This is a genomic window from Kitasatospora sp. NPDC004289 (genome assembly GCF_053602875.1).
The window spans coordinates 1-53,471 of record NZ_JBSGEL010000055.1 but is presented as its reverse complement, the minus strand read 5'-3'; the positions used below and the strand labels follow the sequence as shown (position 1 = coordinate 53,471).

Annotated in this window: 37 protein-coding genes and 2 pseudogenes; 18 read left to right on the top strand and 21 right to left on the bottom strand. The window is 73.7% G+C overall.

Annotated elements, in window-relative coordinates; genetic code table 11:
* Window positions 1–17: 17 nt before the first annotated feature.
* The 3 genes from ACWEPF_RS29615 to ACWEPF_RS29605 all read left to right on the top strand — a co-directional run bounded on the left by ACWEPF_RS29615 (window position 18) and on the right by ACWEPF_RS29605 (window position 11,489).
* Window positions 18–8,237: a toxin glutamine deamidase domain-containing protein gene (locus tag ACWEPF_RS29615; RefSeq protein ID WP_452174954.1), complete on the top strand. Its 8,220-nt coding sequence runs from the start codon at window positions 18–20 to the stop codon at window positions 8,235–8,237.
* Window positions 8,238–8,426: 189 nt separating this feature from the next.
* Window positions 8,427–9,671 carry a serine hydrolase domain-containing protein gene (locus ACWEPF_RS29610; protein ID WP_452174953.1) on the top strand — a complete coding sequence of 415 codons (1,245 nt, stop codon included), beginning with the start codon at window positions 8,427–8,429 and terminating at the stop codon, window positions 9,669–9,671.
* Between the two features lie 264 nt (window positions 9,672–9,935).
* A complete protein-coding gene (locus ACWEPF_RS29605; RefSeq protein ID WP_452174952.1) occupies window positions 9,936–11,489 on the top strand; it encodes a glycerophosphodiester phosphodiesterase family protein in 1,554 nt (517 codons plus the stop codon).
* A 54-nt stretch (window positions 11,490–11,543) separates the two neighbouring features.
* Here the strand turns inward: ACWEPF_RS29605 and ACWEPF_RS29600 are convergent, their stop codons facing one another.
* Window positions 11,544–11,849, bottom strand: coding sequence for a GNAT family N-acetyltransferase (locus ACWEPF_RS29600; protein WP_452174951.1), 306 nt, complete (start codon window positions 11,847–11,849; stop codon window positions 11,544–11,546).
* A gap of 104 nt (window positions 11,850–11,953) precedes the next feature.
* Window positions 11,954–12,928, bottom strand: a complete 975-nt coding sequence (locus ACWEPF_RS29595; RefSeq protein WP_452174950.1) for a LuxR C-terminal-related transcriptional regulator — start codon at window positions 12,926–12,928, stop codon at window positions 11,954–11,956.
* Between the two features lie 352 nt (window positions 12,929–13,280).
* Between ACWEPF_RS29595 and ACWEPF_RS29590 the strand changes: the two genes are divergently transcribed.
* From ACWEPF_RS29590 to ACWEPF_RS29570, 5 genes are all read left to right on the top strand, one after another.
* Entirely contained in the window at window positions 13,281–13,454 is a 174-nt protein-coding gene (locus ACWEPF_RS29590) for a hypothetical protein (protein ID WP_449795653.1), read from the top strand.
* A 3-nt stretch (window positions 13,455–13,457) separates the two neighbouring features.
* A complete protein-coding gene (locus ACWEPF_RS29585; protein ID WP_345288403.1) occupies window positions 13,458–13,727 on the top strand; it encodes a hypothetical protein in 270 nt (89 codons plus the stop codon).
* Window positions 13,728–13,921: 194 nt separating this feature from the next.
* Window positions 13,922–14,353 carry a hypothetical protein gene (locus ACWEPF_RS29580; RefSeq protein ID WP_452174949.1) on the top strand — a complete coding sequence of 144 codons (432 nt, stop codon included), beginning with the start codon at window positions 13,922–13,924 and terminating at the stop codon, window positions 14,351–14,353.
* Between the two features lie 59 nt (window positions 14,354–14,412).
* Window positions 14,413–15,303 (top strand): peptidoglycan-binding domain-containing protein, encoded by an 891-nt coding sequence (locus ACWEPF_RS29575; RefSeq protein ID WP_452174948.1) that lies wholly within the window; start codon window positions 14,413–14,415, stop codon window positions 15,301–15,303.
* A 67-nt stretch (window positions 15,304–15,370) separates the two neighbouring features.
* Entirely contained in the window at window positions 15,371–16,189 is an 819-nt protein-coding gene (locus tag ACWEPF_RS29570) for a CHAP domain-containing protein (RefSeq protein WP_345288397.1), read from the top strand.
* Window positions 16,190–16,464: 275 nt separating this feature from the next.
* Here the strand turns inward: ACWEPF_RS29570 and ACWEPF_RS29565 are convergent, their stop codons facing one another.
* Genes ACWEPF_RS29565 through ACWEPF_RS29555 form a run of 3 tightly spaced genes read right to left on the bottom strand, consistent with a single transcriptional unit; the run spans window position 16,465 to window position 19,252 of the window.
* Window positions 16,465–17,052, bottom strand: a complete 588-nt coding sequence (locus ACWEPF_RS29565) for a histidine phosphatase family protein (protein ID WP_452174947.1) — start codon at window positions 17,050–17,052, stop codon at window positions 16,465–16,467.
* A 50-nt stretch (window positions 17,053–17,102) separates the two neighbouring features.
* A complete protein-coding gene (locus ACWEPF_RS29560) occupies window positions 17,103–18,629 on the bottom strand; it encodes a pyruvate, phosphate dikinase (protein WP_452174946.1) in 1,527 nt (508 codons plus the stop codon).
* Entirely contained in the window at window positions 18,623–19,252 is a 630-nt protein-coding gene (locus tag ACWEPF_RS29555) for a transcriptional regulator (protein ID WP_452174945.1), read from the bottom strand. The genes ACWEPF_RS29560 and ACWEPF_RS29555 overlap by 7 nt, the downstream gene beginning before the upstream one ends.
* 146 nt (window positions 19,253–19,398) lie before the next feature.
* On the opposite strand from ACWEPF_RS29555, the gene ACWEPF_RS29550 reads away from it, so the two are divergent.
* Window positions 19,399–20,523 carry a TetR family transcriptional regulator gene (locus tag ACWEPF_RS29550; RefSeq protein WP_452174944.1) on the top strand — a complete coding sequence of 375 codons (1,125 nt, stop codon included), beginning with the start codon at window positions 19,399–19,401 and terminating at the stop codon, window positions 20,521–20,523.
* 78 nt (window positions 20,524–20,601) lie between these two features.
* Here ACWEPF_RS29550 and ACWEPF_RS29545 read toward each other — a convergent pair whose 3' ends face one another.
* From ACWEPF_RS29545 to ACWEPF_RS29525, 5 genes are all read right to left on the bottom strand, one after another.
* A complete protein-coding gene (locus ACWEPF_RS29545; RefSeq protein WP_452174943.1) occupies window positions 20,602–22,047 on the bottom strand; it encodes an RICIN domain-containing protein in 1,446 nt (481 codons plus the stop codon).
* 395 nt (window positions 22,048–22,442) lie between these two features.
* On the bottom strand, window positions 22,443–24,194 hold the full coding sequence (locus tag ACWEPF_RS29540) for a glycoside hydrolase family 35 protein (RefSeq protein WP_452174942.1): 1,752 nt from the start codon (window positions 24,192–24,194) through the stop codon (window positions 22,443–22,445).
* An 80-nt stretch (window positions 24,195–24,274) separates the two neighbouring features.
* Window positions 24,275–25,627: an ABC transporter substrate-binding protein gene (locus tag ACWEPF_RS29535; RefSeq protein WP_452174941.1), complete on the bottom strand. Its 1,353-nt coding sequence runs from the start codon at window positions 25,625–25,627 to the stop codon at window positions 24,275–24,277.
* A 61-nt stretch (window positions 25,628–25,688) separates the two neighbouring features.
* On the bottom strand, window positions 25,689–26,582 hold the full coding sequence (locus tag ACWEPF_RS29530; RefSeq protein WP_452174940.1) for a carbohydrate ABC transporter permease: 894 nt from the start codon (window positions 26,580–26,582) through the stop codon (window positions 25,689–25,691).
* Window positions 26,579–27,529 carry a carbohydrate ABC transporter permease gene (locus ACWEPF_RS29525; RefSeq protein WP_452174939.1) on the bottom strand — a complete coding sequence of 317 codons (951 nt, stop codon included), beginning with the start codon at window positions 27,527–27,529 and terminating at the stop codon, window positions 26,579–26,581. Before ACWEPF_RS29525 ends, ACWEPF_RS29530 begins: the two co-directional genes overlap by 4 nt.
* Before the next feature lie 421 nt (window positions 27,530–27,950).
* On the opposite strand from ACWEPF_RS29525, the gene ACWEPF_RS29520 reads away from it, so the two are divergent.
* From ACWEPF_RS29520 to ACWEPF_RS29505, 4 genes are all read left to right on the top strand, one after another.
* On the top strand, window positions 27,951–28,997 hold the full coding sequence (locus ACWEPF_RS29520) for a substrate-binding domain-containing protein (protein WP_452174938.1): 1,047 nt from the start codon (window positions 27,951–27,953) through the stop codon (window positions 28,995–28,997).
* Between the two features lie 129 nt (window positions 28,998–29,126).
* A complete protein-coding gene (locus ACWEPF_RS29515; protein ID WP_452174937.1) occupies window positions 29,127–30,683 on the top strand; it encodes a sugar ABC transporter ATP-binding protein in 1,557 nt (518 codons plus the stop codon).
* Window positions 30,680–31,678, top strand: coding sequence for an ABC transporter permease (locus tag ACWEPF_RS29510; protein ID WP_452174936.1), 999 nt, complete (start codon window positions 30,680–30,682; stop codon window positions 31,676–31,678). Before ACWEPF_RS29515 ends, ACWEPF_RS29510 begins: the two co-directional genes overlap by 4 nt.
* Window positions 31,679–31,930: 252 nt before the next feature.
* A complete protein-coding gene (locus ACWEPF_RS29505) occupies window positions 31,931–32,992 on the top strand; it encodes a LacI family DNA-binding transcriptional regulator (RefSeq protein WP_452174935.1) in 1,062 nt (353 codons plus the stop codon).
* Window positions 32,993–33,057: 65 nt separating this feature from the next.
* On the opposite strand, the gene ACWEPF_RS29500 is transcribed toward ACWEPF_RS29505, so the two are convergent.
* Together ACWEPF_RS29500 and ACWEPF_RS29495 are read right to left on the bottom strand one after the other, a co-directional pair.
* Window positions 33,058–35,547 carry an RICIN domain-containing protein gene (locus tag ACWEPF_RS29500; RefSeq protein ID WP_452174934.1) on the bottom strand — a complete coding sequence of 830 codons (2,490 nt, stop codon included), beginning with the start codon at window positions 35,545–35,547 and terminating at the stop codon, window positions 33,058–33,060.
* A 79-nt stretch (window positions 35,548–35,626) separates the two neighbouring features.
* On the bottom strand, window positions 35,627–37,066 hold the full coding sequence (locus ACWEPF_RS29495) for an RICIN domain-containing protein (protein WP_452174933.1): 1,440 nt from the start codon (window positions 37,064–37,066) through the stop codon (window positions 35,627–35,629).
* 495 nt (window positions 37,067–37,561) lie between these two features.
* On the opposite strand from ACWEPF_RS29495, the gene ACWEPF_RS29490 reads away from it, so the two are divergent.
* From ACWEPF_RS29490 to ACWEPF_RS29470, 5 genes are all read left to right on the top strand, one after another.
* The gene (locus ACWEPF_RS29490; protein ID WP_452174932.1) at window positions 37,562–38,431 is read left to right on the top strand and encodes an LLM class flavin-dependent oxidoreductase; all 870 of its coding nucleotides are present in this window, start codon (window positions 37,562–37,564) and stop codon (window positions 38,429–38,431) included.
* A gap of 178 nt (window positions 38,432–38,609) precedes the next feature.
* Window positions 38,610–39,272 (top strand): hydrolase, encoded by a 663-nt coding sequence (locus tag ACWEPF_RS29485; protein WP_449795662.1) that lies wholly within the window; start codon window positions 38,610–38,612, stop codon window positions 39,270–39,272.
* Window positions 39,273–39,277: 5 nt separating this feature from the next.
* Window positions 39,278–39,802, top strand: a complete 525-nt coding sequence (locus ACWEPF_RS29480) for a DoxX family membrane protein (RefSeq protein ID WP_452174931.1) — start codon at window positions 39,278–39,280, stop codon at window positions 39,800–39,802.
* Between the two features lie 126 nt (window positions 39,803–39,928).
* The gene (locus tag ACWEPF_RS29475; RefSeq protein WP_452174930.1) at window positions 39,929–40,516 is read left to right on the top strand and encodes a Dps family protein; all 588 of its coding nucleotides are present in this window, start codon (window positions 39,929–39,931) and stop codon (window positions 40,514–40,516) included.
* Window positions 40,516–41,226, top strand: coding sequence for a GPR1/FUN34/YaaH family transporter (locus tag ACWEPF_RS29470; protein WP_452174929.1), 711 nt, complete (start codon window positions 40,516–40,518; stop codon window positions 41,224–41,226). The genes ACWEPF_RS29475 and ACWEPF_RS29470 overlap by 1 nt, the downstream gene beginning before the upstream one ends.
* A gap of 46 nt (window positions 41,227–41,272) precedes the next feature.
* Here ACWEPF_RS29470 and ACWEPF_RS29465 read toward each other — a convergent pair whose 3' ends face one another.
* From ACWEPF_RS29465 to ACWEPF_RS29425, 9 genes and pseudogenes are all read right to left on the bottom strand, one after another.
* Window positions 41,273–44,110 carry an AfsR/SARP family transcriptional regulator gene (locus ACWEPF_RS29465; RefSeq protein WP_452174928.1) on the bottom strand — a complete coding sequence of 946 codons (2,838 nt, stop codon included), beginning with the start codon at window positions 44,108–44,110 and terminating at the stop codon, window positions 41,273–41,275.
* A gap of 132 nt (window positions 44,111–44,242) precedes the next feature.
* Window positions 44,243–47,200 carry a LuxR C-terminal-related transcriptional regulator gene (locus tag ACWEPF_RS29460; protein ID WP_452174927.1) on the bottom strand — a complete coding sequence of 986 codons (2,958 nt, stop codon included), beginning with the start codon at window positions 47,198–47,200 and terminating at the stop codon, window positions 44,243–44,245.
* A gap of 131 nt (window positions 47,201–47,331) precedes the next feature.
* Window positions 47,332–48,297 (bottom strand): AraC-like ligand-binding domain-containing protein, encoded by a 966-nt coding sequence (locus ACWEPF_RS29455; protein WP_452174926.1) that lies wholly within the window; start codon window positions 48,295–48,297, stop codon window positions 47,332–47,334.
* Window positions 48,298–48,466: 169 nt separating this feature from the next.
* Window positions 48,467–50,377 carry an amidohydrolase gene (locus ACWEPF_RS29450; protein ID WP_452174925.1) on the bottom strand — a complete coding sequence of 637 codons (1,911 nt, stop codon included), beginning with the start codon at window positions 50,375–50,377 and terminating at the stop codon, window positions 48,467–48,469.
* A 34-nt stretch (window positions 50,378–50,411) separates the two neighbouring features.
* The gene (locus ACWEPF_RS29445; protein WP_452174924.1) at window positions 50,412–51,200 is read right to left on the bottom strand and encodes an alpha/beta fold hydrolase; all 789 of its coding nucleotides are present in this window, start codon (window positions 51,198–51,200) and stop codon (window positions 50,412–50,414) included.
* Window positions 51,201–51,202: 2 nt separating this feature from the next.
* On the bottom strand, window positions 51,203–51,625 hold the full coding sequence (locus ACWEPF_RS29440) for an SsgA family sporulation/cell division regulator (protein WP_452174923.1): 423 nt from the start codon (window positions 51,623–51,625) through the stop codon (window positions 51,203–51,205).
* A pseudogene (locus ACWEPF_RS29435) lies at window positions 51,604–51,942 on the bottom strand (NAD(P)H-dependent oxidoreductase); the annotation flags it as partial. The pseudogene ACWEPF_RS29435 and the gene ACWEPF_RS29440, both read right to left, overlap by 22 nt.
* Window positions 51,943–51,977: 35 nt before the next feature.
* A pseudogene (locus ACWEPF_RS29430) lies at window positions 51,978–52,103 on the bottom strand (5,10-methylene tetrahydromethanopterin reductase); the annotation flags it as partial.
* Between the two features lie 111 nt (window positions 52,104–52,214).
* Window positions 52,215–53,051 carry an alpha/beta fold hydrolase gene (locus ACWEPF_RS29425; RefSeq protein WP_452174922.1) on the bottom strand — a complete coding sequence of 279 codons (837 nt, stop codon included), beginning with the start codon at window positions 53,049–53,051 and terminating at the stop codon, window positions 52,215–52,217.
* Window positions 53,052–53,471 lie beyond the last annotated feature (420 nt).

Sequence of the window (53,471 nt, the reverse complement as noted above, 5' to 3'; positions counted from 1 at the left end):
AGATCATCATCCTGGCGTTGAAGGAGGCCTTCCAGGAGGTCGCCATCAACCTGCTGGCCCAGTCGATCCAGCTCGCTGCGGGCAACCGCAAGGAGCTGGACGGCAAGGAGCTCGGGATGAGCGCCGCCGGTGGCGCCATCGGCGGCGCGGCCGGCGGTGTGCTGGGCAAGGGCCTCGGCGCCGCGGGCAACAAGCTCATCGGCAAGCGGATGGACACGCTGCCGGCTCAGATGGTCGAAGGTGCGATCACGGATGTGGGTGCGGACGCGTTCACGCAGTTCGCGCTGACCGGCGAGGTGGATCCCTCCGGGCTCGGTGGGTCCGCGTTGAGCGGTGCGGGCAGCCCGGCCATCATGCGGGGCGCTTCGGCGTTGAAGGGGAAGTTCAACTCCTCGGACATCCCCGACGCTTCCGACTTCACGGGTGGTGGTGCGGACAGCCCCGGAGTGGGCAGCCCGGGCAACTCCGGTGCGGGGGAGGGGGGTTCGTCCGGCAGTGGCGGCACCGGCACCGCCGGCCCGTCGTCCGGGTCCTCCGACCCCGGCAGCCCGAGCGGGGCCACCACCCCGGGCAAGCCCGACACCCACGGGGGCGATGCCGAGGTGGACCCGTCGATGCTCTCCCCGATCGGCAGCGACGGCCACCACACCCGTGGCGGTGGCGACTTCGACACGCCCACCTCGCGGGGCCCCGCGCCGGACGGCGGCACCTCCCACGCGCCGACGCCACGGAACCCCGACGCTCTGCGCACCTTCGCCACCCCGACCCCGGAGACGGCCGCCCCGACCCCGGAGACCGCCCCCTACCAGGGCCCGAGCACCACCACCCCGCGCACGGACCACTCGCCCCAACTCGCCCCGTACGAACCGCCGACCCCGCGCAGCGCCCCGGACAGCACCCCCACCCCGTCGGCGCCGCCGACCCCGCACGCGGAGAGCCCCACGCCGCGCGCCGAGACGCCGCCGCACACCGAGGCTCCGGCCCCGCGGTCCGAGGCCCCGTCGCCGCGCCCTGAGGCTCCGGCGGCCCCGACGCCCCCGATGTCACCGACGCACGAGTCCACGCCCACCCCGGACAACCGCCCCTCCTCGCACGAGGGTTCCAACGCGCCGACCTCGCCCGCATCACCGCGGGGCGACGGCCCTCCGAACGCCGGCCACACCGCAGGTGCGCCGCATCCCGAGGGAGTCCGCCTCGCGAGCGGAGGCCCGACCGCGATGCGGGCACCGTCCCAGGACACCGCCGCCCCGACCGGTCCTGACGGTCCGTCGGTGCCGCCCGCCCGGTCGGCGGACAGCCCCGTCCAGGCGCCGGCCGGCCCCGGCGCCCCCGTGGCCCTCGGCCCCGTCAACGGCGGCCGCCGCAGCGCCGACCCGCGCCAGGCGCCGCCCGCCGCCGTGCCCACCCCGACCTCGTCCAGGCCTGAGCCGGCCCCGGCCGCGACGCCCACCCCCGCCCATTCGGTGCGCCCGCGCCCCGAGCCGACGGCGGACGCCACCCCCACCCCCGCCCCCGAGGCCCCGCCGGCGCCGCGCCCGCCCGCCGCTGCCGGACGTCCGCTGGGCGGCGAGGGCGGTCTGACCGAGCCGACGACCAAGGACCACGAGCGCCTCCAGCAGGCACTCCCGCCGCGCGACCCGAGCGATCCGCACCCCGATCCCGCCAAGGGCGACTGGACCGCCGCCATCAACGGCGACGGCCCCGACGCCCCCGGGCGCAACAACAACTGCGTCGACACCACCCTCGCCTTCCTCGACACCTACCACGGCACGCCGACCCCCGCCGCCGCCCGGACCCCCGACACCGACGGCAGCCCCTCCGCCCTCGGCGAGCGGGGCGGCCGCGACCGCATCGAGAACAACCTCGGCGCCCGCTTCTCCGACCTCGGTGACGGCCCCGCCGCCTTCGACCGGCTGAAGCAGACCCTCGTGCGGACCGGGCACGGCTCCTCGGCCGCCATCACCACCGTCGACGCGGACGGCCGCTCGCACGCCTGGACCGCCGTCAACCACAAGGGTGCGGTCACGTACGTCGACCCGCAGACCGGCCGACGCAGCGACCAGCCGCTCCACAACGGCGACAACGGCGTCTTCGCCATCCCCCTCGGTCCCGACCGCGCGCCCACCACGCCCGAGCCCCACGCCGACCCCGCCCACGACCCGGCCACCGAACGCCGTGCCCCGGAACGTCCCGCCTCGGACACCTCCGGCGGCAAGCCGGGAGACGGGAGGTCCGAGGACGGCAAGCAGCCCGGCGGTGGTGACGTCCCGTCGGACACCGGCTTCCGGCCCCCCGGCCCGCGCGTGACGGTGCCGGGCGACGGCCTCTGCCTGCTGTACTCGCTCGCCGTGAGCGCCCCCGACCTGGTGGGCGGGCCCACGCTGTCGCACGAGCAGGCGGGGCAGCAGCTGCAGGCCCGGGTCCGCGCACACTTCGGCGGGCTGCCTCCGGAGGGCTGGCCGCTCGAGGTCGTCTCCAACTACCGGGGCCACCTGCCGAGCCGGCCCGACCTGACCAAGGACGACCTGCTCGCGTACCTCCCCGAGGACGTCCGCCAGGACTTCGGCCAGCTCCCGCTGCCGGACCTGCGGCAGATCGTCGTCGAGCACATCACCGACAACGCGCCGACGCCGACGGCGGAGGAACAGGCGGGCCTGCTCGGGACGGTGGACCAGTGGAGGGACCGCTGGGACACCCCCCAGGGCGAGATGCTGCCGGCCGCCGCGGCCCACGCACTCGGGCTGCGCATGCAGGTGGTCAACCACGACGGCGTCCCGCTGGCCGTCTTCGGGCCGAGCACCGGCCGACCGGTGACGGTGTATCACCGGGGCAACCACTACGACGCCAGCACACCGGACCCGGTCACCCAGAAGTCCGAGGCGGACCTCGAGCCCGAGGCGAACGACAAGCCCGAGGCGAACGACAAGCCCGAGGCCAACGACAAGCCCGAGGCGAGCGACAAGCCCGGACCCGAGTCCAAGCCCGAGGCCGACCTCAAGCCCGGGCCCGAGTCCGAGGGGGCCGAGCAGCCCAAGCCGACGGACCCGCCGAAGGAGTCCGAGCAGCCGAAGGAGACCGAGCGGCCCGAGCCGTCCGAGGAGCAGGACCCGCCGAAGCAGGACCCCGCCGCTCCCCGCCCGATCGCCGGTTCCGATCTCGTGGTCGGCCTCAGCAAGAACGAGCAGGCCGTCCGGAACCAGGTCATCGCCGTCCTCACCCAGTCCGTGCCGGGTGACCCCGCGGTGGTGCGGGCCTTCGCCGACGCCCACTTCAGCCCGGCGACCCTGCGTCCGATCGTCGGTGCGCTCTCCCGCGGCGAGACCGTGACCGTCCCTTTCGAGGGCAACGGCTTCAGCGGCGACGTGAAGCTGAGCGGCGCCGTCACCAAGTCGGACCCCCAGAAGACCCACGACCCCCTCAAGCCCCAGGAGCCCCTGAAGATCGAGTTCGAGAACGGCGCCGACCGCACGGTCTCCCTCGGCGGCATCCGGAACTCCCAGTGGGGTCTCAACATCGGCGCCCAGACCCGCCAGACGGCCGGCATCGTGGAGCCCGCGCAGCTCGCGGGCTACTTCCACGACCGGGGCCAGGGCCGGGTCACGGTCGATCTGGGGGGCATGGTCGCGCGGACCAAGACCTCCGTCCCGGTCGACGTGTTCGACTCCACGATGAAGCTGGAGCTGGACTTCGGCGGCCTGCGGCACGACGGCAACCCGGTCAATCCCGAGCCGGGGAAGGACACCAGCACGGTGGACCTCGGCGTGACCGTCGCGGTGCCGCAGACCCCCGACACGGTGCCCGACGACAAGCGCCGGACGGCGCCGCAGCGCCTGCAGGGCGGTCGGATCGGCGGCCAGGAGGTCGTGCTGGACCTCTCACCGCACGGCGGGCCGCAGGGTGGCCGCCCGGTCGAGGCACTGCTCGACCAGGTGAAGGAGGCGGGGGAGAAGGAGTTCGGCAAGGACTGGCCCGCGATGCGCGACCAGGTCCTCGCCGAGGTCGACTTCGCGCGGCTCCAGCGGGACCTGAAGGGCATGACGGCCGGTGAGCCGACCACCGTCACGCTCACCGACAGGAACGGCAAGCCGTTGGGCACGGTGGAGATCAGCGCCAAGCTCGGCGGGCTGCGCCAGACCGGCGTCCCCACCACCACCGAGTTCAACATCGGCACCACCGTCCAGCAGGTCCGCAGCACCGCCGAGAACCGGGGCAACGCCGGGCAGTTCGGCCTGGGCCTGGGTCTGAAGCCCGGCGCCGCCCTGATCGGCGGTCAGGGCGCCGGGCGGCTCGGCCAGGACCGGATCGAGATCTCCGGCAGCAACCGGGTCTCCCAACTGACCGTCAAGTCCAAGGTGCCGGGCGTGCGGTACGACGGCACCGTCGACTTCACCATGACGTTCAACGGCAAGCCCGACGCGCACCAGGCCGGTTCGGCGGACGTCAAGCTCATGGTGGACGAGGCCGACACCACCACGCCGGACAAGCCCGCCGCACCGCTGCCCGCCGAGATCGCCAGCCCGCCGGACTCCGTCTGGAAGAAGGACGGCGGCCTCGGCGAGACCGTCGTCGTCCGTGACCTGGAGAGCACCGCCGCGCTGCGCAAGGCCGTGGACGCCAAGGGGCGGGCGGAGCTCGGCGACGACTGGGACGCCGTCAGGGACCAGGTGCTGCAGGGCTTCAGCCAGCCGCACCTCGCCGCCAAGCTGACCGGCATGACCCGGGGCGAGCCGCTGGAGATCAAGATCCCGGGGAAGAAGGACCTGGTGGTCACGGCCACCGCCCGGGTCGAGGAGATGACGTACCGCCGCGACGACGCCAAGGCCGAGCTCAACGCGGTGAACGAGACGGGCACCTTCGGGGTGGACCGGCAGTTGATGTCGCGCACCGCCGCGGCCAACGGCCACCTTGGCTACGCCGCCAAGGACGCCACGCCCCCCGTCGACGTGGTCGGCACCGCTGCCGGTCAGCAGCGGGACCGGGTCGGAGCCCAGGGCCGCCGCGCCGACCGGGTGTACGCCAGCGGCAAGTACGCGGCGCCGCAGGTGGTCTACGGCGCCAGGCTGACGGTGGACGTGCACTTCGGCAAGCACGGCGAGGCACCGGGGCGGGCCGGGGACCCCTCGGCCGCGCTGGACGTCGAGGTCAGCATGGACGTCAAGGAGACCGACCAGCGGCCGACTCCGAAGGCCGAGGACGGTTCGCCCACCTTCAAGCGGCCGGTCGCCCAGCCCGGTGGCGCGGCTCCGAAGGACGCCGATGCCCAGCCTCCGAAGGACACCGAGGCCGAACCGCCGAAGGACGCCGGAGCGCCGAAGGACGCCCAGCCCCCGAAGGCCGAGCACACCGCGCCGAGTCGGATGACCGTGCAGCACGAGCTCAACGCCTCCTACGTCGTCCACACCCTGAGCGGCGCCGACAAGGTACGCACCGAGGTGGAGGGCGCGATCGGGAAGAAGTACGGCGAGCCGTCCGAGGAGGTCAGGCAGCGGATCGACGACGCCTTCGACCGGGTCGCCCTCAAGACGCAGCTCTCCCAGCTCACCCGGGGCGGGAAGATCACCGAGACCGTCTCCGGCGCCACCTGGAAGGCCGAGGTCACCGTCACGGCCAAGCTGGGGGAGTCCGCCTACCACTCCGAGGTGAAGAGCTACGAGTTCGAGTCGGGCAGCCGGACCTCCCGTGGCCAGGGCACGGTCCAGGACCACCGCACCCGCACGGAGCTCGGCGGTCAGCTCAAGGTGAAGACCCCGGCCGGGGACGTCACGGGCGGCTACGGCCACCGGACCGACCGCACGTACGCCAACGGCGTGGAGGTCGTCGGCTCGACCTCCAACCGGGCCAAGCACACCGAGGCCGCCGCCTTCTTCGACGTCGGCGTGGAGTACGACGTGACGGTCAAGTTCAAGCGGCTCGGCATCGACGACGGAACGGTCAGAGTGCCGGTCTCCACCACGGCCCGGGTGGCGGTCCCGATGCGCGACGCCGATCCGAAGGGCACGAAGGACGCGAAGGACAGGAAGGACGGGCAGGACGCGAACGGCGGGCAGGACGCGAACGGCGGGAAGGACACCGAGGCGCCGAAGCAGCCGAAGGGCTACGTGGACGGCAAGCGCCTGGACTCCTCGGCGGTCGTCACCGACGTCCACCTGCCGGCCGGCAGGCGGCGGCCCGAGGGCCTGACGTTCGGTCAGGCGGTCCTGTCCGAGGTCGAGGCCAAGAGGCCGAAGCCGGACCCGGTGCCGGGGATCGGTGGAACCCTGGTGCCGCAGCCCAGGGTGAAGGCCGACCCGTTCGGCGGCGACCGCGACGGGATCCGTCGCAAGCTGGACCAGGAGCTGACCCCGGACCGCCTCCAGGCCCGCCTCAAGGGCATGACCGCCGGGGATGCGATCGTCGTGCACCACGGCAACACCACCGTCCGGGTCACGGCGGTGCTCGGCGACAGGATGGACCACCTGGGCGGCTCAGGGACCACCGAGTTCAACACCGGTACGGACGTCCAGCACTCGTTCGGGGACTCCGAGGGCCGCGGCGGGAGCCACCAGGGCCGGTTGGCGGTCGCGGGCTCCGTGCCGGTGCCCGGGGCGCCCGTCTCGGTGACGGCCGGTCTGACCGGTACCGGCGGCGGGGGCCGGACCCACACCGAGAGCCACGGCTCCGCCACCTCGGCCGGCTCGGCCACCAAGGCCAAGGTGCCCGGCAGCGCCTACCAGGGCGAGGCCGAGCTCCAGTTCACCATCACCCGGACGCCGTTGCTCGGTCCCTCCACCTTCGAACGGCGCACCGCGACGATCGGCTTCGAGACCATCGTCGAGACGAGCGAGACCGTGCCGCCCGCCGAGAAGCCGGGCGCCGAGAAGCCGGGCGCCGAGAAGCAGCCTGCCGAGAGGCCGGGCCCCGAGAAGCCGTCGCTCGTGCTGCCGACCGAGGCCCCCGCGCCGACCGAGACCCGCGTCCCCCCGGAGCGGATCTGGGAGGGCGGGCTGCGCGACAGCGACGTGCTGCGCTTCCTCGGCGACGTCGGGGGCGTCCAGGACCTGGTGCGGCTGCGCGGGCCGGAGTACTTCGGCGCGTCGACCTGGCAGAGCATGGAGCCCGTGGTCGGTGCGGTCACCTCGCACAGCCAGCTCTCGGCCCTGTTCACCAGCGCCACCCAGGGCGGTGACGTCTCGGCGACCCTCCCCAACTCGCGGCTCACCCTCGGCGGTGGCAAGGGCGTCGAGGTGGGGATGAAGATCGTCTCCCTGGAGCACCGGACGAACGACGACAAGGTGGAGTCGAGCCCGGCCAACTCCAGCACCGCCGGCACCGTCCACACCGACCAGTCGGTGCGGAACGCGGGCCTGCGGGTCCAGGCCGGCGCCAAGATCCCCGGCGACGTCACGCACAGCCCGGCCGTCACCGGGGGAGCCGAGCGGATCTGGGGCGCCGGTGACACCCACGGCGACTCGGGTCAGATCGTCACCAACGGCAAGTACCCCAACCCGATGGCCCGTTACTCCGGCGCCGTCCAGGTGGAGGTGACCCTCTTCGACGGCAAGCGCGACCCGGTCAAGGAGAACGGCATCCTGCCCTTCACCGTCGACATCCCGCTCTCCGACACCACCGGGGTCCAGCGGCCGGGTGACCACCAGCTGGCCTTCACCCCGGACGCCCGGACCGGCGAACCGCGCTTCGACGGGGACCCCGGCCTGGTCCGCGAGGTCGTGGGGGCCCTCCCGCCGACCGATCCGCCGTTCTCCCACGCGACCGCCACCCCCGAGCAGAAGGAGCAACTCGCCGGCACGGTAAGGCTGGTGCACACCGCGTTCGGCGACCACTCGGTACCCACCCCGGCCGACCTGCGGGCCGCCCACCGGCTGGTCGCGCTCGGCGGCGGGACCACCGACGGCGCCGCCGCCTTCGTCGGCGACGTCCTCGGCACGCCCGAGGGCACCGCGCCGAACGCCCCCGAGGTCCGTCAGGTGCTCGATGCCGTGCACCTGCTCGGCGGAGGGCCCGCCCCCACCGCGGCCGAACTCCGGGCGGCGCGGCGCCTGGTGGAGCTCGCCGGCTCCTTCGAGGCGGCCGCCGTCACCGTCGGCGACCTCCACGGCAACCGGGAGCACACCGCGCCGAGCCCGGAGCAGGTGCGCCGGGTGACCGACTACATGGGCCGGATCGCCGCCGACGGGCCCGTCACCCTCCAGGACCTCTACCTCGGAGCCGCCAACGGCTGGCCGCGGACCGCACCCTGACCCGACCGACCCCGACCCGACCGGCCCTGGCCCCGACCCCGACCGTCCCTGACCTGCCCCGACCCTGACGGTGGGTCAGGGCAGGGTGCCGGGGTGCGGTCAGGGTCGGCCCCGGATGGCAGCGTGGCCCGGCTCGGCGAGACTCGTTCCCGAACGAAGCGAGTGACGACGAATCTGGAGTACCGAAGCGTGAACACCGTTGTGAACAGCCGACGTTGGGCCAATCTCGCGGTCGCGGGGGCGATGCTGGCCGCCGTGGTCGTGGGGACGGGCGGGTCGGCGCTGGCCGCCTCCCCGTCCCCCTCCCGGGCTGCGGACGCGGCCACTGCCGCGGCCACGGCAGCTGCCCTGCCGCCGCTCGACCGGGCGGCGATTCGGCAGGCGGTGACCGGCTTCCCGAACGCCGACATCAACGGCGTGCTGGTGCACGTCGCGGGCAGCGCGGGGACCTTCGACACCTCGGCCGGCATCGGCGACAAGGCGACGGGGGAGGCGCCGGACCCGGAGGGCCGGTTCCGGATCGGGTCGATCTCCAAGGTCTTCACCGCCACCGTGGTGCTCCAACTGGCCGCCGAACACCGGCTGGACCTGGACGGCACCGTCCAGCAGTACCTGCCGGGCCTGCTGCCCGCCGACTTCCCGCCGGTGAAGGTCGGTCAGCTTCTCGACCACACCTCGGGCCTGCCGCACGGCACCAGCGGCGCCTGGGGCGACGGCACCTCCGCCTGGTTCGTCGACCACCGCTTCGACAGCTGGACGCCCCAGCAGGTGGTCGCCTCCCTGGCCGGCCAGCGGATGGTCTTCGCGCCGGGCACCGGCCAGCAGTACAACGGCTTCAACACCTTCATCGCCGGCCTGCTGATCGAGAAGGTCACCGGCCGCTCCTACGCCCACGAGGTCAAGCACCGGATCATCCAGCCGCTGCACCTGCGCGACACGGCCGTCCCCGACCGGAACGACCCCCGGCTGGCCCGCCCGGCCGCCCACGCCTACCTGACGGTCCCCCAGGCGGACGGCAGCACCCGGCAGTTCGACGTCACCGAGCAGAGCCCGTGGCCCTGGGCCGAGGGCGGCCTGATCTCCAGCGCCCCCGACCTGGACCGCTTCCTCACCGCGCTCTTCCAGGGCCGGCTGCTGCCCCCGGCCCAGCAGGAGCTGCTCTTCACCGTCCCCGACGTGCCCAACGTGGACAACCCGCAGTGCCTCCCCGGCCAGCTGCGCGCCTGCATGAGCAAGGGCCTGGTCCGCACCGAGCTCAACGGCGTCACCCTCTGGGGCAAGACGGGCTCCCGCCCCGGCTGGACCAGCGGCGCCTTCGCCACCCGTGACCTGCAGCGTCGCCTGGTCTACTCCTTCAACCCGACCAGCCCCCGGGGCGCCGACATGCGGTACGTGCTCCGCCTCGCCAACGCGGTGCTCCCGCCCGCCCTGTAGGCGCCTCCGTCGAGGGGCGGGCCCGCCGGGCCCGCCCGCGCCGGCCGGACGGTGTGACAACCCGTCGACACGGTGGAACCGGGACGGCCGTGCGGACCGTCGTGATCGGCGGGGTACGGTGGGGCGGTCGGCCACCGTCGGGGGTCGTCGCGCCGGGGTGTTGCGCGGGCGGGGGCGACGGGCCGGGGCCGTAGGTGCCCACGGTCGACAGGAACTGTGCAGGTCAGAAGGGGAGCGGTGGGTCCGGGCGGGGTGGACGGGGAAATGCGCGCGGTGCGTGGACGGGCGGCCGGGGGCCGAGCGGGCGTGCCCGCGCTCGCCGTCGTGCGGTCCTTCGCCCTCCACCGCGGTGCCCGGGCGGTGCTCACCTTCACCCTCGCCCTGGGACTCGCCGCGGCAGCCCCGTCGATGGGCCTCCACCGCGACTCCGGCGGCCTCCGTGCGACCTCCCCCCTGACGGTCGGTCCGCCGGGGCCCAAGGACCGGCGCCCCGACCCCGCCGGTGCCCTCGGCACCGGCACCGCGGCCGACCGGGCCCACCGCGACCTGCTCGACCACGGCCCCGCCGCCAGGGTCCTCACGGCCGCCCACCGCGGGCAGTGGCGCCGTGCCCCCGAGAACTCGCTCCCCGCGATCCGGGCCGCCTTCGACCTGGGCGCCGACATCGCCGAGGTCGACGTCCGGCTCACCAAGGACGAGGTGCCCGTGCTGATGCACGACACCACCGTGGACCGCACCACCGACGGCCGGGGCGCGGTGGCGGACCTGACGCTCGCCCAGCTCAGGAAGCTCCGCCTCCGGGAGGGCCTCGGAGGCTCCGGGGCGGCCCCGACCGAGGAGCGAATACCCACCCTGGAAGAGGTGATGAACCTCGCCAGGGACCGCGGCCTGATCAACCTGGACAAGGGCTGGCCGTCCCGCCAGGCGATCTGGAACGTGCTGGCGCGGACCGGCACCGTGCGCAACGGCCTCTACAAGAGCAACGCCCCGGTCTCCGAGGTGAGGGCCTTCCTCGACACCCACCCCGGGGCCGGCTACATGCACAAGATCACCGACCGCAACCGGGCCGACGTCGCCGCGTTCGGGACCGCCCAACCCGTCGCCTACGAGGTCGAGTTCGACAGCACCTCGGACGCCGTGGCCCGCAAGCCCTTCCTCGACGAGCTCGCCCGGAACAGCCGCATCTGGATCAACGCCATGTGGGCCGGGACGGCGGCGCGGATGACCGACGAGGCCTCCCTGGTCGACCCCCGGCGCGGCTGGGGCAAGCTGGTGCGCGACCACCGCGCGAGCGTCCTCCAGACCGACGACGTGGAACACCTCAGGAGCTGGCTGCGCACGGGCGCGGCCGACCCGCCCCCCGAGGGCGGCGTCCGGGTGCAGGCCGAGGACTTCCTCCCCGGCGAGGGCACCGGCTACCACGACCTGGACCCCGCCAACCGGGGCGGCCTGGCCCGGCGGCCCGGCGAGGGCGTCGACCTCGCCGGCGAGGACGGTGCCGTCCGGGTCTGCGACCTGCGGGGCGGCGAGTGGCTCCGCTACGCGGTCGACGTCCCCGCCGCCGGCAGCTACGCGCTCGCGGCCCGGATCTCCTCCCCGAACTCGCGGGCGGGTGCCTACACCGTCTCCTTCGACGACGGCCCCGAGAGCACCCGGGTGGCGGTGCACGGCACCACCGGCGACGCGATGGCCCTGCGCCCCAGCGGCGTCACCCGGCGCCTGACCGCCGGCCGCCACGTCCTCAGGATCGCCCTGCCGGCCGACGTCGCGCAGACCTGGAACCTCGACTACCTCCAGCTCGCCCCCGTGACCGACTGACCGTCACGCCGTCACGCCGCCACGCCCGACCGCCGCGGCGGACGCGAGGGGTGGTCAGAAGCCGAACCTGGCGCGGTGCGAGGTGGGCACCAGGTCGACGTACTCGGGGTGCTTGGTGATCCAACCGCGGATGAACGGGCAGTAGGGGAGCACCGCGAGGCCCTCCTCGCGTACGGAGTCCAGCGCCTGGCGGGCGAGCTGTCCGGCCAGTCCGCGGCCCTCGAAGGCGGGGTCGATCTCGGTGTGGATGAAGGCGATCTCGCCGGCCGAGCGGTGGTACTCGGCGAAGCCGGCCAGCTGACCGTCCTGGTGGATCTCGAAGCGCGACTTCTCGGCGTTGTCGGCCACGTACTGCTCCATGACTACTCCTTCTCGGGACGGCCCCGGGGGGCTGACGAGTCAGACTGTAGTTGAAGGTTGAACATTTGTCGCCCCGAGGCGGACCCCGCGCCTCCGGATCGGCGTCACAGCCAGTCCTTCCGGGCGGCCGCGGCGCCGGCCTGGAAGCGGCTCTCGGCGCCCAGGCGGTTCATCAGGTCCTGCATCATCCGGCGCACGGTCCGCAGGGACAGGCCCAGCTTGCGGCTGGCGGACTGGTCCGTGTGGCCCTCGCCGAGCAGGTGCAGCAGGGCGCGTTCGGAGCCGGTGAGCTCGTGGTCGTCGCGGGGGGCGGGCTGGCCGAAGTCGGCGCCGCTGCGCCAGAGTTCGTCGAAGAGTGCGCACAGGGGCTGGATGAGGGCCTCGCCGCGCAGCTCCAGTGCGCCGCGGCGGCCGTCGCTGGGGTCGGTCGGGATCAGGGCGGTGTTGCGGTCGACGATCACCAGGCGGATCGGCAGCAGCGGAACGGTCCGCGTCAGTCCGCCCAGATCGGCCAACCACCGGGCGTAGCGCAGGGTTTCGGGGTCGTTGCGGAAGCTGTCCTGGAAGATGCTGCGGATGACCACTCCGCGCTCCAGTGCCAGCTGGTTCGGGTGCTTGCCGGCCTCGATGGAGTCGGGGGCGACGGCTCCGCCGCGCATCAGGGACAGGCACTCCACCGTCGCGGTCGCCGCGAGCTCCTCCAGACGGTCGCGGACGGCTTCGAGCGAATCCAGGCGCAGGACCATCTCGTCGTCGGGCCGTCGGTCGATGTACTCGGCGGAGAGGGCCGCGATGGCGGTCCGGGTGCTCTCCAACTGCTGCTGGCGGAAGAGGAGTTGGTTCTGGTTGTGGGCGAGCAGCCTGGTCAGTCCGACCTCCGGGCTGACGGCCCGCAGGGTGGAGGTGCCGGCCGTGGGCCGAAGGAGCGTCAGTTCCAGTAGCTCGTCGAGTGCTTCGCGCGTCGCCGCCTCCGACAGGTTCAGGTGGGCGGCGATCCGGTCGACTCCCCAGTCCGGTTCTGCCAGCAGGGTCCGGTAGACGTTCTCCGTCGGTGCGCTCAGTCCGAGTGCCTGCAGCATCGTTCCCCCTTGTCGATGTCGAAGATCATCATCCGTCCGCGGCAGGCGGCCGCGCAATGCCTTTGGGCGGCCGGGGAGCCGCCTCCCCGGGTGGTTTTGCGTACACAGATGAGGGTTGTGGCGATACCGGTGAGAGCGGTCCGGTGGTCCAGACCTCGTGGGTGCGGGGCGGGTTCCAAATGATCTTGCACCTAGTTGCCAGGAGACTTGGTGCCAGCCCTTGAGCGGTGACAGGGCCTTGGCCGGACGGCAGGATCTTCCTCAGCGGCGGAGAGCGCGACGGGAGACCGGGGCGAGGTCCGCAGGACATCCACCGGCACGGCAGCCGGTCACCGAACGGGAGAGAACAGTCATGGGGAACTCGATACGCATCGCCTGCACCGCCGTGGTCGTGGCGTTCACCGTCGGCCTGGGCGCCGCCGCCGCGAGCACGGTCGTCGCGGACCACTCGGACGTCCAGCGCATCGCGTCCCCCACGGGCTTCGACTGGGACGCCCCGCGCCCCGCGCCGCCCGCACAGAGTTGACCGGTGCACCTGGTCGCGGTGACCCTGATCGGCCCTGATCCACCGTCACCGCAGCTGACGGCAGCGGCCGTCACCGATCTGATCTGGGTCCACAGCCGACGCGAGGACCGCGTGGAGCACATCCGCGCCCGCGTCGACCTCAATCTCTACCGCGTCGCCGCCGCGATCATCGCGGCCACTCCGGACGCGGCTACCGCCAGCCTGCGCCGCGTCTGCGAACGCGCCGTCCGGGACGCGCCGGCCCTGCGCGGCTGGTGCCTCGTCCCCGGGTAGGACCTCCGCGCGCCAAGTCCACGGCCCTGCCGGCCGCTCGGGTGCGCCCACGCCGCGGCGCCGCGGCCGTCGTCACACACACTTCCGCCCTGTCCCAGGGGTGAGTCCCGTCCGCGAGACGGGCTGCCCCGACGCGCTCCGGCGGCATCTGACATCTCCTCAACTCCCTTCTTCTGAAAGCAGGTTGCTTCGCCATGCGCATTCTGGCCAAGATCGCCGCCGTTGCCACCCTCGCCGTCCCGGCGCTCATCGCGGTGCCCGGGACCGCCCAGGCCTCCACCCCGTCCGGCTGCTCCAGCGTCACGCAGATCGGCAGCACCGCCTACCTCAACGTCGGCGGCGAGACCTTCGCCTCGGTCAAGCAGTACAAGGGCTGCGGCAAGAACTACTCCTACCTGTACGTGTGGCAGGGCTACCGCAACTCCCACAGCAGCTGGGACGCCTGCGCGGCCATCGTCACCGGCGGCTCGCACGTCCAGGACCCGCGCTGCGGCCACAACGACGTGGAGATCTGGTCCTTCGGCGCCAACACCCTCTCCGAGTGCACCCAGGCCCTGGGCTGGAACGGCACCGGCCCGATCCCGTACTCGGGTGAGGTCGCGGTCAAGACCGACACCCGCTGCTGATCCCCGAACCGGCCCCCCACAAGCGTCGTTGCCGACACCGAACCAGAAGGAACCACCCCATGGCGTCCGCCAGCAAGACCCGCAAGACCGCCACCCGACTTCTCACGGCCGTCGCCGTCCTCAGCGGCCTGGTGCTGAGTGCCGCCCAGGCCAACGCCGCGACCGCGTCGCTCCCCGGCGAGGCGCCGGCCGCCGCCGCCACCGCGCTGCCCGTGGTGAACATGGAGGCCACCGTCCTGGCCGCCCAGATCGACCCCCGCCGCGCCGACAGCACCCAGACCCCGGGTGCCCACGACTCGGTCCTGGCGGTCGAGCAGGCCCTGCAGGCCCGCGGCCTCCTCGACGCCCGTTGGGTGGACGGGTACTTCGGCACCACCACCGTCTCGGCCTACGCCGCGTACCAGCGCTCGCTCGGCTTCACCGGCCTGGACGCCAACGGGCTGCCCGGCACCACCTCGCTCACCTCGCTCGGGCAGGGCCGCTTCACCCTCACTCGCCAGATCGGGGTCGGGGCGAAGCTGAAGCGCGACGGATACACCGTCAACACCCGCACCCAGAACATGCTCACCGAGGCCGAGCGCCTGTCGGGCGTCCACATCAAGCTCGACCAGGGCTCCTACAACCCCGGCGGCGACCCCACCTCGGCGGGCACCCACGACGGCGGTGGCGTCGTGGACATCAACGTCGACGGCATGACGAGCGCCACCCGCACCGCCGTCGCCAAGGCGCTGCGCCAGGTCGGCTTCGCCGCCTGGGTCCGCAGCCCCAGCCAGGGCAACTGGCCGTGGCACATCCACGCCGCCGCGATCAACGACACCGACCTGGCCACCCAGGCCCAGAACCAGACCGGTGACTACTACCTCGGCCTCAACGGCCTGGCCAACCACGGCGCCGACGACGGCCCGCGGGTCGCCATCCAGACCTGGGAGGAGTACCAGCGCACCCACTGACGGCGCGCTGCTCCACCCCGCTTCATCTGAGCACCAGTTGACGACACATCACGGAGAGAGAAGAACCTTGAAGAACATACGCACCACGCTCGCCATCGCCGGCACCGCGCTCGCCATGGCCGTCCCGCTCGTCGCCAGCACCCCCGCCTCCGCCGCGGGCCGCGACGGGGTCTGCGACTCCGGCGAGTTCTGCCTCTACTACAACAGCGACCAGGGCGGTTCGGTCTCCGACTTCGCGGGCTCCATCAGCGACTACGGCGCCACCCAGCCGTCCTGCTACGAGTTCAAGGGCGCCGGCAACGGCCAGGGCGTCTGCGTCAAGAACAACGCCGCCTCGGTGTGGAACCGCACCGGCAAGACCGTCCGCGTCTACTTCAACAGCGGCTACGCCGGCGCCAGCCAGGACTTCGCCTCCGGCGCCAAGGGCAACCTCAACGCCACACTGAAGAACAACGAGGCCTCCCACCAGCTCCTCGGCGCCAACGGCGGCGGCAACGAGAGCCCGACCAACGACTTCGACCACGGCACCCGCGGCTTCGCGGCCAACAACTGCACCGCCTTCGCCGCGTTCCGCATCGCCGACCGCCTCGGCGTCCCGAACTTCACCAACTCCTACGGCGGCACCATCTGGGGCAACGCCGAGAACTGGGACGACGCCGCCCGCAGCAAGGGCATCACGGTCAACTCCACCCCGACCGTCGGCGCCATCGCCGTCAACGACACCCACGGGAAGTACGGCCACGTCGCCTACGTCAACGCGGTCTACTCCGACGGTTCGTTCGACGTCGAGGAGTACAACTGGAACGTCTCCCTCGGCTACGGCACCCGCAAGGGCCTCCGGGTCAGCAGCGCGGAGAACTCCTTCCAGCACATGATCCACTTCTGACAGGTCCTCAGGACCCCGGCCGGCCCTGATCGAGGGCGGTTCCACGGCCGGAACCATCCTGGGAAGGTGCGGGACGCGGGGGTGTGACGAGCCCTCCCGCGGCAGGACACGTCGAAGCCCCGTCGGACGGGGGCGGCCCGTAAGGGCGGCCTCCCCGGCGGGGCTTCGACGTGCCGCCGCGAAGGTGGGGAGAGAGTTCCCTCTCCTGGAGAATTCCGCGAGGCCATGACGCTCTCGGGCCTTTCGGCGGGCGGGGTCGGCCCGGCCCGGCGGGCTCAGGGGCGGGTGCCGGCTCCGAAGCCCGTCCAGCGCAGCTCGGCCGGGAGGTGGCCCATGTCGTTGTAGAGGACGACCGTCGGTGCGTCGCCGTCGCGGTACTCGATCACGGTGAGCGCCGCGTTCCCGCAGTTCAGCCCGAGCCACCGCGCCGGCGGCGCGCCCAGCGCGTCCCGGACCAGCCAGGCCACCTGGTAGGCGTGGGTGACCAGGACCTCGTGCGTCTCGGTCTCGGCGGGGCGCGCGAACCTGGCGGTCAGGGCGTCGGCGGCGCGGCTCGCCTCCTCGGCCTCCTCGGCGCCGTAGCCGTCGAAGAACGCCGCCCACAGCGGTGGTACGTCGACCGGGACGTGCGGGACGTGGTCGACCAGCTCCGGTGCCTCGCGCACGACGGCGTCCGGCAGGCAGCTGCCCACGATCCGCGCGCAGTGCACCGCCCGGGGCAGCGGCGAGTGCCGGACCGCGTCGATCGGCAGGCCGGCCAGCCGCTTCCCGACCAGCTCCGACTGCCGCTCCCCGACGTCGGTCAGGGTGCCGAAGGGATCGGCGGCCCCGTGCCGGACGAGGTAGACGTGCCGAGTGGGCATGGTGGTCCTCCTGTCGGTTCGGTGAGGGGGTGTCGGGGGAGACGCCCCCGTCAGCGCCCGCGCAGGGCGGTGTGGGCCGCGGCGAGGCGCTGGGCCTCGTCGCGGGCGGAGTGGTCGCCGGAGGCCTCGTCGGCCCAGGCGAGCAGGCGGTGGAGGTGTCCGTCGGCGGCGTCGGTGACGGTGCGGGGGCTGCCGAGCGCCACCTCGCCGCCGGTGCCGTCGACGGTGACCGGCGTGCCCTCGGGGAGGGTGCGGCCGCCGGCCGTCACGGACCCGCCGTCGAGGGTGAGGCCGGCCACGCCCACCACGGCGGGCTTGCCCATCGCGCGGGCGACGACCGCGGCGTGGCTGGCGGGACCGCCGCGCGCGGTGACGATCCCGGTGGCGGCGGCCAGGCCGTGCATGTCGCTCGGAGAGGTCTCCGGGCGCACCAGGACGACCGGGCCGGTCCGGGCCATCCGGACCGCGCCGTCCGCGGTGGTCGCGATCCGGCCGGTGGCGACACCGGGGCAGGCACCGATCCCCCGGGCGAGGACCTCGGCCTCCCCGGCGGCGATGCGCGGCGTGCGGACGTGGCGGAGGTGGACCGGCGAGACCCGGAGCAGTGCCTCGTCCCGTCCGATCAGCCGCTGGTCGACGAGCTCGGTGGCGACCCGGACCGCGGCGGCCCCCGCGAACCGGCCGGGCCGGACCTGGAGGAGCCACAACTCGCCCGACTGGAAGGTGAATTCGACGTAGCAGGCGTCGCGGTAGTGCCCCTCGATCCGGTGCAGGGCGTCGAGCAGCCCGCTCCACACCTGCGGCTCCCGTTCGGCGAGTTCGCGCAGCGGCCGGGTCAGCGCCGTCCCCGAGACGACCTCCTCCCCCTGGCGTCCGAACAGGACCTCGCCGTAGGGGACGTCCTCGCCGGTGTTGGGGTCGCGGCTGAACGCGACCCCGCTGCCGCTGGCGGCGTCGCGGTTGCCGAAGACCATCCGCTGGACCACCACGGCCGTGCCCAGGTCGTCCGCGATGCCGTTCAACTCGCGGTAGGTGCGGGCACGTTGGGACTCCCAGGAGGAGAAGACGGCCTCGACCGCCCGGGTCAGCTGCCGGGCGGCGTCGTCCGGCACGGGCCGGCCCGGGGCGGCTGCTGCCGCGCCCGCGGTCGCGGCGGCGAAGCTGCGCAGGAAGCCCTGCCGGGCGTCCTGCGCGAACGGCCGGTCGCCGGTCTCGGCGGCCAGGCCCTCGGTGCCTTCGACGGTGAGGCCGAGGTTGAGGACGGTGTCCATCATGCCGGGCATGGAGACGCCGGCCCCGGAGCGGACGGAGACCGCCAGCGGCTTCTGCGGCCCCCCGAAGGCCCGCCCGGTGGCGCGTTCCAGGTCGGCCACGGCCGCCGCGAGCTCCGCGTCGAGCCCGTCGGGAAGGCGCCCGTCCCGCAGGAAGGCGCGGCAGGCCTCCGTGGTGATGACGAACCCCTCCGGCACCGGCAGGCCGAGGCGGTGCAGCTGGACGAGGCCGGCGGCCTTGCCGCCCAGGGTCCCGGCCGTGCCCTCCGTCCGGGCGGAGAGCGTGCGGATCCACCTCGTCACCATCGCTCCAACCCGAGCGTCGCCAGCAGGTCCTCGTGCAGCTCCGCCCAGATGACGTGGTACGAGCCGGTGTTGTCGGCCACGTACGCCAACTCCCCGGCGGCGGCGCGGCCGAGGGCGTCGGCGAGGCGGACCGGGTAGCGGCCGAACCGGGGCAGGGCGGCGGACAGCTCGGCGCAGACCGCGGCGGCGCGCCGGTCCAGGTCGGCGAACCGGGCGAGCACCCGGGAGTCGTAGCCGGGATCGTCGTGCTCGTTGACGCTCATGACGCCGTCGACGGACCGGAGTTGCCAGGCCGTGCAGAGGTCGAGCAGCTCGGGGTTGAGCACCATGAACCGCTCGTACGCGGCCGCCACGCGCTCCCGGGCCCCGGCCGACTCCAGCTCGCCGGTGATCCGCTCGGCGTCCGCCGCGCGCCCGGCCTCGGTGAGGCTCCACACCGGCAGGTCGCCGGACAGCCGGGTGACCAGGCCGCCGACCCCGAGGTCGATGAGCTCGGACTCGGCGTCGGACTCGTCCAGCCCCGCGATCGCGCCGAGCCGGGCGACGCCGACGGATCCGGCGCAGCGCAGGGCGTGCAGGACCAGCAGGGCGGCGTCCGGAGCGCGGGCCTCGGACCGGGTCATCGTGGGTGCTCCTTCGGGGGAGTGCGGCGGTGTGTCGCGGGCGGTGGGCATCGTCATCCCCTGCTCCCATGTTCACGGCATTCGGATGTCCTCGTCATCCGAATGCCGGTTGTATCATGACACGCCAGGAGCCGGAAGGGGACACGATGGCGAGACTGACCCGCGCGCAGCAGCAGGAGCGGACCAGGGCGGCGGTGCTGGTCGCGGCCCGGCGGGAGTTCGCCGAGTTCGGTTACGTCGAGGCCAAGATCGACCGGATCGCCGAGCGGGCCGAGCTGACCAGGGGAGCGGTCTACTCCAACTTCACCGGCAAGCGCACGCTCTACCTCGCGGTGCTGGTCGACGACGCCGAACGGGCCCGGGACGCCGCCGCACCCCCGGCGGAGGCGCCCGCCTCCGCCGGGCAGGCGCTCGGCTCCTTCGCCCGGGTCTGGCTCGAACGGCTGCCCTTCCTCGGCGACACCCCCGGCAGCGGCCACCTGCAGGTGCGCTCGCTCTCCGGAGTGCTGGGCACCGAGCCGGCGCGGGCCGCGCTCGCGGAGCTCGTGCGCTTCGAGGCGCTGCTGCTCGCGCTGGCGCTGGAGCCGCGCCCCGGGGCGCCCGCCGGGACCGTGCGGCGTGCCGGGCTGGCCCTGACCCTGCTGCACGGTGCGGCCGCCGTCGCGGAGAACGCCCCCGGCGTCGGCGACCCCTTCGACCTGGCGCGCGCCGCCGAGCACCTCGCCTCCATCGCCCTCGGCGACGATCCGGAGCCGGCGCACCTGCCCTACGTCACCCCGGCGCGCCCGGCCGAGGCCCCGTGGGCGCCGCCGGCCGGCCTGCGGGACGAGATCACCGGCCGTCCGGTCGACCTCGGTGAGGACGGGGTGGTCGTCGTGCTGGGCGCGGGGCGCCTGTCGGCGGCCGAGGACGCGCTGCGCTCGGCCGGGCCGGAGGACGAGGTGACCGTGGTCGTCGTCACCGGCGACCCCGCCGAGACCGGTCGGCTGGCCCGGCTCCGGATCGTGGACCTCGTCGGCTGCCTGCGCCGGGTGTTCCCGGCCGACCGGCTGCCGCGGGCCCGCGTCGTGTTCGACGCCGCCGGCGCCGTCCCGGCCGCCCTCGACCACCTCCCGGCCGGCGGCGCCGACCCCGACGCCGACCTCGACCTCACCGAGATCGCGATCCGGGTCCGCGGCGGACTGGTCACCGCCCACGCGACCGGCCGCGGCGCGGGCTACGCCGCGGCCCGCCACCCTTCTCTCGACCCCGGCCGGAGCGGCGCGCTCTGACGACGGGTGACACCGCAGGGCTCCCGCTGTCCGCACTGGTGGGGACAGCGGGGGCCCTGCGGCGCGACGGTCGGGGCCTCAGACCGTGGTGCGCTTCCAGTGCTGGTTGGTGCCGGTGCCGCAGGTCCACTGCTCCAGCGGGGCGCCGTCGGTGGTCGCCTGGTTGGTCACGTCCAGGCACTTGCCGCTGTGCCGGGCGGCGAGCTGGACGTGGGCGGCGCTGTCGGTGGCCCGGACCTTCCACTGCTGGGAGGGCCGGCCGTCGCAGGGGTTCTGCACGACGAGCGCGCCGTCGGCCGTGGAGGCGCCGGCCACGTCCAGGCACTTGCCGCTGTGCCGGGCCATGATCTGGACGTAGCCGTTGCCGGTCTTCTTGAACCAGAACTGCTCGTTGATCTCCGGGCTGCAGCCCCACTGCACCAGCCGGGCCGCGTCGCGGGTGTCGAAGTCGGCGACGTTGGCGCACCGGCCGCTGTGACGGGCCGTCAGGTTCTCCCAGATCACATTCATGCCGCGCACGCTGCCGGTGGCGGTGTCGACGGTGAGCTGGGGCGAGTAGTCCATGGTCATGGTGGTCCTGGTGGGGAACTTCAGCGGCAGCCAGACGTACTGGGAGTCGTTCACCATGGCGCCCATGGAGTTGCCCCAGCGGTCGCCCAGGTAGAGGTAGCCGGTGCCGTTGGTGCCCTGGACGGGGAGGACGTAGGCGGTCTGGGTGCGGTAGGTGGTGGAGTCGCCGATGTCCTTCAGGCCGCTCCAGGAGCCGGTGATGCTGGTGGCGGTGGCGTACTTCTGCTGGTTGGGGGACCAGCCGGTGGCGCCGGAGGTGAGCAGGAAGTACACGCCGTTGCGCTTGAACATCGCGGGGGCCTCGCGCCAGTTGCCCGGCCAGAGCTTCTGGACCTGGGCGTCGACGGCGGTGTAGTCGGGGGTGAGGCGGTAGACGTGGAGGTCGGCGTTCTCGTTGGCGGCGGAGATCATGTAGCCGGTGCCGTCGTCGTCGACGAAGGTGGTGATGTCGCGGGACATCTCGCCGAGGGGGCGGAAGCTGCCGTGCCAGGTGTAGTCGCCGTCGATGGTGTCGGAGACGGCGACGGCGGCGCGGGCCTCGCCGTAGTCCTGGCTGTTCTCCTTGTGCATCCACATCACGAACGTGCCGGTGGCGGCGTTGTACATCACCTTGGGGCGTTCGATGTTGGCGGAGGCGAGTTCGGGGTCGGTGGCCTGGGTGAGGACGTGGTTGCGGAACTCCCAGGTCTTGAGGTCGGTGGAGCGGTAGGCCGAGACGTAGCGGAAGGTGTTGTCGGCGTTCCGGTCCTCACCGAACCAGTAGTAGAACTGACCGACCTTCACCACCCCACCACCGTGGGCGTGCACCGGATTCCCGGCGGTGTCGGCGAACTGCGTCGCGTTGGTGATGGTCACGGTCGCGGCCCGGGCGGTGCCGACACCGCCCAGCAGGGAGAGGAGGAGGGCCGTGAGGACGGCGGACACGGTGGGGATGCCGCTGGCTCTGAGAGACATGGGTGGGTACCTCTTGCTGTTCGCTTCGGGGCGTGACGGGCGCGCGGTCCGGCGGAGGGGGCGCCGTGGTGAGGGTGGGCACTGCTGTCACGCGAGGGGGCGGGCGATGGGCCGACTCGCCGGGTACCGTGCGGGTGCTCCGACGGATCTTCGTCGTGTCCGCGTTAACACGGTGTGGTGAGGAGAGTCTGTGAGCCCCGTCCGGGCCCTGTCAATACCCAGGGAACACGCCGGGGATCATTCGGGTACGGCCGCTGACCAGTTCTTCTGCACGGTGCGCCGGGCCGCCGAAGATCACCGACTGCCTGCGCCGCCGTTCCGGTTCCGAGGTCGTGTCTCCCATGTGTCCCGCCCCGGCCGGGACCGGCAACGCGTGGCCGGGGCGGGGGCGGTCCCTACTCCTCCGTCGGGCCCAGGTCCGGGGCCTCGCGCAGCTCCACGGCGAGGCTCCGGTGCGCCGCGTGCAGCTCCAGCACCACGATCTCGTTGGCCCCTTCGCGCAGCACCGGGCCGGGCAGGTAGAGCGAGCGCTGCGGTCCGCGGGACCAGTGCCGGCCGAGGTGGAAGCCGTTGACCCAGACGTTCCCCTTGGTCCAGCCGGGGAGGTGGACGAAGGTGTCGGCCACCGTGTCGAGGTGGAGGACGCCGCGGTGGAAGGTGGGGCCGACCGGTGCGGTGACGGTCTCGGTGAAGGCCAGCCCGCCGAGGTCGGTGAGGGGCAGCGGCAGGCTGCTCCACCCGGTGAGTTCGGTGCCGTTCAGCAGGACCCGGCCGGGCAGGCCCTTGCGGTCGTGCAGGCCGGTGCCGTAGTTGACCCGGCCCTGGTTCTCCACCAGGACGCTCAGCAGCGCGCCGGGCCGGGGCACGGCGAAGGCGACGGCCCGCTCGTGGTCCTCGCGCGCCAGCACGCCGACCGGCTGGCCGTCGACGAAGAACTGGGCCCGGTCGTGGACCGCGTCCACCTCCAGCAGCACGGCGCCCTCGGCCGGCAGCGTGGTCCGGTAGAGGACGTAGCCGAAGTCCTGGCCCAACCGCTCCATGGTGAGCGGCCGTTCGGTGAGGACGGGGGTGCCGAGGAAGGGCAGGTTGGCGAAGAGCGGGGCGCTCTCGCCCAGCCGGACGGGGCCGGCGGCGGTCCTGGGGCCGGGGTCGGGCGCAGGTTCGGCCGGGACGGGGGCGTACTTGGCGATGACCTGGCGGAACAGGTGGTACTTCTCGGTCGGGTCGCCCGCCTCGTCCAGCGGGGCGTCGTAGTCGTAGGAGCCGACGGTGGGGCGGTAGGTGTGCTTGTCGTTGGCGCCGTTGGTGAAGCCGAAGCTGGTGCCGCCGTGGAACATGTAGAGGTTGACGGAGGCTCCGGTGGCCAGCAGCGCGTCCAACTCCTGTGCGGCCTGGGCGGGTTCGCGCACCACGTGGCGGCCGCCCCAGCGGTCGAACCAGCCGATCCAGAACTCGGTGCACATCAGCGGCCCGCGCGGCTGGTGGGCGCGCAGCGCCGCCAGGGCCTGCTCGGCGCGGCTGCCGAAGTTGGCGGTGGCCAGCACTCCGGGCAGCGAGCCCCGGGCCAGGTCGGCGGGCTGGTCGCAGGTGAACAGCGGGACGTCGACGCCGCACCGGCGCAGCAGCCGTGCCAGGTGGGCGAGGTGGGCGGTGTCGTCGTCGTACGCGCCGAACTCGTTCTCCACCTGGACCGCGATCACCGGGCCGCCGTTGGTGGCGAGGTGGCGGCGGAGCGGGGGGAGCAGGCGCTCGAAGTAGTCGTCCACCGCGGCCAGGTAGCGCGGGTCCTGGCTGCGCAGCAGGATGCCGGGGTCGGCGAGCAGCCAGGACGGCAGGCCGCCGCCCTCCCACTCCGCGCAGATGTACGGGCCGGGGCGGAGCAGGACGTGCAGCCCTTCGGCGGCGGCCAGGTCGAGGAAGGCCGACAGGTCCAGGCCGCCGTCGGTGCGCAGTTCTCCGGGGCCCGGCTGGTGGAGGTTCCACGGCACGTAGGTCTCGACCGTGTTGAGGCCCATCAGCCTGGCCTTGCGCAGGCGGTCGGCCCAGTGCTCCGGGTGGACGCGGAAGTAGTGCAGGCCGCCGGAGATGATCCGGAAGGGCTGGTCGTCGAGGCGGAAACCCTCGTCGGTGATCTGCAGGACGGGCATGGGGCTGGAGCTCCTGGGGGAGGGGTGAGCGGGCCGGTGCGGGCGGGCGGTGGCCCCGCCCGCACCGGCCTGACGGATGGTCAGGGCGTGGTGACCTTGAAGCCCTGCTGGGTGCCGTACTCGACGATGCGCTTCTGCCAGGCGCCCAGGCCGGCGTCGATCCCGGTGCCGAAGGTCTGGCCGACGGTGTCCTTGAAGACCGAGTTGGCGTAGACCTGGTAGGGCAGGTACTGCCAGCCCTTGCCGACCTTGGAGGAGGAGTCGGCGAAGACCTGGTTGGCCTTCTGCCCGCCGAGCGAGTCCAGCGGCTGGTCGAGGAAGGCCGGGTCGTTCAGCAACTCGGTGGTGGCGGGGAAGAGGCCGTTGCGGTTGAGCGAGCGGGTGGCCTCGGGGTCGGAGTTCAGCCAGATCGCGAAGGCCGCGGCGGCGGCCTTGTTCTTGCTGGTGCTGGGCACCGCGACGGCGGAGCCGCCGTTCTCGGCGGAGACGGCCTCCCCGGCGGTCCACTGCGGGACCGGCGCGGCCCGCCAGTCCTTGGCGGTGTCGGGGATGGTGGAGGCGATGTTGCCGGGCGCCCAGGCGCCGGTGATCCACATGGCGTACTGCCCGGTGTTCATGGACTGCCACCACTCGTTGGTCCAGCCCGGCGCGGGGTCCACCAGCTTGCGGCCGACCAGGGAGGTCCACAGCTCGGAGACCTTCTTGGCGCCCGGGTCCTGGAGGTTCACCGAGACGGAGGTGGCGTCCTTCTGCTGGAACGGCCGGCCGCCGGCCTGCCAGAGCAGGCTGTCCAGGCCGCCGGCGTCGCTCGGGTCGATCGAGGCGATGAAGCGCTTGGGGTCGGAGGCCTTGATCCTGACCGCGGCGGCCTCGAACTCGGCCCAGGTCTTCGGCGGTTCGATGCCGAGCTGGTCGAGCAGCTTCTTGTTGTAGAACATCGCCATCGGGCCGGTGTCCTGGGGGACGGCGTAGACGCCGTCGTGGATCGCGACCTGCGACCAGGCGGACGCGGTGAACTTGGACTCCAGACCGGCCGCGCCGTACTCCTTGAGGTCGACCAGCCGCTTGGACATCGCGAACTCGGGCAGCGCGAAGTACTCGATCTGGGCCACGTCCGGACCGCCGCTGCCGGCCTTGATGGCGGTCTGCAGCTTGGTGTACTCGGTGGCCGACTGGCCCGCGTTGACCAGGTTGATCTTGATCTTGGGGTACTTCTGCTCGAACAGCGCGACCGTCTTGTCGAGGTTCGGCGCCCAGGTCCAGAAGGTCAGCGTGGTCGGGGTGTCCAGCGCCTTGGCCGGGTCGGAGCCGCCGCCGGAGCCGCCGGAGCCGCCGGAGGAGCCGGAGGAGCCGCAGGCGGTGAGGCCGAGGACGAGCGCGGCGGCCGGGACGAGGGCGAGCAGTCTGCGGCGGGAGGGGGTGGTACGGGTCATGGCGTGACTTCCTTGCCGGATCGCGGGGGAGCCTGGACGGATGAGGGGGGCTGACGGGTGGTCACTCCTTGACGCTCCCGGCGGAGAGGCCGGACTGCCAGAAGCGCTGGAGGAAGAGGAAGGCGACGACGAGCGGGACGACGGCCAGCACGCTGCCGGTGATGACGAGGGGGTAGAAGCCGGTGGTGGTGGCGCCGCTGCCGGCCGCGCCGGTGGCGAGCGCGTTCCACTGGTTGAGCCCGACGGTCAGCGGGAACCACTGCGGGTCGCTGAGCACGATCAGCGGCAGGAAGTAGTTGTTCCAGGTCGCGACCAGGGAGAACAGCAGCACCGTGACGAAGCCGGGGGCGAGCAGCCGCAGCGAGATGGTGAAGAAGGTGCGGACCTCGCCGGAGCCGTCGATGCGGGCGGCCTCCAGCATCGAGTCCGGTACCGCGCCGATCGCGTAGACCCGCATCAGGTAGACCCCGAACGGGCTGACCAGCGAGGGCAGCAGGACCGCCCACGGGGTGTCGACGATGCCGGCCTTGCTGAACAGCAGGTAGGTGGGCACGGCCAGCGCGGTGCCGGGGATGGCGACGGCGCCGAGCACCACGGCGGCCAGCAGGTTCCGGCCGCGGAAGCGGTACTTGGCCAGGGCGTAGCCGGCCGCGGTGGAGATGAAGGCCGCCCCGCCCGCGCCGACCACCGCGTACAGCAGGGTGTTGGCGAACCAGCGCAGGTAGATGCCGTCGTCGTGGGTCAGCACCTCGCCGATGTTGTCGAAGAGGTGGAAGCCCTTGCCGAACCAGAGACCGAAGCTTCCGGCCAGCGAGCCGGAGTCCTTGGTGGCGGACATCAGCAGCCAGACCAGCGGCAGCAGGGCGTAGACCAGCATCAGGCCCATGGCCAGGGTGAGCGCGGTGCTCGGCCGGTGTCCGCGACTGCGGCGGCGGACGGTCGTGTTGGCGCTCACAGGCTCTGTTCCTTCCGCATCGACCGGGCCTGCACGGCGTAGGCGACCACCACGGTCACCCCGCCCAGGACCACGGCGACGGCCGCCGAGTAGTTGAACTGCTGGCCGTTGAAGGCCAGGTTGAAGGCGTACATGTTGGGCGTGTAGCTGGTGGAGATCACGTCGGGGGCCAGCGACTGGAGCACGTTGGGCTCGTTGAAGAGCTGGAAGGTCCCGATGATCGAGAAGACCGTGGCCAGCGCCAACGCGGGCCTCAGTGCGGGGAGTTTGATGCTCCAGGCCTTGCGGAACTCTCCCGCCCCGTCCATCTCGGCGGCCTCGTACAGCTCGTGCGGCACGGTGCGCAGCGCCGCGTACAGGATGAGCATGTTGTAGCCGACGTACTCCCAGGTCACCACGTTCCCGATGGAGGCGAGCATCCAGGAGCCGCCGAGCAGGTCCGGGACCTCGGTGTGCAGCGCGTCGCCGATCTGGCCGACCAGGCCGAACCGGTCCCCGTACAGGTAGCCCCACATCAGCGAGGCCACCACGGCGGGGACGGCGTACGGGACGAAGATCCCGACCCGGAACAGGGCCGGCCAGCGCAGCCGACCGCTGTCGACGGCCAGGGCGGCCAGCAGGGCCAGGACCAGCATGACGGGCACCTGGACCAGCAGGAACAGGGTGACCCGCCACAGGCCGGCCCGGAACAGGTCGTCGCCGAAGGCGCGGACGTAGTTGTCGAGGCCGACGAAGACGTTGCCGCCGACCAGCCGGTCCTGGAACAGGCTGAGGTAGGCGGCGTAGGCGAGCGGTGCCGCGATCCCGATCACGAAGACGACCAGGAACGGCGCGAAGAACAGGTAGCCGTAGGACCCGTGGCCGGACCGGGCGCTGCGTGGTGCTCTGCGGGACCGGCCTGCCGGCCGGTCCGGTGCGGCCGGGGCCGGGGGGTGCGACGTGCTCACGGTAGTGCCCTTCGCGGCTGATGTTTACGCCAACATGAAGCTGCGGATGAGTCTTGACCGCTGACGGCGGGCCAGTCAAGGCCCGTTCACGGCGCGATGCGCCTTCGTGATGAAACCGGCCCGTAACTCCCCGGTCACCGAGGGCCGGTCGGCCCCGCCGCTCCTTCAAGGGGCTCTGGTTACTTGCCAGTTGGCAGGGTGGCCCAGGTCACGAGCGGGTATCGGTGGACCCTCCGGCTTGACGCGGGGCGGCGTGCCGAGCCACATTGCTTCCACCTCGTTCGAACATGTTGAATTCTGATCGGTTCTGAGGTTTCACCGTTCTGGCGCCCGCGTCCCCGGGCCTGCCCCCGGCCCGCCGTGGCCTCTCCCTCCCGCTTGCCGCGTGCCCGGACCCCGGCGCGCGTTCCAAGGAGTTCCCATGATCACCACCCGTGCCACCCGGGCCGCCTGCGCCGCCGGCCTGCTGCTCGCCCTGGGCCTCACCACCGCCTGCTCCACCGGACGGTCGGCCGTCTCCGGGGGCGACGCCCCGGTCGCGCCGGTCGACGGCCGGATCTCGCTCACCTACCTGCAGAAGCAGGGCGACCAGGAGTACTTCGTCGGGGAGGCGGCCGGTGCCAAGGCCAAGGCGGCCGAGCTCGGCGTCGACCTCAAGGTGGTCAACCTCGGCAGTGACGCCAACAAGACCGTGAGCGAGGTGCAGTCCGCGGTCGCCCAGAAGAGCAACGGCGTGATCGTCGTGGTGCCGGACCCGGCCGTCGGTCCCCAGGTGGTGCAGCTCGCCAAGGACGCCAAGGTCGCCCTGCTGACCTCGGACGACCAGATCTGCGCCACCGGCCCCGATCCGGCCGCCTGCCCCAAGGGGGACCTCGTCCCCCGGATCGGCTTCTCCGGGCAGCAGATGGGCGGCGAGGTCGGCAAGCGCGCGGCCGAGGAGTTCGCCAAGGCCGGCTGGAACCCGGCCGAGACCCGTACGGTCTCGGCCTGGAAGCAGGACGTGACGGTCTGCGGCGACCGGGTGAAGGCGGCCAAGGACGCCTTCGCCGCCGCCGTTCCCGGAGTGCAGAACATCGACGTGGCCACCGACAACACCCCCACCGGCGCCCAGGACAAGATCGCCGCGACCGTCACGGCCAACCGGGGCGTCAAGCACTGGGTGGTCTGGGGCTGCAACGACGAGAACGTCCAGGGCGGCGTCACCGCGCTGGCCAACGCCGGAGTGAAGGCGGAGGACGTGATCGGCGTCGGCCTCGGCGCCTACCTGGCCTGCAAGGAGTGGAGCGGCGGCAAGCCCTCAGGCATGAAGGCCGCGCTGTTCATCAACGGCAGGGACGTCGGCGCCCTCGCCGTCCAGACCATGGTCGACAAGCTCAGGAACGGCAAGGCCTTCCCGGCCGAGGCCTTCGCCCCGACCACCATGGTCGACGCCGCCAGCTGGAAGGGCGCCGGCGTGTCCTGCGGCTGAGCGCCTCCCCGACCGACCGGCCCCACCCCCCTGACCGGGGCCGGTCCACCGCCGCCTCCGGCCGCGAGGCCCCCCGCCCGGCCGGAGGCGGCCGCCACCCTCCGAACCACCCCAACGAGGTGATCCGTCATGCCCGCAGCGCACTGCCCACCCGGCTCGGCGCCCCGGCCGCCCACCGCCGCCTCCGTCGTGGGGGTCACCAAGCGCTTCGGCCCGGTCCGGGCGCTGAGCGGCGTGACCCTGGACTTCCCGGCCGGCCGGGTCACGGCCCTGATGGGCGAGAACGGCGCCGGCAAGTCGACCCTGCTGAAGATCCTCACCGGGGACCACCAGCCCACCGAGGGCCACGTCGCCCTGGACGGCGTCCGGCTGGAGCTCGGCTCGCCGCAGCGGGCCAAGGCGGCCGGCATCCGGATCATCCCGCAGGAGCCGGAGATCATCCCGCACGTCTCGGTCGCCGAGAACGTCTACGCCGGCGCACTGCCCCGGCGGGCCGGCCGACTGCTGGACCGGGCCGGACTGCACCGGCGGGTGCGGGCCGACCTGGCGCGGATCGGCTTCGCCGACGTGCTCGACCCCGGCCTGCTCGGCTCTCAACTCACCCCGGCGCAGCGCCAGTTGGTGGAGATCATGCGGGCGGTCACCGGGGAGGCGAAGGTGATCGCCTTCGACGAGCCGACCTCCTCCCTCTCCGAGCACGAGGTGGACGCGCTGTTCGCCCTGATCCGGCGGCTGCGCGACCGGGGCATCGCGATCGTCTACGTCTCGCACCGGATGCAGGAGATCTTCCAACTCGCGGACCGGATCGCGGTGCTGCGCGACGGTCAGCTGGTCGGCGTGCAGGACGCCGCCGCCACCAGCGAGGGCGAGCTGGTGCGGCTGATGGTCGGCCGGGACCTGTCCGCGCTGTTCGTCCGCGGGTCCGCCGCCACCGACCGGGTGGTCCTGGAGGTCGACGGCGTCACCACCGACCACGTCCGCGACGTCGACCTGACGGTCCGGGCGGGCGAGGTGGTCGGCCTGGCCGGGCTGATCGGCGCCGGCCGCTCCGAGTTGGCCCTGGCCCTGGCCGGTGACCTGCCGATCCGTCGGGGCACCGTCACCGTGGACGGCGTGCGGCTGCGCCCCGGCCGCCCGGGCGAGGCGATCCGGGCCGGGCTCGGGCTGGCCCCCGAGGAGCGCAAGGCCCAGGCCCTGCTGCTGCACCGCTCGATCCGCGACAACACCTCGCTGGTGGTCCTCGACCGGCTGCGCCGCTGGCGGTTCGTCAGACGCCGCGCCGAGCGGGCGCTGGCCCAGGAGTACACCGACCGGCTGCGGGTGCGCACCCCCTCGATCGAGCACGAGGTGCGCAAGCTCTCCGGCGGCAACCAGCAGAAGGTGGTGCTGGCCCGCTGGCTGGCCCGCAAGCCCAAGCTGCTGATCCTGGACGAACCCACCCGCGGCATCGACATCGGCGCCAAGGCCGAGATCTACCGCATCATCGCCGACCTGGCCGCCGAGGGCGTCGCCCTGCTCGTCATCTCCTCCGAACTGCCCGAAGTCCTCGGCCTCGCCGACCGGATCGTGGTCATGCAGAACGGCCGCGTCACCGGGGAGCTCGACCGCACCGAGGCGTCCGAGGAAGCGATCCTCGCCCTCGCCATGGCCGACGACCTCGCCCCCACCCCAGGAGCCACCCCGTGACCACCACCGCCGTCCCCGTCCCGACCGTGCGCGCCCGGACCCGCCTCAACGGGCAGAACCTCAGCCTGGCCGGCGCCCTGGTGGTCGTCCTGGCGCTGTTCGGCGTCCTGAACGACAACTACCTCAGCCTGACCAACCTCCAGGTGATCGCCGAGGCCGCCACCATCACCGGCCTGCTGGCCGTCGTCCAGACCGTCGTCATCATCTGCGGCGGCCTGGACATCTCGGTCGGCTCCCAGGTGGGCATCGCCTCCGTGGTCTCCGCGATGGCCTTCACCGGCACCGGCTCCAACCCGCTGGCCGGCATGGCCGCGGCCCTCGCCGTCGGGCTGGTGGTCGGCCTCGTCAACGGCGCGGTCATCGTCTACGGCCGGGTCAACCCCACCATCGCCACCCTGGCCGGCCTCGCCGCCTACAAGGGCATCGCCCAGCTCCTGTCCGACGGACGGGCCCAGGGCTACGTCCTCAACGACGACGTGTTCGTCTTCCTCGGCCGCGGCAAGATCGCCGGGCTCCCCGTCATGGTCTGGCTCCTCGTCCTCACCGCCGTCGCCGTCCACCTGCTGCTCAAGTACACCGACGTCGGCCGCAACCTCTACGCCATCGGCGGCAACGACACCGCTGCCCGCCTCGCCGGCATCAACATCAACAAGTACCTGATCGCCGTCTACGCCCTGATCGGCGTGGTCGCCGCGGTGGCCGGCGTCCTGCTCACCGCCCGCACCGGAAGCGGACAGCCGGTCTCCGGCAGCGAGGGCCTCGAACTCAAGGCCATCACCGCCGCCGCACTCGGCGGCTGCGCCCTCAAGGGCGGCAAGGGCGGCGTCGGCGGCACCCTGCTCGCCGTCGCCCTGCTCGGCGCCCTGGAGAACGGCCTCACCGTCCAGGGCATCAACACCTTCTGGCAGAACGTCGCCCAGGGCGCCCTGCTCGTCGTCGCCGTCGTCATCCAGCAGCACCGCAGCGGCGAACGCGCCATCGGCCTCCCGGCCTGACCCCACGGACCTCCGCTCCGGGGCGGGTCGCACAGGGCCGCCGCAGGGCCGCGGCGGCCCGGCCCGGCCGGGAACGGCAGGGCGGCAGGCCGCCGAGGGTCGGCCGGGCCGTCACGGGCTGCCGGTCTCCACCGTCCCCACCGGGGAGGGGAGACCGGCAGCCCACTTTCGCGTTCCTCCTGCGTACCCTCTTTCGAGGGACGGGTGGCCCGCCGCTACCATGTTCACGCAGCCACGCGAGGAAGGACCGGTATGGATCAACGTGCGACGCCCGGCGCCACGTCCAAGGGCAAGCAGCGCCCGCCCTCCCAGGCCGATGTCGCCGCCCTGGCCGGAGTCTCCTCCCAGACCGTCTCCCGCGTGGCCAACCACCGCTCCAACGTCGAGCCCGAGACCCGCGACCGGGTGCTGTCCGCGATGCGGCTGCTCGGCTACCAGCGCAACAGCGCGGCCCGGGCCCTCACCCTGGGCCGCTTCCACGTGCTCGGCGTGGTCGCCTTCGACATCGCGGCCCAGGGCAACGCCCGTACGCTGGCCGCCATCTCGCACGCCGCCCAGGCCGCCGGCTACTCGGTGAACGTGGTCTGCGCCGAGGAGCAGACCGAGGACGCCGTCCAGCAGGCCGTCCGCCAGCTGACCGACCAGGCGGTGGACGGCCTGGTGGTGATCGAGGCCCAGATTCTCGACCGGCGGGGCTTCAACGTCTCCTCCGGCGTCCCGGTGGTGGTCGCCGACGGCGACCCGGAGCGCCGCTTCTCCTCGGTGGACACCGACCAGGCCGCCGGGGCGACCGCCGCCACCCGGCACCTGCTGGACCTCGGCCACCGCACCGTCTGGCACATCGGCGGGCCGCAGGACTCGTACGCCGCGCGCCGCCGCGCCGCCGCCTGGCACGCCACGCTCAAGGCCGCGGGCGCCCCGGTGCCGCCGCTGGAGCTGGGCGACTGGACCGCCGCCTCCGGCTACCGGATCGGCAAGGCGCTGGCCGAGCGCCCGGAGGTCACCGCGGTCTTCGCCGCCAACGACCACATGGCGCTCGGCCTGATGCTCGCCCTGCGCGAGGCCGGCCGCCGGGTGCCGGAGGACGTCAGTGTGGTCGGCTTCGACGACGGGCCCGAATCCGCCTTCTTCGCACCGCCGTTGAGCACCGTCCGGCAGGACTTCGAGGAGGTCGGCCGCCAGTGCGTGCGTCTGCTCCTCGACCAGATCGACGCCCCGGCCGGTGAGCGCCCCGAGACCCGGCTGATCTCGGTGACCCCCGAGCTGGTCGTCCGGTCGAGCTCCGCCCGTCCGCCCGCCGGCCCGCCGGCCTGATGGCATGACGAACGGCGCACCTCCCGCCGGAGGTGCGCCGTTCTCGTTCCCGCGGTCGGGACGGGTCAGCCGAGCTGGATCTGCTGACCGGTCCCACCGGTGCAGGGCCGCTGCACCAGCTGGGCCCCGTCGGCGGGTGAACTCCCCGCCACGTCCAGGCACTTGCCGCTGTGACGGGCCATCAGGGTGACGTAGCCGGTGGCGGTCGTCCGCACCGACCACTCCTGGTTCCGGGCTCCGGAGCAGGTGTACTGGACCACCGGGGCGTCGTCCACCAGGGCCTCGCCGGCCACGTCCAGGCACTGCCCGGCGTTCCGCCCGGCCACCGTGACGTAGCCGGGGCTGCTCGGGCGCAGGGACCACTGCTGGCTGGTCGCCGAGCCGCAGGTCTGCTGCACCACCACCGCACCGGGCACCGTCGAACCGCCCTGCACGGCCACGCACTTGGCGCTCTGCCGCAGCCGCAGGGTCTTCCAGGCGTCGGGGGCGGCGCCGCGCAGCTGCCAGAGCTGGTTGGCGCCGGTGGTCGGCTGGTAGACCCCGACCGGGGCGCCGTCGTGGGTGGCCGCGCCGGAGACGTCGAGCAGCAGGCCGGTGGCGCCGTTGACCACAGTGCGGCGGCCGTCGCCGGTGTCGGAGAGCAGCCAGAGCTGCCGGTCGGAACCGCCGGCCGAGGCGAAGCCCAGGGCGCCGGCGGTGGAGACGGTCAGCGCCTTGCCGTTCTTGGCGTTGGTGATCCGGTAGCTCGCGGTGCTGTTCCAGCCGCCGGCCGCCTTGGTGAAGGTCCAGCGCTGCGCGGCGTCCGTGCTGTCGGGTGTCCGCTGGACCGGCGCGGCCTGGCTGGTGGTGCCCGCCGAGAGGGCCAACCCGCTCTGCTCGCCGATCAGTTGGCGCACGGTGCCGGTGGGTGCGGTGGCCGCCGAGGGATCGACGCCGGTGGCGCCGGGGATGACGAAGGTGGTCACCGAGGCCGGGCCGACCGTGACGGTGAGGGTCTTGGCGGCGGTGGTGGTCAGGTCCGCCTCGCGCTGCACCTCCTTGGTCGCGTCGGTGGTGTACCGCTGGACGGGGACGGAGCCGTCGACGGTCTGGAAGCCGCCGAGGTCGAGGGTGACGGTCTGCGGGGCACCGGTGGTGTTGGTGTGGACCGCGACCGCGCCGGCCCCGCCGGGCCGCAGGGCGGCCAGGGTGTCGGCGGAGTCGGTGTTGATCACCCGTGCGCCGGGGCGGACGAAGCGGCTGTAGTTGGCCATCGCCCAGTACTTCTTGTTCCTGCGGACCGGCTCGGCGGCCGGGTCGGCGGCGCCCAGGTCGACCTGGATCAGGCCCCAGTTGGAGTTCTCCCGGCCGGGCGCCATGTTGGCGTAGTCCTCGACCGCCTGCCACAACACCCAGGAGCTGGGCTCCAGTTCGCGCAGGTCGCCGTTGATCCGCCGGGCCAGGTCGAGGCCCGGCGCCATGTCTGTGAAGCTCTGCGGCCCGCTGCCGCCCAGGTCCACCTCGGACATCCAGAGCGGCTTCCCGGAGCCCTTGGCGATGTCGCGGACGCCGGAGCGGCCACCGGTGCTGTAGGTGTGGGTGTTGAGCTTGCCGACGGTCGCGCGGACCGCGGGGGCGTAGGAGTTCCAGTCCTCCCGGAACAGGTTCGGGTCGGTCTCGTCCATCGCCGACACCGGGGTGCTCAGGCCGGCGCCGTTCAGGGCGGTGCGCAGGCTGGAGATCATGTGCGCCTGGGACTCCTGGCTCCAGTGCGAGCCCTCCTGCCGCCCGTACGCGCCCCAGTAGTTCGTCCCGGGCTCGTTCATCGGCGACAGCGCGCCGAAGGTGACGCCGGTGCTCGCCTGCACCCGCTGGACCGCGCCGGCCAGGTAGGCGGCGAAGCGGTCGTACTGGTCGGCCCGGAGGTTGTCCTCCCAGCTGTTGTACGCGCCGGAGACCACGCCGCTGCGGGTCATGAAGTACGGCGCGGAGTTGGAGAAGGCCTCGAAGGTGTCCGCACCCCGGGCCTTGGCGGCCTGGAGCCACCAGTTCTGGTTCGGATCCGCGGCGTCGTTCCAGTGCGCCGGGTCGTTCGGGTTCCACCAGTCCGCCGGCTCCGTCCAGCCCGCGGTGCCGCCGGACGGCGGGCCGTAGGCGGCGGGGCGCTTCCAGTGGCCGGGCACGGCGGCGCCCGGGCGCAGGTAGGGCTGGGTCTCGGGGCTGTCCCCGCCGCCGATGTTGTACCGGGCGACGGTGAAGCCGAGGCCGTCGGCGCCGTAGAGGGCGTCGGCCAGTTCGGTGCGCTTGGCCTCGGGCCAGCCGCCGGTGACCTCGGCGAACCAGGCGAGCGAGGTGCCCCAGCCCTGGAACGGGGCCTGCTGGTACGACGGGTCCAGCCGGACGGTGACCCGGGCGGCCGCCTCCCCGGCAGCGGCGGCGGGCGGCGCGGTGAGCGGGCCGGCCAGCAGGGCGGCGGCCGTGGCGAGGGCGGCGCCGAGGGTCGTGCGGCCCGGGGCGGTGCGGGCCCGGGCGGTGCGGACGGCCCGGTGGGCGGAGGGGGGTTGACGGAGAGTCACGGGAGCTCCCTGGAGGTCGGGCAGGCAGGGGGACGCCCCTCCGCCGGGCGGGGCCGGAGGGGCGTCGGGGGAGGGGGCGTCAGGCGGCGGTGCGCTGCCACTGCTGGTTGGTGCCGGTGCCGCAGGTCCACTGCTCCAGCGCGGTGCCGTTGGCGGTGGACTGGTTGGTGACGTCCAGGCACCGGCCGCTGTGCCGGGCGATCAGGCGGACCCAGCCGGTGGAGCCGCTGACCTTCTGCACCTGCCACTGCTGGGAGGTCTGGCCGGAGCAGGTGTTCTGCACGACGAGCGCGCCGTTGGCGGTGGATCCGCCGGCCACGTCCAGGCACCTGCCGCTGTGCCGGGCCATGATCTGGACGTAGCCGGTGCCGAGGTTCTTCAGCCAGAAGTCCTGGTTGGCGCCGTTGCCGCAGTTCCACTGGATGAGCTGCGCGGACGGGGCGAAGGAGTAGTCGCCGACGTCGGCGCACTTGCCGCTCTGACGACCGGTCAGGCCCTCCCAGGTGACGTTCATCCCGGCCACCGTGCCGGTGGCGGTGTCGACGGTGAGCTGGGGCGAGTAGTCCATGGCCAGGGTGGTGTCGGTGGGGAAGCGCAGCGGCGCCCAGACGTACTGGGAGTCGTTGACCGTGCCGCCCATGGAGTTGCCCCAGCGGTCGCCCAGGTAGAGGTAGCCGGTGCCGTTGGTGCCCTGGACGGGGAGGACGTACGCGGTCTGGCTGCCGTAGGTGACGCCGTCGCCGAGGTCGCTCAGGCCGCTCCAGGCGCCGGTGATGCTGGTCGCGGTGCCGTACTTCTGCTGGTTGGGGGACCAGCCGGTCGCCCAGGAGGTGACCAGGAAGTACACGCCGTTGCGCTTGAACATCGCCGGCGCCTCACGGGACTGGCCTGCCCAGAGCTTCTGGACCTGGGCGTCGACGGCGGTGTAGTCGGGGGTGAGGCGGTAGACGTGGAGGTCGGCGTTCTCGTTGGCGGCGGAGATCATGTAGCCGGTGCCGTCGTCGTCGACGAAGGTGGTGATGTCGCGGGACATCTCGCCGAGGGGGCGGAAGCTGCCGTGCCAGGTGTAGTCGCCGTCGATGGTGTCGGAGACGGCGACGGCGGCGCGGGCCTCGCCGTAGTCCTGGCTGTTCTCCTTGTGCATCCACATCACGAACGTGCCGGTGGCGGCGTTGTACATCACCTTGGGGCGTTCGATGTTGGCGGAGGCGAGTTCGGGGTCGGTGGCCTGGGTGAGGACGTGGTTGCGGAACTCCCAGGTCTTGAGGTCGGTGGAGCGGTAGGCCGAGACGTAGCGGAAGGTGTTGTCGGCGTTCCGGTCCTCTCCGAACCAGTAGTAGAACTGACCGACCTTCACCACTCCGCCGCCGTGGGCGTGCACCGGATTGCCGGTGGTGTCGGCGAACTGCGTCGCGTTGGTGATGGTCACGGTCGCGGCCCGGGCGGCGCCGAAGCCGCCCAGCAGGGGAAGGGCCACCGCCAGTAGGGCGGTGCACAGCAACGATCTCAAACGTGGCATCTCGTCAGACCTTCGCGTTCTGCGATGCGACGCACTCCGAGCTGGCTGCGCAAACACGTGAGGGGCGTGCTGTGAGCGGCTTCCGGGAGTGGTCTTCTGCCACCTCACCGCGGCGGGCCGGCCGGGGCGGGGCGCACTCTGCGCGTGCATCGTGGGTGGGGGAGGATGCGGAACCGTTGGGGCAGCACGGCAGCGAAGGCGTCAACTATCCTGGCTCATGGAAGAATTGTCGCGGCATCGGCAACCACGGAAGGGTGACCCCAGGGTGAGCGGGGGGCGGGGTCGGTCTTCCGGCGGCCCGGGCCGCCCGCCCGGAAGCTCCGGACGGACGGCCACGGCTGACCGCCCGTCAGCGCCCGTCCGCCCGTCCCGGCATGTTGGCGCAAACAAGTGGTCGCCCCAGAGTCTCGGAGGATCGAATGGCAGTGTCAAGGCCCTGCGCGGACTTTCGGAGCTACCGGGCGGTCGGCGGAGCCTGCGGTAGCTTGGCCCCGCATGACAGCCTTTCGCATCGGCGTGGTGTACGACCGCTCCTGGGATCCGGCCGAACTTCCCTCCTTCGCCCGGGAGGTGGAGGCACTGGGGGTGGACGATCTGTGGGGCGTCGAGGACCTGGGGTGGAACGGCGGAATCTCGGCCGCCGCGGTGGCCCTCGGTGCGACCCGACGGCTTCGGGTCGGCCTCGGGATCGCCCCGGCCCCCCTGCGCAGCCCCGCGCTCCTGGCGATGGAGGCGGCCACCCTGGCCAGGGTCTTCCCCGGCCGGTTCGTCGCCGGGATCGGTCACGGCGTACGGGAGTGGATGCGGCAGGCCGGGGTGGCCCCGCGCTCGCCACTGGCGCTGCTGGAGGAGACGCTGACCGCGGTGCGCGGCCTGCTGCGCGGCGAACGCGTCACCGTGGAGGGCCGTGAACTCCGGCTCGACGGTCTGGAGTTGGTCCACCCCCCGGCCGCCGACGCGGTCCCACCGGTGATCGCGGGCGTGGTCTCGCCCAAGTCCCTGGAACTGGCGGGCCGGGCCGCCCAGGGAACCCTGGTGGCCGAGGGCCACGGCCCGGACGACCTGCGAGCGGTCCGGGCCGCCGCCGAACGCGGCGGGGCCACCGCCGACCACACGGTGACCGTGTTCACCTTCGTCGGCGTGGGAGAGGCGGCGGCACCCGCCCTGCGCGAGGCCGTCGCCGGCCATGCGCAGTGGCTGGGGCGCGAGGAGTCGGCGACCTTCGCGGCCGGCGGCACGGCGACGGAGGCGGCCACGGCCCTGCGCACCCTCGGCGACGCGGGCGCCGGGACGGTGGTGCTGCGGTTCTGCGGCCCCGAACCGCTCGGACAGCTCCGCGCGGTCCTGACGGCCCTCGCGACCTGAGGGCTCCGTCGGCCGCCCCGGTACGGCCCTCGCGCCGCCCCCGCCGCACTCCGTGCACTGTCGTGCAAGGTCCTGGGCGTGAACGGAGAAACCGGGTGGCAGGACCGGTCGTAGCTTCGGGACCTGCCCGGCCGCGGAGACGGCCGGGCGCCACCCCGACCGTTCCGAGAGGACACCCATGTTCGACCCTGCCCAGGTGACGGCCGCCCCGAGCGCGGACCTGCTGACCCCCGACAACGCCGTCATGCTCTTCGTCGACCACCAGCCGCAGATGTTCTTCGGCACCGGCAGCGGCGACCGCGCCGCGATCGTCAACGCCACGACGGGCCTCGCCAAGGCGGCCCGGGCCTTCGGCGTGCCGGCCGTGCTCACCACCGTCGCCGCCGAGTCCTTCTCCGGCCCGCTGCTGCCGCAGCTCGCCGAGGTCTTCCCGGACCAGCAGCCCATCGACCGGACGACCATGAACGCCTGGGAGGACGAGGCGCTCGTGGCGGCGGTCAAGGCCACCGGCCGGCGGAAGATCGTCCTGTCGGGCCTGTGGACCGAGGTCTGCCTGGTGCTGCCCGCCCTCTCCGCACTCGGCCAGGGCTACGAGGTGTACGTCGTCTCCGACGCCTCCGGCGGCGTCAGCCCCGCCGCCCACGAGCACGCGATCCAGCGGATGGTGGCCGCCGGCGCGGTGCCGGTGACCTGGGTCCAGGTGCTGCTGGAGCTCCAGCGCGACTGGGCCCGTCAGGAGACCTACGGCGCCGTCATGGAGATCGTCAAGGCCCACGCCGGCGCCTACGGCCTCGGCGTCGTGTACGCGCAGAGCCTGCTCGGCGCGCACGCCGCGGGCTGACGCCCGTGGACACCGGCATTCTGATCCTCCGTCTGCTGACGGGGCTGCTGATCGCCGGCCACGGCGTGCAGAAGGTCAGCCCGCACCTCGGGGGCAAGGGCCTGGACGGCGGCGCGGCGGAGTTCCGCGCCGACGGCTTCCGCGGCGGCGTCCTCACCGCCCTGGCGGCCGGCGGTGGGCAGATCGGCTCCGGTCTGCTGCTCGCCGCCGGTCTGCTCACGCCGCTCGCCGCGACCGGGGCCGTCGGCGTCATGACCGTCGCCCTGACCGTGAAGTGGCCCAACGGCCTCTGGGTGCAGAACGACGGGTACGAGTACCCGCTCGTCCTGATCGGGACCGCCGCCGCCCTCGCCGCCACCGGCCCCGGCGCCTGGTCCCTCGACGCGGCCCTCGGCCTCGCGCCCTACCCGGCCTGGTGGGCCGCCGTCGCCCTCGCGGCCGGGCTCGGCAGCGGCCTGCTCACCCGCCTCGTCCTGCACGCCCGGCCCGCCCCGGCGGTGCCGCCCGGCGCAGCCCCCGGCGGCCGCTGAGCGGGAGCCGCTCGCCCGGCCCCCGTCCGGGGCCGCCGCGGACAGGACCCCGCGGCGGCCCCGGCCCCTCACCGTCCCCTACCGCCCTACCGGCCCCCTACCGCCCTCACCGACGGGAACACTCGCTTGGACACCACACCCACCACCCCGCCCGCGCCCGGCGGCGGCCAGCCGCTGCTCCGTCAGAAGGGCGCCGAGACCCAGGCGTTCGGCACGCTGAAGCAGCTGCCGATCGGCCTCGGGCACGACACCCGCGCGTACTCCTGCCAGCGGCTGAACCGCGTGCTGGCCGACACGCAGGTGCTCCACTCCCTCTACAAGAAGCACCACTGGCTCATGCGCGGAGCGACCTTCTACGCGCTCCACCTGATGCTCGACCGGCACGCCGAGGCGCAGTTGGCCGTCGTCGACTCGCTGGCCGAACGCGTCCAGAGCCTCGGGGGCGTCGCGGTCGGAGACCCGCGCCACGTGGCGGAACTGACGGCCGTTCCGCGGCCGCCGAACGGCGTGGAGCCCGTCCCCGCCATGCTGTCGCGGCTGCTCGACGCGCACGAGCGGATCCTGGTCGACGCCCGGGACGCCGCCGCCCGGACCGCTGCGGAGGGCGACGAGGGCACCGCCGACCTGCTGGTCTCGGAGGTCATCCGCACCGGTGAGGCACAGGTCTGGTTCCTGGCCGAGCACCTGGTGGACACCCCGTTGGTGCGGGTCTGATGGCCGCCGAGGCCGCCGGATCCGCCGGGGCCGCAGCTCTGCGGCGCCACGAACCGGACCTCCGCTCGATGACCCGGATCACCCTGCGCCCGATGGCCTCGCCCATGCCGCTGGGCTTCTTCACCGTCGCCATCGCCTCCGCGATGACGGCCTGCCTCCAGCTCGGGATCTTCGAGAGCGAGGCCCGCCGGGCGGTCGCCCTCTGCGTGCTGCCGGCCTTCGCGCTGCAACTCCTGGTCAGCATCCTGGCGTTCAGCGCCCGGGACGTGATCGCGGCGACCCTGATGGGGGTCTTCGCGGGCAGCTGGCTGGCGTACGCGCTGGTCCTGTTCAGCGGCGCGGCCGACGGTCCGCGCGTGCTCGGCGTCTTCAACCTGGCGTTCCTGTGCTTCGGGGCGCTGATGGTCGCGGTGACGGGACCCAAGCTCGCGCTGCGGCTGGTGCTGGTGGCCTCCCTGCCGCGGTGGGCCGCCACCGGCGTGGCGGGTCTCACCGATGCGGAGTGGCTGACCCGGGTGTCCGGGGTCCTCGGCCTGGTGGTGGCGCTGGTGTCGACCTACGCGGCCTTCGCCCTGATGCTGGAGGACATGCGCGGCGAGGAGGTCCTGCCCCTGGGCCGCAGCGGTCCCGCCCGCACGGCGGTCGAGGGCGACCTCGCGGTGCAGCTGCGCAACCTGGAGCGCCAGGCGGGTGTGCGCCGGACGCTCTGAGGAGTGCGGATCGCAGGCCCTACGGGCGGCGGAAGGTGACGGACGGTCAGTCCGGGACCGCCGCCGCCTTGGCGCGCAGGTCGGCGGCGTCCGCGTGCCCGAGCGCGGTGAGCAGATCGGCCGCGCGGTGCCAGTCGGCGCGCGCCCGGTCGCGGTCGCCGAGCGCCAGCCAGGTGCCGGCCAGGTGGTCGAGGACCTCCGCCTGGTTGTACTCGTCCGCCGCGTCGGCGTAGCCGTCGAGGGCCCGCCGGTAGCACTCCACGGCCTGCCGGTGGCGGCCCAGGTGGTGGTGGGCGTAGCCGATGCTGTCCCAGGTGGCCGCCTCACTGCGGCGGTTGCCGTTGGCCCGGAAGACCGGCAGGGCCTGCTCGCAGTGGAGGATCGCCTCCTCGTGCTCGCCCAGCAGCGTGTGGTACCAGCCGACGGCGTTGAGCTCCCTGGCGATCTTGTTGCGGGTCGCCCCGTCGTCGCCGAGGGCCCGGAACAGGGCCAGCGCCCGCCGGGAGTGGAGCAGCGCCTCGCGGTGCCGCCCCTGGCGCCCGCGCACCCAGCCGGTGCTGCGCTCGACGGCCGCCTGCATGGTGACCGGAAGGGTCGCCAACCGGTCGGTCAGCAGCCGCAGTTGGGCGTCGGCCTCGGCGTGGTGGCCGCTCAGCGCGTAGGAGCGGGCCAGCGAGAGCCGGGCCCGGACCACCTCGTCGGGCGGGCCGGCCGCGGCCGGTGCGCCGAGGGCGGTGCGGAGGATCTCGATCTCGTCCTGCGCCCAGCCCTGTTGGGAGGTGTGGAGCTGGCTGGTGAAGGCGAGGCTCCAGATCCGGCGCGGATGCTCCTCGCCGGGTACGGAGCGGAGCAGGGCCAGGATGCTGCGGAACTCGGCCCCGTACCAGGCGGTGCCGGCCGCCCGGTCGTCGAAGGCGAGCACCACGGTGCCCGGCGCGGTCGGCTCCAGGTCGACCTCCTCCCGGCGGGTGGAGACCGCGTCGTTCGCGGCGGCGGCGGAGTGCGCGTAGTGGTCGAGCAGCCGCCCGAGGGCGGCCGTCCGGTCGTCCCCGGTCTCGGCCACCAGGCCGGCGGCGTAGGCGCGCAGCAGGTCGTGGAGCGCGTAGCGGTCGCGGGAGTGCTCGGTGAGCATGTTCGCCTCGCACAGCTCCCTGGCCAGCGCGCGGGTGCGGTCGGGCGGCAGGGCCGCGGCGCTGGCCGCCGAGGCGAGCGAGACCTCGGCGCCGGGGTGCAGGGAGAGCAGGCGGAAGAGCCGGGCGGCGTCCGGGGTCAGCGCCCGGTACGACCAGGCGAACACGGCCCGCAGGTCGGTGTCGGGGTCGTCGAGGCCGAGTGCGGTCAACCGGTCGGCGACCGGGGCGAGTTCGGCCGCCACGCCGGCCAGCGTCAGGCCGGGGCTGAGCACCACCCGGGCCGCGGCTATGGAGACCGCCAGCGGCAGTCCGCCGCAGGCCGCCAGGACGGCCTCGACCGCGGCGGGCTCGGCCGCGAGCCGCTCCGGGCCGAGCCGGGCGGCCAGCAGTGCACGGGCCTGCGCCGTGGTGAGCCGGTCCACCGGTACGGCCAGGGCGCCGTCGTGGACGACGAGCGAGCTCATCCGGTTGCGGCTGGTCACCAGCACCAGGCAGCCCGGGGTGCCGGGGAGCAGCCACCGCACCTGCTCGGCGTCGCGGGCGTTGTCGAGGAGCAGCAGCAGGCGCCGTCCGGCGACCGCGGCGCGGAAGCGCGCGGCCCGCATCGTGAGGTCCTCGTTCCTGCCCTCCACGGCGGTCTCGCCGAGCGCGACCAGCAGCACGGCCAGCGCCTCGGCCGGGTCCAGCGGAGGGCTGCCCGGGTCGAAGCCGCGCAGGTTGAGGTAGAGGCGCCCGTCGGGGAACCGGTCGGCGACCTGGCGGGCCCAGTGCACGGCCAGCGCGGTCTTGCCGACGCCTCCCATGCCGGCCACCGCGGTGATCACCACGGCGGCGGACGGTCCAGCCACCCGGGCCAGCGTCCGGGTCAACGCCTCGGCGAGCTCCGGGCGTTCGGTGAAACCCGGCACGGGCAGCGGGAGGGTGTCCGGCCCGACGGTGGCCGTCGGCGGGGTGGCCGTCGGCGCGGTGGCCTCGACGCGGGCGGGGGCCTCCGGTTCGCGCAGTGCCTCCTGGTGGGCTGCTCCCAGGACGGCGGACGGACCGACGCCCAGCTCCTCGGCCAGCCGTCGGCGCACCTCCTCGAACAGGGCCAGCGCCTCGGCCCGGCGGCCGACGGACGTCAGCCCGTGGATCACCGCGGCGTGCAGGGGTTCGTCGAACGGCGCGCTCCGCGCGACGTCGATCACCGCGGCCAGCACGGTGGCGGCGTCCCCGGCGTCGGTGGCGGCGGTCATCACCTCGGTGGCGGCGGCGACCCGGGCCCGCTCGGCCGCCGCGAAGTGCGGCCGGGCCAGGGCGTTCCGGTCCAGGCCGGCTAGCAGCGGCCGCCGCACCAGCTCCGCCAGCTCACGCCGGCCCTCGCTCGCCTCGGGGCCCTCGCCCCGTGCCCGGGCCGGCAGTTCGTCGAGGAGCGTGAGGTCGTCCCCGGCGCCCGAGGTGTCGAGCCGGTACCCGGACGGGGCGGGGAGCAGCCACGACCCGGCCGCGCGGGCCGGCAGCCCGGGCTCCAGCAGGCGGCGCAACTGGCCGACGTGGCGGTGCAGTTGGTTCACCGCCGTGGACGGCGGGTGCTCGCCCCAGACGAGATCGACCAGCTCGGAGGTGCCGAGCCCGCAGGTGCGGGCCACCAGCAGGGCCGCGAGCACGGTGTGACGGTGCGGCGGACCGATCTCCAGGGGAGTGCCGTCGCGCTGGACCTGCAGACCCCCGAAGACCCGGAACCGCACTGCCGTCCGCCCCTGCCCGTTCATGGCATCAAACTAACCCGCGGGTAGGGCCGGGACCAAAGTCACCCAAAAGGTGACGACGGACACGCCTCCGCCCGGGTCTGACGCACCCTCATGAACGCGGGCGACAGGTTCGGCGGCGGGTCGGGCGGTGGGTCAGGCGGCGGTGGCGAGCAGTGCGGCGAGGTGCGTCCGGGAGGTGACGTTCAGCTTGGGGAAGACCCGGTGCAGGTGCCAGCCGACGGTGCGCGGGGAGAGCAGCAGCCGGTCCCCGATCTCCCGGTTGGTCATGCCCGAGGCGGCCAGCTGGGCGATCGTCAGTTCCTGTGCGGACAGCCGCTCGGTGAGGACACCGCCCTGCTGCCCCCGGTCGACACCGGTCGCGCGCAGTTCACGGCCGGCGATCTCCCGCCAGGCGGCGGCCCCCAGCACCTCGAAGGTGTGGCAGGCCTCCCGCAGCAGCGGCCGGGCCAGGCGCGGACGTCGGTCCCGGCGCAGCCACATGCCGTAGGCGAGCTCCACCCGGGCGCGCGGCCACGGCCACTGACGGGGCGTGATCCGCAGGGCGCGCTCGAACAGTTCCTCGGCGTCCGGGCCTTCGGCCAGGAGGGCCCTGGCCTGCGCCAGGTTGACGGCGGTGGACAGCGGCAGCCCGTGCCCGTCGCCGTACCCGGCGATCAGCTCGCGTGCGTCCTCGCCGTCGCCGGAGCGGACGGCGGCCTCGGCCAGGTAGCAGAGGGTGCGGCGCTGCGAGGCGAGGTGGTGGGAGGGCGAGCCGGGCTCGAAGACGGGGCGCAGGGTCTGGTAGGCGCCGGCCGGGTCGTCCGAGTCGAACAGGGCGATACTGCGGGCCAGCCGCAGGGTCGCCAGCACCGCGCCGACGCTGCGGCCGGCGGCGACCCGCTCGACGGCCGCGATGTCGGCGGCCGAACCGGCGAGGTCCCCGCGGAAGGCGAGCAGCACCGCACGGGTGGCCCGGGCCCGGATCGACCACAGCTGCTGGCCCCCGGCCTCGGCGAGGGCGAACGCCTCCTCGTTCACGGCGTGGGCGATGTCCCAGTCCCCGACCACCACGGCGGCCTGCGCGTGCTGGGCCTGGACCTGCGCGAGCAGGCCGGTGCGGCCGTCGGCCCGCAGCAGCCGGGCCGAGCGGGCCAACAGGTCCCCGGCCCAGCCGGGTTCACCCACCGTCAGAGCGGCGGTGCCGAGCAGCCGCAGGGTCTCGGGGTCGGTGGTCGGGGTGGTGGTGTCGAGTGGCCGGAGGTCTTGGGTGTCGGTGGGGGTGGCCGGGCCGGTGGGCAGTGTTTCGGCGATCCGGGTGCGGGCCTCGCCGGCGGCGACGGTTGCTCGGGCGAGCGGGCCGGTGCGGCTGTCGGCCCGCCGCGGCTGAGCCGAGGGGGTCGACAGGTCGCCGGTCGAGCCGGGCTCACTCACCGTCAGGGCGGCAGTGCCGGGCAGCCGGAGGGTCTCGGGGTCGGTGGTCGGGGTGGCGGTGCCGAGTGGCCGGAGGTCTTGGGTGTCGGTGGGGGTGGCCGGGCCGGCGGACAGTGCTTCGGCGATCCGGGCGCGGGCCTCGCCGGGGGCGACGGCTGCCTGGGCGAGCAGGTGGCGCGCGTCGTGTTCGGAGCCGGCCAGGGCGAGGAGGCAGGTGGTGACCGCTTCCTGGGCCCGGGGGTCCCGGTCGGCCCAGGCCGCTGCCTCGGTGGCGCCGGCCAGGACGTCCAGCGCGGCCTCGCGGCGGCCCGCCCGGGCCAGTCGGGACGCCAGTTCGGCGCGCTCGGCGAGGCTTCGGGCGCCGCGTTCGGGCCGTCCGGTGAACCGGGTGCGCAGGTTGTCGGCGAGGATCTGCTGCTCCAGGTCCGGGCCGAGCCGTTCGGCCCGGACGAGCAGCCGTTCGGCCAGCTCGGACCGGTCGAGCTCGAAGGCGGTCCGGGCGGCCCGGACCAGCCGACGGGCCCGGTCCGCCGGCGCGGGGGAGAGACGGGCGGCGAGCTCCAGCCGACGCAGCGCCTCGACCGGCTCGTGGCGGCGCAGGGCCTCGGCGGCCGAGGCCTCCAGGGGCCGGGCCACCGCCTCGTCCGGATGGACAGCGCCCTGGGCGGCGTACCAGGCCGTCAGGTACGGATCGGCGGCGGTCCGGGCGAGCGCGGCGTGGGCGGCGAGCAGCGCGGGAGCGCTCGCGTGCTGCCGGACGGCGGCGCGCGCGAGGTCCGACCGGAAGCGGACCCGTCCGTCGGCGACCCGCAGGAGCCCGTGCCCGGCCGCCGGGCCGAGGGTGTCGAGTCCGACCTCGCGCCCGGTCAGCACCCGGGCGGCGGTGAGGACGTCGGCGAGCCCGTCGGTGCGCTGGAGGGCCGCCAGCAGGACGACGCCGGCGGCGTCCTCCGGCAGCTCGGCCAGGCCGGGCGCGACCGAACGGCTCAGACGGTCCGTCAGCGGGGGGAACGGCCGCAGCAGTTCCTCCGCCGGGGCCTCCGCCGCCGTCCGCCAGGCCGACGGCAGCTCCCGCAGGGCGAGCGGGTTCCCGTCGGCGTCCCGCAGGATCCGCCGCCGCAGGCCCTCGTCCTCGACCCCCGCCGCCCGGACCAGTTCGTCCGCCCGGGCCTCGTCGAGCGGGTGCAGCACCAGCTCGGCCATCCCCTCCGGGGCGGGCCCGCCGAGCAGCAGCACGGCCGCCGCGGAGGGGAGCTCGCGCGCCAGGTCGGCCAGGCAGCGCAGGGACGGTCCGTCCAGGAACCGCGCGTCGTCGAGGCAGATCAGGAGCGGCCTGCGGCAGGCGTCGATCAGCCGGAAGAGTTCGGCGGCCGAGACGGGCGGCGCACCCGCCGTGCCGAAGGCGGGGGAGGAGAAGGCCGGACCCGAGGCCCGGAACAGCCGGTCCCGCAGCGCCCGCACGGCCGCGCCGGGCACGCCGGCCCCGGCGGGCGGCACGGCCGCCTCGATCACCAGGAAGCCGCGGCGCCTGGCCGAGGCCACCGCCTCCCGCAGCACGGTGCTGACCCCGCAACCCCGGTCCCCCGTGACGGCCAGGGCGGCCCCCGCCGTCCGGACCGACTCCAGCATCTCCAGGACGGTGTCCCGCTCCCGCTCCTCGTTGGCTGACCGCACGGTCACCTCCCGCTCTCCGTTACGCCTCGGAGCGTACGAGGGGGCCAGTGACTTCTGACTGACCGTCAGAAACCGCGGTCGGTCACTGGGCCCCGCCGCCGCCCCCACGGCCGGCTCGGCCCGCCCCCACGGCCGGCTCAGGCCGCCTCCGCCAACCCCTCCCGGCCGCCGCGCCACTCGCGCGGCGGCATGCCGTAGGCGGTGCGGAAGACCCGGCTGAAGTGCGCGGGGCTGACGAAGCCCCACCGCTGCGCCACCGAGGAGACCGTCGCGGCCCCGGGGCGCCGGGCGAGCTCCCGCGCGCACATCTCCAGCCGGCGGCGCTGGATCCAGCGGGCCACGGTGGTCTCCTCGCCCTGGAACAGCTTGTGCAGGTAACGCACCGACACGTGGTGGGCGGCCGCTATCCGTTCGGGGGAGAGGTCCGGATCGCCGAGGTGCCGGACCGCGTAGTCCTTGATCCGCGCGACCAGTGCCCCGGCGGCCTCCGGTGCCGCCGGCCGCAGGCTCCCCGCGCGCTCCTGCACGAGCAGGGCGAGCAGGTCGACGGCGGTGTCCGCGAGCCGGCCGCCCGCGTACGGGTCGAGGCTGTCGGCGTCGCGCGCCAGCCTCCGCAGGTACGAGGTGACCAGGCCGGCCGAGCCGGACCCGGCGGTGAACGGGGTGGCGACGACGCTCCGCAGGTCGTCGTCGTGGACGTGCAGGGCGGTGCGCGGCAGGTGGTAGGCCGTGAAGTCGAACGGGTCCGGGTACTCCTTGGTGAACGGGCGGCTGGAGTCCCACACGGTGAACTCGCCCGGGCCGATCCGGGCCTCCTTCCCGTCCTGGCACAGGATTCCGCGACCCCGGTGGTGCACGGTCACGGTGATCCAGCCCTCGCCGCCCGCCGCGATGGTGCGCCGGGTGCGGCTGGCGACCTGCGGTCCGGCGGTCGCCCGGGTGATCTGGACGGCGCCCAGCCGGTCGGTGCTGAGCAGGCCGGCGCTCGGCACCGGTTCGAGGAGTCTGACCTCCAGGGGGACGAAGGTCCGCGCGACCGCGTCGTGCCAGAACTCCGCGCGTTCGGCGGGTGAGAGTGGTTCGGTGGAATGCGTGGTGGGCACAGGCGTTCCTTCCTCGTGCTGTGCCGGTACTGCTGCTCTGCTCCAGCCTCGCTGAAAGCGCTCTCACGCCGCTCCTGTCATGTGACCGGAGAGTTGGCGGATCCTGGATGCGCGGGAACGACGAAGCTCCCCGCGCCGCGGAGCGGAGCGGGGAGCTGTGAGCGGTGGCTCAGAAGAAGCAGGGGTCGTCGAGAGGGTGGCCGTCGCCCTGGCCCGGGATTCGGTGGCCGCGGGCCGCGCGCCAGGCGAGCTGTTCGCCGGAGTCGGCCGCCGCCTCGGTGAGCCGTTCGGCCTGCCGGACGCCGGACAGGCTCGGTGCCGGAGTGCCCTGGTGGCCGCCGAAGCGGGCCACCGGACTCCAGGCCGGCGTCACCGCGGGCGGCTCGGGTGCGAGCCCCTCGTGCTCCCGGGTGCCGTGCACGATGCGGCCGCCCACCACGGTCAGCACCGACTCGATGTGCGGGATGTCCGCCTCCGGGACGGTGAAATAGTCCGCGCTGAGCACCGCGAGGTCGGCGTAACTGCCCACCCGCAGACGGCCCTTGACCTCCTCCTCGCCGGTCAGCCGGGCCCCGCCGAGGGTGTACAGATCCAGTGCCTCCTCGCGGCTCAGCCGGTTGGCGGCCGGGCGGAGGGCGCTTCCGCCGACGGACCGTCCGGAGACCAGCCAGTGCAGGGACACCCACGGGTTGTAGGAGGAGACCCGGGTGGCGTCGGTGCCGGCGGCCACCGTCAGTCCCCGGTCCAGCATCGCCCGCAGCGGCGGGGCCTCGGCGGCGGCCGCCGCGCCGTAGCGCCGGGCGAACGCCTCGCCCTGGAAGGACATCCGGTTCTGCACCGAGACCGCGCCGCCGAGTGCCGCGATCCGGTCCAGACTGGCGGGGGAGACCGTCTCGGCGTGGTCGAACAGCCACCGGTTGCCGCCCGGGAACAGGCCCTCCGCGGCCAGCCGCTCGAAGACCCGCAGGTCGCGGCGGATGGTCTCGTCGTAGCTCGCGTGCAGCCGGAAGCCCCACCCGTGCTCCATCAGCAGCCGCACCGCCTGCTCGAACCCGGCCTCGTACGGCCCGAGTTCGGGGCGCGGCTCGGAGAAGTTCTCGAAGTCGGCGGCCGCCCAGGTCAGGTTCTCACCGGCCCCGTTCAGGCGCAGCCACTCGTCACCGTCGCCGGGCTTCACGGTCTCCACCCAGCGCCGGAGGTCGTCCAGCTCCTGTCCGGCGGTCTGCGGGAACAGGTGGTAGGCGATCCGCAGCGTCAACTCCCCGGCGCGCGCCAGCTCGGTGACGGTCCCGTAGTTCTCCGGGAAGCTCTGGAAGCCGCCCGCCGCGTCGATCGCCGAGGTCAGCCCGAAGCGGTTGAGCTCGCGCAGGAAGTGCCGGGTCGAGGCGGCCCGGTCGGCTTCGTCCAGGGTCGGCGCCTTGGCCAGCGTGGAGTAGAGCAGCAGCGCGCCCGGGGCGGCCAGCAGCAGGCCGGTCGGCTCGCCGTCGTGCCCGCGCACGATCTGCCCGCCGGCCGGGTCGGCGCTGTCCCGCCCGAAGCCCGCGGCCCGCAGTGCCGCCCGGTTGAGCAGCGCCGACTGGTAGAGGTGCAGGACGAACACGGGGGTGTCGGGGGCGGCGGCGTTCAGCTCGGCCAGGGTGGGCAGGCGGCGCTCGGCGAACTGGTCGGCGGACCAGCCGCCCACCACCCGCACCCACTGCCCCGGCGGAGTGCGCTCGGCCTGGGCGCGCAGCATGGCCAGCGCCTGACGCAGCGTCGGGACGCCGTCCCAGCGCAGCTCCAGCACGTAGTTGAGGCCGCCCCGGATCACGTGCAGGTGCGAGTCGTTGAGCCCGGGGACGGCCCGCCGCCCCAGCGCGTCGACCACCCGGGTCCGCGGACCGACCTGCGGCAGCACGTCGGCGTCCTCGCCGACCGCGGTGATCAGGCCGTCCCGGACCGCGACCGCACTCGCCCGCGGACGCCGCGGGTCGCCGGTGTGGACCCGGGCGTTGCGCACCACCAGGTCGGCGGCCCGGGGGCCGGAGCCGTCGGTGGGCGGCGGGCCGGGACGGATCCCGGCGACGGGCATGCTCGACATGTGAACTCGCTTTCGGTGAACGGAAGTTGTGCGGTCACTCGCCGACGAAGGCGAGCAACTCCTGGTTGACCTCGGCCGCGTGCGTCCAGATCAGCCCGTGCGGGGCGCCCTCGACCACCACCAGGCGCGCGCCCGCGATGGCCTCCGCCAGCGGGACGGCGGTCGAGCGCAGCGGCAGCGCGCGGTCGGCCCCGCCGTGGACGATCAGGACGGGGACGCGGATCCTCGGCAGGTCCGCGCCGAACTCGGCGAGGCCCGTCCGGCCGTGCCCGGCGGTGGCGCTGCCCGCCGCGGCCGAGACGCCGACGTTCCAGCTGTACTGGACGACCCGGTCGCTCACCGGCCCGCCCCCGAGCAGGTCGACGCCGTACAGCTCGGCCAGGTGGCCGGCGACGAAGAGCGGAAGGTCGGCACGGACGCCGCCGCTCTCCGGGGGGAACGGCGGCAGCGCACCGAGCAGCACGGCCCTGGCCACCCGCCCCGACCCGTAGCTGCCGAGGTAGCGGGTGACCTCGCCGCTGCCCATGGAGAAGCCGACCAGCACCGCCTCCCGCAGGTCGAGGGTCTCCAGCACGGCGTGCAGGTCGGCCGCGAGGGTGTCGTAGTCGTAGCCGGAGGACGGCTTGTCGGAGGCGCCGAAGCCGCGGCGGTCGTAGGTGATCACCCGGTGGCCCGCAGCCAGCAGCGCGGCCTCCTGCAGCTCCCAGGACGCGCCGTTGAGCGGCCACCCGTGGATCAGCACGACCGGCCGGCCGCTGCCGTGGTCCTCGTAGTACAGGCGGACGGCGCCCGCGTGCCCGCCGCCGGCCGAGAGGAAGGGCACGGTCAGTCGTTCCTGATGCCCTGGGTGAGGATTCCGGCCAGCGCCCGGTCCAGTTCCGCCGGTGCGGTGCCTCGCCACCGCTCCTCCGCCGACCGGGTCCGGGACACCAGGTCCCGTACGTGGGCGGACGCGATCCTGACGACGCACCAGGTGGCCTCCGAGACCAGCTCGACGTCCGTCGCGTGGTCGCCGTGCGGACGGACCCGCACGTCCCCCTCTCCGGTCGGCAGGAGGAGCCCGGTGGCCAGCAGGTCGCGGCCGAACACCCAGGTGGCCATCGGCGCCGTGTCCTCGGGGGAGAAGAGGTCCATTCGCACCGCCAGCGCGTCGTCCATCGAGTGGCGAAGGCGGACCGAGACGTCGTACCACGCGTGGGCCGCCGTCATCAGTCCGGCGTCCACGGTCATGTCCAGGGGTGGCTGCATGGTGAAGTTCCTTTCGGGCCCGATCGGACCGGTGACCCGTCCTGACGGAGCCTCAGTCGAAGCGCAGGTCCGCGAGGCCCCGTTCGAGGGCCGCGATCTCGTCCTCCGGCCGCGCCCCAGTCGGAGGTCGCCGCGTAGACGGCGGTCGGCACGACCGTGGCGCGCAGGTACGCGAAGAGCGGCCGCAACGCGTGCTCCAGGACCAGGGAGTGACGGGGTGTCCCGCCCGTGGCCGCGACCAGCACCGGCTTCCCGGCGAGCGCGTCCGGCGCGATCACGTCGAAGAAGGACTTGAACAGCCCGCTGTAGGAGGAGGACGGGGTGCTCAGCCCGGACGAGACGACGACCAGCCTCATTCCCCCGCCACCTCCCGCGCGGCCGCCGCGGCCGCGACCCTCGCCGCGTGCGTCGGAGCCTCCGGCACGTCCGCCGGGCGCCCGAGCGCGAACTCCTTGCGCAGCACCGGCACGACCTGCTTCCGTTCGGTCGGACTCTCGGCGCGTCTCTCGTGCCCCCGGCGCGCGCGACGGCCCGCGGCAGCGGGTCCTCCTGCCGCGGGCCGTCGCGCCGCTACCTCAGGGGGTGGGGCTCACTTCGCCAGGAAGGTGAGCAGCGCCTCGTTGACCTCCGCGGCGTGGGTCCACAGCAGACCGTGCGGCGCGCCCTCGATCTCGACGTAGTCGGCGGACGGCAGCGCCTTGCGGAACGGACGCGCGGTGCCCTCGGCCGGGAGGATGCGGTCGGCCGTGCCGTGCAGGATCAGCGCCGGCACGTCGACGGCCGGGATGTCGGCGCGGAAGTCGGTGTACCAGGTGGCCGGCGCGGCCGAGGCCGCGAACGAGCCGCCGCCGGCCGCGGTGTTCCAGCTGTTGCGGACGGCCTCCTCGCTGATCCGGGTGCCCAGGTTCTCGTCGAGGTTGTAGAAGTCGTTGAAGAACGCGGTGTAGTAGGCGTACCGGTCGGCCTTCACCGAGGCCACGATCCCGTCGAAGAACTCCTTCGGTGCGACCCCGTCCGGGTTGTCCTCGCTCTTCAGCAGGCACGGCTCCAGCGAGGCCAGGAACGCGACCTTCCCCACCCGCGCCGACCCGTACCGCGCCACGTAGCGCGCGACCTCACCCGTCCCCATCGAGAAGCCCACCAGCACGGCGTCGTCCAGGTCCAGGGTCTCCATCACCACGTTCAGGTCGGCGGCGAAGGTGTCGTAGTCGTACCCGGTCGTCACCTGCGACGACTGCCCGAACCCCCGGCGGTCGTACGTGATGACCCGGTAGCCGGCCTCCAGCAGCGCCGCGCTCTGCAGCTCCCACGAGTGCCCGTCCAGCGGGAAGCCGTGGATCAGCACCACCGGCCGGCCGCTCCCGTGGTCCTCGTAGTACAGCTCGACGGCGGTGGTGTTCTCGTGTCCCACGGTGATGAACGGCATGGGGGTTCTCCTCGCTCGGTCCGGATCCGCCCGCAACCTCGCTGCGGCACGGCATGCCGTCACGCTAGGGCGCGGGCCCCGCCGGCTCTTGTCGGGCGGCGCCCGCGTCCTTGCCTCCCCGCGCAGGACCCGTACCGCCCGATCAGCGCGGACCTCCACCGATGCCGTCAAGGAATCCTTGACAGATCATCTTCGTCAAGATTTCATTGACACATGGTCACCTCCTCGAACCCCGCGTCCCCGTCCGCTCCCGCCCTGGCACCGCTGCTGGTGGTCGGGCTCGTCCTGGTCCCGGCCCTGATCGGCCGGGTCGGCACCGCACTGTCCCTTCAAGGGCCTCGACCTGCCCGGGAAGGTGCACGCCACCTTCCTGCGCGGCACCGCCACGGTGCTCGCCGGGGCCCTGACCGAGCTGGGTGA

Bases quoted from the DNA above. Each gene is read 5' to 3' on its own strand.
- ACWEPF_RS29490 (WP_452174932.1), top strand. From the start codon at position 37,562: ATGACAGCCTTTCGCATCGGCGTGGTGTACGACCGCTCCTGGGATCCG.
- ACWEPF_RS29495 (WP_452174933.1), bottom strand. From the start codon at position 37,066: ATGCCACGTTTGAGATCGTTGCTGTGCACCGCCCTACTGGCGGTGGCC.
- ACWEPF_RS29550 (WP_452174944.1), top strand. From the start codon at position 19,399: ATGGCGAGACTGACCCGCGCGCAGCAGCAGGAGCGGACCAGGGCGGCG.
- ACWEPF_RS29440 (WP_452174923.1), bottom strand. From the start codon at position 51,625: ATGCAGCCACCCCTGGACATGACCGTGGACGCCGGACTGATGACGGCG.
- ACWEPF_RS29485 (WP_449795662.1), top strand. From the start codon at position 38,610: ATGTTCGACCCTGCCCAGGTGACGGCCGCCCCGAGCGCGGACCTGCTG.
- ACWEPF_RS29520 (WP_452174938.1), top strand. From the start codon at position 27,951: ATGATCACCACCCGTGCCACCCGGGCCGCCTGCGCCGCCGGCCTGCTG.
- ACWEPF_RS29595 (WP_452174950.1), bottom strand. From the start codon at position 12,928: ATGCTGCAGGCACTCGGACTGAGCGCACCGACGGAGAACGTCTACCGG.
- ACWEPF_RS29535 (WP_452174941.1), bottom strand. From the start codon at position 25,627: ATGACCCGTACCACCCCCTCCCGCCGCAGACTGCTCGCCCTCGTCCCG.
- ACWEPF_RS29540 (WP_452174942.1), bottom strand. From the start codon at position 24,194: ATGCCCGTCCTGCAGATCACCGACGAGGGTTTCCGCCTCGACGACCAG.
- ACWEPF_RS29515 (WP_452174937.1), top strand. From the start codon at position 29,127: ATGCCCGCAGCGCACTGCCCACCCGGCTCGGCGCCCCGGCCGCCCACC.
- ACWEPF_RS29505 (WP_452174935.1), top strand. From the start codon at position 31,931: ATGGATCAACGTGCGACGCCCGGCGCCACGTCCAAGGGCAAGCAGCGC.
- ACWEPF_RS29575 (WP_452174948.1), top strand. From the start codon at position 14,413: ATGGCGTCCGCCAGCAAGACCCGCAAGACCGCCACCCGACTTCTCACG.
- ACWEPF_RS29470 (WP_452174929.1), top strand. From the start codon at position 40,516: ATGGCCGCCGAGGCCGCCGGATCCGCCGGGGCCGCAGCTCTGCGGCGC.
- ACWEPF_RS29560 (WP_452174946.1), bottom strand. From the start codon at position 18,629: ATGGTGACGAGGTGGATCCGCACGCTCTCCGCCCGGACGGAGGGCACG.
- ACWEPF_RS29580 (WP_452174949.1), top strand. From the start codon at position 13,922: ATGCGCATTCTGGCCAAGATCGCCGCCGTTGCCACCCTCGCCGTCCCG.
- ACWEPF_RS29600 (WP_452174951.1), bottom strand. From the start codon at position 11,849: ATGGAGCAGTACGTGGCCGACAACGCCGAGAAGTCGCGCTTCGAGATC.
- ACWEPF_RS29605 (WP_452174952.1), top strand. From the start codon at position 9,936: ATGCGCGCGGTGCGTGGACGGGCGGCCGGGGGCCGAGCGGGCGTGCCC.
- ACWEPF_RS29450 (WP_452174925.1), bottom strand. From the start codon at position 50,377: ATGTCGAGCATGCCCGTCGCCGGGATCCGTCCCGGCCCGCCGCCCACC.
- ACWEPF_RS29555 (WP_452174945.1), bottom strand. From the start codon at position 19,252: ATGACCCGGTCCGAGGCCCGCGCTCCGGACGCCGCCCTGCTGGTCCTG.
- ACWEPF_RS29590 (WP_449795653.1), top strand. From the start codon at position 13,281: ATGGGGAACTCGATACGCATCGCCTGCACCGCCGTGGTCGTGGCGTTC.
- ACWEPF_RS29465 (WP_452174928.1), bottom strand. From the start codon at position 44,110: ATGAACGGGCAGGGGCGGACGGCAGTGCGGTTCCGGGTCTTCGGGGGT.
- ACWEPF_RS29425 (WP_452174922.1), bottom strand. From the start codon at position 53,051: ATGCCGTTCATCACCGTGGGACACGAGAACACCACCGCCGTCGAGCTG.
- ACWEPF_RS29565 (WP_452174947.1), bottom strand. From the start codon at position 17,052: ATGCCCACTCGGCACGTCTACCTCGTCCGGCACGGGGCCGCCGATCCC.
- ACWEPF_RS29545 (WP_452174943.1), bottom strand. From the start codon at position 22,047: ATGTCTCTCAGAGCCAGCGGCATCCCCACCGTGTCCGCCGTCCTCACG.